Source organism: Elusimicrobiota bacterium, assembly GCA_016706425.1.
Lineage (GTDB): Bacteria > Elusimicrobiota > Elusimicrobia > FEN-1173 > FEN-1173 > JADJJR01.
Genome location: JADJJR010000001.1, coordinates 2,072,782 through 2,130,452, shown reverse-complemented (window position 1 = coordinate 2,130,452; position 57,671 = coordinate 2,072,782). Strand labels below are relative to the sequence as shown.

Genomic DNA, 57,671 nt, shown 5'->3' with positions numbered 1-57,671 from the left:
TCCCCGCGAGCGGGTGGCGTTGGCCGGGCGGTTATTGCCGCCCTTCGCCACGGCGGTTTGCGCCCCCCCCCGGGAGGGGTGGATCCCCGCGGTGTCCCGGCGCGTCCGGGATTGATCTTTCAAGGCCAAGGCGTGAGCGAACAACTTCATCTCTTCCCCCAGCCGGAGCAGAACAAAATCACCCGCATCATCAAGCGCGACGGTCGCTTGGTGGCGTTCAACCGTCTCAAAATCGTCAACGCCATTTTCCGGGCGGCTTCGGCCGTCGGCGGGAAGGACCGCGCCCTCTCCGAAACCCTGGCGGGCCAGGTCCTGGCCCGCTTGAACGGCGGCTACCCGGCGGGCGCCACGCCCTCGGTCGAGGAAATTCAAGATGTGGTGGAGCGCGTCTTGATCGACCACGGTCACGCGAAAACCGCCAAAGCGTTCATCCTCTATCGGGCGGAAAAAGCCCGGTCCCGCGAAGCCCGTCCCGAGGTGGTCGGCGTGTCGGACAACATCCCCTACAAGGTTCTTTGGCGGGTTTTGTCTTGGAACGCGGACCACGGTTGCCACACCCTCGCGGGGCTCCGCCAGGTTTGGGAAAAAGGTGGGTGGAAAAAGCTGATCCGCGACGCCGAAAAGGCCTATCACGAGGAAATCCACCACGTCGCGGGGTTGATCTTGAAGCGGCTGCCGGAAGTGCGGCTCGTGATCGTGGCCGGACCCTCCAGTTCCGGAAAAACCACCACCACGCTCAAGATCAGCGAACGACTGGCCTCGAAAGGACACAGTTTTGTGTTGCTGAACCTGGACAACTACTTTCGGCCTCTCGCGGAACAGCCCAAGGACGAATACGGGGATTACGATTTTGAAATGCCGGCCGCCCTCGATTTGGACCTCATCAACGAGCACCTCGGGCTTTTGATGGAGGGCCGGCCGATCCGCATGCCGATTTACAATTTCAAGACGGGGGTTCGGGATAAAGAGACCCGGGAGTTCCGGTTGAAGGCGGGGGAAATCCTTCTCATCGACAGTTTGCACGGGTTGTACGAGGGGATGACGAAGAACATCGCCCCGGAAAGCAAGTTCCGCTTTTACATCGAAGCCCTTTGCCAGATCAAAGACGCGGATGAGGAATTTGTGAAGTGGACCGACCTGCGCCTCTTGAGGCGCATGGTGCGCGACAGCTGGCACCGGAGCTACGACCCGGGCATGACCGTGGGGCACTGGCATTACGTCCGCAAAAGCGAGTTGCGTTACATCGTCCCCTACATCCACTCGGTGGACTACATCTTCAACGGCTCGTTGCCCTACGAATTGCCCTACCACCGCCAGCGCCTGCACGCGCTTTTGCCCGAGATCGTGCGCCGTTTCCGGGGGGACCCGAAAAAGGCCGACGCCTTGTTGCGGGCCGAACGGTTGACGCGGCTCCTGGACGCCCTGCCGGTCCTCCCCGGCGACGCCGACGTTCCGCCGAACTCACTTCTCCGCGAGTTTATCGGGGGAAGTCAATACCACTACTGATCCCGTACGAAGGAAAAATGCTAAAATACTTCCGTGAGTATGGCGGCGTTTCCTTCCCGTTCGTCCGGCCGGCCTGAAGCCACCGACCGCTCCGGTCGCGGGATGGGTTGTCGGACCGTCTTGCACAATTGCGATTGCCACACGTTCCAAGAGGTCGCCGCGCAATTGATGAAGGCCATCCGGTGCGATTTTCAGAGGGGTTTGGCCCTCGCCAACGTTGTGCACCACACCGGGAGCGCCACGGTTTACCAGGGCCACCGGGAACGCTGCGAAGCGGTGGCGGCCGTCCTGCAGTCCATCGGACTGCGGGCGGATGTTGTTAAATAGTTTGGTTTTCGTCGGCGGGCGCTCGGGGCGCCCCCGTCCGGTCCCAGGGAGGAATCGATGAGCGCACAAACACACAACAAGAAGTCCGGCATCCGCAAGAAACGCTCGGCGGCGGCGAAGCCCGCCCCCGCTGAGAAAGCCCCCGTCCTCAAGGCCCCCGCCGAGAAGCAACCGGTCGAGGCCGTTGGAAAAAACTACGTGGTGGTCGATTTCCCGCAGGAAGGGGAGATCCTCACCAGCCCCCGCTACACGCTGCGCGTCAGCACGAGCGCGGTGGAGAACGTCCAGATTTCCATCGATGGGCGCGACTTCCAACCGATGCGTGAATCCGTCGGCTTCTGGTGGTACGACTGGGCCAACTTCGGCGCCGGCGCCCACACCCTGGTCGCCCGCATTCAGGTGGGCAAGCGGTCCCAGAAGTCCAAAGACCGTTCCTTCACGGCCATCATCTAGCGGTTCGATCGAATCCCCCGCAACGCCGATTGACATAAAGAGTCTTTTTTGTTCCAATATGCCCGCGCGGGCATATTGGAACAAAAGGGATTGTCCATGATCTTCGCAAAAAGGTGGGCCGGGGTGTTGGTCGTGCTGGGGGGGGCGCTCGGCGCGATGGCGGTTCGGGCGAACACGCCGCCCCCGATCGGTCCCGTTTACAGTACCGTGGACGGATTGCGTCAATTTTGGATTTACGATTCCCGGGGGAACAAAAACCTCCTCATCGTTTACCTTCCCACCAACGCTTTAACGCAGAACAGCGTCCCCATGGCGGATCGGGTGGTCGCTTATTCCAACGACGTGGCTGTGACCGCCACCTCCGTCAACCGGTTCCATGTGACGGGATTGGCGGACGCGTCGCTGAACGCGCTGATCGATCTGCCCGTGCCCTCTGGGACGACGGGGAGCGACGCGTCGTTGGCGCGGGTCCTTTTTGTCTCCCCCACACTGCTGCACCTCACGACACGCAACGGGACGACGTATTACTACGACACGGCCCAGCGCCGATTCCGCTCCGCCCCCGCCGCCGAGGACGCCCTCGCCGTGGACCCCGCCGTGACCCTGTCCACCTTGAATGTTTCTTCTTGGCCCCGTCGATTGCCGGTGTTGACCGTGGCGCCCGACCCCTCCGCGGCGCGGGTGAGCGACGGGAACCCGGTGGTTTTTGATTTCAACACGAATTGGGGCGGCTGGGCCGGCATGGGCCTGGACAGCGACGATTACGGGACCCCGGCCCTCGAAACCGTGGATCTATCGAGCTGGAACCAATTGGTCGTCGGATTGAAAGGGGCGGTGCCCCGGGTCAAGCTGGAAATGGTGGACGACCAGGACCGCAAACACTTTTTTTATCCGCGCGGCCTCTCGGCCGCGGAGGAAAAGGTCTGGGTGCTTCCCCTGGAGACGGCCCGGCGGGTGGTCAATTTGGCCCGTTTGCGGTTCGTGTTCCTTATCGTGGAAACGCCGGCCGCTGTGGGCCGACTGACCCTTCGTCGGGAGCCCACGGTCCCGGACGAATGGGCCCCCACCTTACTGTCCCCGGACCAGATTCAGGCCCCGGGACGAACCCCGGGGGTCGTTCGCTTTGCCCCGAACGGGGACGCCTCGCGGGAAACCGCCACGCCGCGGGGGCTTCTCTTGGATTTTCGAACGGGGGGCGGGTGGGTGACGGGGACCTTTAATTTTGACGATTTCAGCACGCCCTCTTTGGAAACCATCAACCTGTCCACCCACGCGGCTTTGTCAGTCGGACTTCGCGGGTTCGCTCGGGAGGGCACGGGGTCTTGGGCCGATTTGGGCCGGGTAAAACTGGAGGTCGAAGACGCCCAATTCCGAAAATTCATCACCCAACTCACGGGGGTGACGGCGGATCGGGAAAGGGTGTGGTCCCTGCCCATGGGGGTGTTGGGGGCGGCGATCAACACGAGCGCGGTGCGTTTCATCACCCTGGTCGTCGAAGGTTCTCCAAACCGAAACGGGCTGTTGCGGGCCAATTTGGTTCCCGGGCGCGAGGAGTTTCCCAACCCCCTCCTCGCCCCGGCGCAGTTGGGGGGCTTTCCGGGGGCGGCTTTTATCACGCGGGTCGCGCCCGAGGGGAACGCCACGTCCGTCACAAAAACCACGCGGGGCATTCTTCTTCAGTACAGGACGGGAATCGAAGGGTGGGCGGGGGGCGGCTTTTCCTTTGATGATTTTGGAACGCCTTTTATTGAGATTCGGGATTTGAGCGCCGTGGACGCATTGCGTTTCGGTGTGCAGGGGGATGTGGAACGGGTGAAGTTGGAATTGGTCGATAACGTCGACCGCAAACACACGACGTTTCTCGACGGGATATCCCCCGGCGAGGAAAAAGTTTGGACCGTGCCCCTGTCGAACCGCGTCCAAGGCATGGATCGTCGATTCACCCGGTTGATTTATTTCATTGTGGAAGGAACGGGGCGATCCGGGTCCCTGCGGGTCAATGTGGTCGCCCCGGGGGCGAGCGCCGGCGCCCTGCGCGTGGTCGCCCCTGCTTCAACGGAGTCGGCGCCGCCCGCAACGGAGGGGTGGGGTCGTGTGAGCGTCTTTCCCAATCCCGCCGTGGGGGTGGAACCGACGTTTCGCGTCGAATGCGCGGGCGTCGATGCGGTCCGTTTGATGATCTTGAGCGTGACCGGGCGGGTGGTCGCCGAGGCCATTATGACCCCCGCGGGAACGGTCGGGGGCCGGACGGTGTTCGAACACCGGTGGTCCGGGACGGACGCCGCGAGCGGGGTTTACGTTTATCGTTTGACGGCCCAGGGGGGCCCCGCGGCGTTGCCCCCTAAAACCGGGCGGTTCGCTCTCGTCCGCTGAGTTTCCCGAAACAATCACAGGGGCCGCCGCCCATCGGGCGGCGGCCCCTGTTTTGATTCGCGCGGATAACGATTAGGGAAGCGCGGGCTCTTCGATGATCGCCTTTTCTCCGTTCAGGGCTTTCATGAAGTTCACGACGTCTTTGATTTCCCGGGCCGTGAGGTTCAGGGGTTTCATTTCCTTGTCCAGCCAAGGGTTTTTAACCCCGCCCCGGTTGTAGAACGCCATCACGTCGTCCAAGGTGGCTTCCGACCCGTCGTGCATGTAGGGCGCCGTGTCGGACAGGTTGCGCAAGGTCGGCGTCTTGAAAGCCCCCCGGTGACGATCTTCTTTGGTTTGCGCGTGGCGGCCGAGGTTGGTTTCCTTCGCCGTCATGCCCACCCCCAGGTTGTGGAAATCGGAATCGGAAAAGTTGAAGCCGCTGTGGCAGACGCTGCAATTGGCTTTCCCAAAAAACAATTTCAGGCCCCGCTGGGCCGAGGCCGAAAGGGCTTTCTTGTCCCCGGCTTCGAAGCGGTCGTAGGGGGCGTTGCCCGTCAAGACCGTGCGCTCAAAAGAGGCGATGGCCTGGGCCACCCGGTCGATGCTGATTTCCGATGTGCCGAAGGCCTTTTCGAACAGAGACGGGTAACCCGCGATGCCCGCGAGGGTTGTCGTCGCGGCGGCGTGGGTGAAACCCATTTCGACGGGGTTTTCAATGGGGCCCTTGGCCTGTTCCTCGAGGCTCGCGGCGCGGCCGTCCCAAAATTGGATGTCCATGAACGCGCTGTTCAGGACGGTGGGGGCGCTCACCCCGCCCTTCTGGCCGTGGATGCCGGTGGAAACCTTGCCCTGGTCCGTCCAGCCTTTTTTCGGGTCGTGGCAGGTGGCGCAACTGACCGTGCCGTCGGCGGAAAGCCGTTTGTCAAAATACAACTTCTTGCCCAGGTCGACTTTGGCGTCGGACACGGGGTTGTCGGCGGGGACCCGGGGTTTTTGCAGTCCCAACGGCACGGGGTAAGGGTATTCGGCCGAATCTTCCCACTCCGCCGCCACGGTCCCGGCGATCAAGGCCAAGGTCGCGATGGTCAAAAGGGTGGTTAAACGCTTCATGGAAACACCTCCGGAAAAAATGATAACAGGATGGTTCCCACCTTACAAAAAATTACCCCGGGAAATCCAGACCGTCGGCCCGTCTTGACAGAGGGCTTTTCATATCGAAAAATAAGCGAAAATCGACCGCCTCTTCTTCCCGGACGAGAAAGACTGGAACGATGAACAAAATGGAATTGGTTCAACGCGTGTCCCGCGGCGCCGGGGTGACGCGGTCGCAAACCGCGCGGGCCTTGAAAACCTTGGTGATCGCGATCCGCGACACCCTCCGCGACGGCGGAAAAATTTCCCTTTCGGGGTTGGGCACCTTCAAGGTTAAGGCGCGCAAAGCCCGCTGGGGCCGGAACCCCGTGACGGGCGCGCGGTTGGCCATTCCCGCCGGCCGGAAGATCTCTTTTCGTGCCAGCTTGTCCCTGCGGACGCTGGTGAAGGGATGACCGTCCCCGGTCGCCGGGTCGCCGTCCGGGGATTGGCCCATTTGGCCGCCGCCGTTTTTTGGGCCGGGGGCGGGGCGGCCTCGCTCAAAGGGTTGTGGGACGCTTTTTTCGGCGCGCCGGAGGCGCGGTTTTTTTCAGCGAAGCCCTGGGATTTCGTGACGCGGGAACAATGGTTTCGCTTCACCGGGTTGGAACTAACTTTCGGGTTGGCTTGCCTGGCGCTGGGAGCGGCGTGCCGGGTGTACGCCCGCCGATTGCCGATTTATCGGGACGTGCCGGACCATCGCGCTGTTCGAGGAAATCCATGATCAAATGCTCACAAAAGCTGGACCAGTTGCCGCCGTACATTTTCACGCGCATCAAGGCCTTGGCGGCCGAGGCGCACGCCCAACGGTTGGACGTCATTGATTTGGGCATGGGCAATCCCGACCTTCCGACGCCGCCCCACGTGGTCGACCGTTTGATCGATTCCGTCAAAAACCACCCCCGCACCCACCGGTACCCCCAGGCGAAAGGCATGCCCCGGTACCGCAAGGCCGTGACCGGGTACATGAAATCCCGGTTTGGGGTCGACTTGAACCCCGACGAAAACGTTTTGGCGCTCATCGGCTCCAAGGAGGGCATTGCCCATCTGTGCCAGGCCTACATGGACCCGGGCGACTACGCCTTGGTGCCGGTGCCCAGCTACCCGGTTCACTCGAACGGCGTTATTTTGGCGGGGGGGCAGATCCACTACATGCCCCTCACCCCGGAGAACAAATTCCTGCCGGACTACAGCCGTATTCCGGCCGAGGTTTTGAAAAAGGCCAAATTGATGTTCTTGAATTACCCGAACAACCCGACGGCGGCGGTGGTCGAGGACCCGGCCTTTTACCACGAAACCGTGGCCTTCGCCCAAAAGCACGGCATCCTGGTGGCCTACGACAACCCCTATTGCGAAATCACCTTCGACGGCTACGTGGCCCCGAGTTTCCTCTCCGTGCCGGGGGCGTCCGAGGTGGCGCTGGAGTTCCACAGTTTTTCCAAAACCTACAACATGGCGGGGTGGCGCGTCGGTTGGGCCTGCGGTTCGAAATCCCTGCTGGGGCCCCTGGAAAAATACAAAGCCTTCGTCGACTACGGCGTGCCCTCTTTCATGCAATTGGCGGCCGCCGCCGCGCTGGAGGGTCCCCAGGACTGCGTGAAGCACGTTGTGGAGACCTACCGCCGACGGCGGGATTATTTCGTGGGGGAATTGAACAAGATGGGCTGGGCCGTGCCGCTGCCCAAGGCGACCATGTACGTCTGGGCGCCCCTGCCCGAGCCCTGGAAGGCCCGGGGGTCCTTGGCGTTCGCCGAGGCGATGATCAAGGAAACCGGCGTGGTGGTGACCCCGGGGGTCGGGTTCGGTCCGGAAGCCGAAGGCTACGTCCGCATGGCTTTGGTCACCCACGACGACCGCTTTTACGACGCGGTCCTGCGCATCAAGAAATTCCTTCGGAAAACGGCGTGAGGCGCGGCGGCGTCAACATCGGCCTGGTCGGCCGGGGCGTGGTCGGCTCCGGCGTGCTGGACGTTTTCGAGAAGAACCTGCCCGTGCTGGAGGCCAAGGCCGGCACGCGTTTGCGCGTGGCCTGGGTCGCCAGCCGCCACCGGCGGAGCCTGCCCCTCATCGGGGGGGAACGGCCCCGTTTCACAACGAATTGGCGCGACGTCGTGGGCGACCCCGCGGTCGACATCGTCGTCGAACTCATCGGCGGCGAGGAGCCCGCGCGCACGCTCATCCTGTCGGCGCTCAAGTCCGGCAAGCACGTCACCACCGCCAACAAAGCGGTTTTGGCCACCCATTGGGAGGAGATCTTCACCGCCGCCCAGGCCGCGCGCGGCCTCGTTTATTTCGAAGCCGCCGTCGGTGGCGGCATTCCCGTCATCCAGGGCGTCAACGAGGGGCTGGCCGCCAACCGCATCGAGCGGATCTACGGCATTTTGAACGGCACCACCAACTACATCCTGACCCGCATGGCCGAGGAAGGCCTGAAATTCGCCGCCGCCCTCAAAGCCGCCCAGGCGGCGGGGTTCGCCGAAGCCGACCCGTCGGCCGACATCGACGGCATCGACGCCGCCCAAAAACTCGCCATTCTGGCGTCTCTGGCGACCACCGGTTGGGTGCGGGTGGCCGACGTGCGCCGCGAGGGTTTGGCGGGCCTCGACCAATGGGACATGAATTTCGCGCGGCGGCGCCTGGGCTTGGTGCCCAAGTTCCTCGGCATCGCCGACATCGAAGGGGACACGGTGTTCGCCCGGGTCCACCCCACCCTGATCCCGGAAACCCACCCCTTCGCGAACGTCCGCCACGAGTACAACGCCTTTTTCGTCCACGGCGACGCGGTGGGGGACGTCATGTTTTACGGCAAAGGCGCGGGGGCCTGGCCGACGGCGAGCGCCGTGGTGTCCGACATAATGTATTTGGCGCGGCAGGTGGCCGGGGGCATGGCCGGGCGCATGCCCTACGTGACCTACGACGCCCAGAAAAAATTGGAAATGGCCGACCCGGCGGGCCGTTCCTCCCGCCACTACCTGCGCTTCAGCGCCCAGGACCGCCCCGGGGTTTTGGCCAGTCTCACGCAACTTTTGAGTCGCCACGACATCTCCATCGCGTCCGTCCACCAGGAAAACGGCGTCGTGGCCGACTCCGACGTCATCAAGAAAGCCGTGCCCATCGTCATCGTGACCCACGCCGCCCCCGAAGGGGCCGTGGCCGGCGCGCTCAAAGAGTCGCGACGGGTGCGGGGCTTGGCCCGCCGCCCCGTGCACCTCCGCATCGATTCCCTCAAATGAAGCGGGCCGGTCTCATTGAGCGGTACCGCGCCTATTTGCCGGTCACGGACAAAACCCCCATCGTGTCCCTGGGGGAAGGCAGCACGCCGCTGATCGCCTCCTGCCGCGCCGCCGAGTGGGCCGGCGCGCCGGGCCTGCGGCTCTTTTTGAAGTGCGAAGGCATGAACCCCACCGGGTCCTTCAAGGACCGCGGGATGACGCTGGCGATCTCGAAGGCGCTCGAGGAAGGGTCCCGGGCCGTCATCACGGCGTCCACCGGAAACACCTCGGCGGCGGCCGCCGCCTACGCCGCCCGCGCGGGGTTGCGCTGCGTGGTGCTCATTCCCGACGGCGGCATCGCCCTCGGCAAACTGTCCCAGGCCGTCATGCACGGGGCCGGGGTGTTCGCCGTGCGGGGGAATTTCGACGACGCGCTCGCGGTGGTCCGCCGGGTGGGCGAAACCCAGCCCCTCACCATCGTCAATTCCATCAACCCGTACCGGATCGAGGGGCAAAAGACCGGCGCCTTTGAGATCATCGACGAACTGGGCGACGCCCCCGAATACCATTTCATTCCGGTGGGCAACGCCGGCAACATCACCGCCTACTGGAAGGGTTACGTCGAACACCACGGCCGGGACCCAAGCCGCCGTCGGCCAAAAATGATGGGGTGGCAGGCCGCGGGAGCCGCCCCGATCGTGAACGGCGCGCCGGTCAAGGACCCGAAGACCCTCGCCACGGCCATCAAGATCGGCAACCCCGCTTCCTGGAAAGGGGCGCTGGCCGCGCGGGACGAATCGGGCGGGCACATCGGGGCCGTGACCGACGAAGAGATTGTGGAGGCCTACCAGGCGCTCGCCCGCGACGGCGTGTTTTGCGAGCCGGCCAGCGCGGCGTCCCTGGCGGGGGTTCGCGCCTGGGCCCGGGCCAACCCCGATTTCGCCCGATCGACCGCCACCGTCGTGTGCGTGCTCACGGGCCACGGCCTCAAGGACCCGGACCGGGCCCTGGCCGTGACCCCACGGCCCAAGACCATCGACGCGTCCGTGGACGCCCTGATGCGGGAGCTTGCCCTCTGAACCGTTCCGCCGAAACCGTCGCGTTGGCGGCCTCGACCCTGCTGTGGGGGGCCGGGGCCGTCGCCCGGGCGGCGCGGGGCCTGCCCGCGGCGTGGACGACCTCCGCCGTGTTTTTGCCGACCGGTTTGCTCGTCCTGGCCTGGTTCAACCACCGGCTGCGCTCGCGGGCGCTGGCCTGGGCGATGTTTGCGCTGTCCCTCGCCCTGGCCATGATCGTTTTCGGCGCCTGGGCCCTCGCCCACCGCACGGCCCTCGGGGGGTCCCTCCTCAACGCCGGCGCCGCGACCCTCTTGTACCTCTGTTTGTCCGTCGCGGCGGCGATGCAACTGCGCGTCGCGCCCCCCCAGGAGAAACCGCTATGAAAAAAATTGCCGCTCTGTGCGCTTTGCCGTTCCTGTTGGCCGCCTGCGAAAAGGGGCCCCGCGCCGTGAAAATCGCCATGGCCTTGCCCCTGACGGGGGACGTGGCCACCCTCGGCCAAGGCATTCGACGGGCCGCGCTGCTCGCCATCGAAGAGGCCCGGACCGCCGGCCGACTGCCGGCGGTCGGCGTCGAGGTGCTTGAGTTCGACGACCGGTCGGACCCCAAGGAGGCGGTCAACGTCGCCAACCGCATCGTGTCCGACCCGTCGGTGGTGGCGATCATCGGCCACTTCAATTCGGGTTGCTCCATCCCGGCCTCCCGGGTGTACGCCCAGGCCGGCCTGCCCATGATGAACGCGGGCTCCTCGAACCCCGAACTCACCCGCCAGCAATTGTCGCCCCAATGGCGCTGGCCGCGGGTGGTGTTCCGCGCGAACACCACCGATGACGCCCAGGGCACTTTCGCCGGGGAATTGGTGTTTGGAAAGCTGAAGAAGAAAACCGCCCTGGTCGTCCACGACAAGACCGCCTACGGACAGGGCATCGCCGAGGAATTCCAAAAATCCTACACGGCGCTGGGCGGACGGGCGCTCGCCTTCGACGGGATCCAGCCCGGGGACAAGGATTTCAAGGCCCTGTTGACGCGTCTCAAAGGCTTGAAACCGGAAGCGATCTTTTACGGCGGCACCTTCACCGAGGGGGCCCTGCTCCTGCGCCAGGCCCGGGAACTCGGTTTCGCCTGCCCCTTCGTGACCGGGGAAAACAGTTACGACCCCGATTTCATCGCCATCGCGGGCCCCGGCGGCGAAGGGGCCTACGTGACTTACTTGGGCCGTCCCGCCGATCTCCTGCCCAGCGCCAAGATTTTTGTTGAAAAATTCCAGGCGCGCTACCCCGGGGAACCGATCCGGGCCTACGACCATTACGGTTACGAGATCGCGAACATTTTGATCGCCGCCCTGGAGAAAGTCGGTCCCGATCGGGGAAAAATCATCGGGGCGCTTCAGGGCCTGACGTACGAGGGGGTGTTGGGCACCACGACCTTCGATGAAAAAGGCGACACGCTGAACAAAACCATCAGCGTGTTCGTGGTCCGAAAAGGGCAGTTTGTCCCGGCGGATTTTTAGTCGCTCCGGGCGGCTCCTCGCCGCCTTCCTTTGGTCGGGGTGCCTGGCGCCCGCCCCCCCCCGGCGTCCGTCCGCGGCGCCCCCGCCCGCCCCCGCCCTGTACGGTTGGCCCTTATTCAAACCCCGAATTCTTTCGCCCTACGGACCCCGGGGTCGCCGTTTCCACGTGGGCCTTGATTTGATTCAGACCCGGGGCGGCGGCGACCCCATTTTGGCCTCCCGGGACGGCGTGGTGGAGGAGGCCCGGGTTCGGCGCGGCTACGGAAAAACAGTGTTGCTCCGGCACCCGGACGGTTGGTTCACGCGGTACGCCCACGGGCGAAAATTAAATGTGCGCGAAGGCCAGCGGGTCGCCCGCGGTGACGTCCTCGGATGGGTCGGCCGCACGGGTCGGGCCACCACGGCCCATCTCCATTTTGAAATCTTGAAACCCAACCGCAAAACCGTCGATCCCAAGCCCCGGCTCTTCCCGGCGACGTCCGCCCCGCCAAAAAGTTAAAATTCCCGTCGCCCCATGACTCTCGCGTTGCTTCTGGAACAACTCCTGAACGGCCTCACCCTGGGGGGCATTTACGCCCTGCTGGCCTTGGGCTACACCCTGGTTTACGGGGTGCTGCGCATGATCAATTTCGCCCATTCGGAATTGTTCATGGGGGGCGCGGTCGTCGGGTGGGCGGTGTTGAGCGTGTTTCCCGGGCACGGTTGGATCGCGGTGGTCCTCACGTTCGCCGTCGCCATGGCGGCGGTGGGGCTCTTCGCGGTGCTCCTGGACCGGGTGGCCTACGCGCCTCTGCGCCGGGCGCCGCGCCTCATGCCGCTCATTTCCGCCATCGGGGCGTCCCTGGTTCTGCAAAACGCCGTTTTCCTCTGGCGCGACAACCAACTGCCCTTCCCGGCGTTGGTCTCCGTCCGGCCCCACGCCCTCGGGCCGGTGTCGGTCACGGGGCTCCAGGTTTTCATCATCGCCACGAGCGTCGCCCTCATGGGGTTGTTGACCCTGTTCATCCAAAAAACCCGTCTTGGCAAGGCCCTGCGGGCCGTTTCCCAGGACGCGCCCACGGCGGAGCTCATGGGCATTCCCGTCGATCGGCTGATCGCGCTCACGTTTTTCATCGGAGGGGCCCTCGGCGCGGCGGCCGGGGTGCTCAACGGTCTCTATTACGGTTCGGTCAAATACAACATGGGTTTCGTGCCCGGCGTCAAAGCCTTCACCGCGGCGGTGCTCGGCGGCATCGGCAACGTGCCGGGGGCGATGTTGGGGGGATTTTTGTTGGGCCTCTTTGAGGCTCTCGGCGTGGCCTTCCTGCCCGAACCCGCCTGGAAGGACGTTTTTGCCTTTGGGTTGTTGATCGGGGTCTTGATCTTCCGCCCGTCCGGGCTCCTGGGGGAACATGTCACAGAGAAAGTCTAAACTCCTCGCCCTCGGCGTCGGCCTCGCCGTCTTGACGGCGCTGCCTCTCTTGATTCAAAACACGTCCTGGGGGTTTGTGATCCGCATCCTGGGCGTCATGGGGCTCACCGGGCTGCTGGCCCTGGGGGTCAACATGGTTCTGGGGTACGTGGGCCTTTTGGATTTGGGGTTCATGGCGTTTTACGCCATCGGGGCCTACACGACGGCGCTCCTGACCCTGCGCGGGTGGAGCTTTTGGGTCTGTCTGCCCGTGAGCGTCGCCCTGGCCATGGGGGTGCGGGCCCTCTTGGGTTGGCCCGTGCTGCGCCTGCGCGATGATTATTTGGCCATCGTCACCCTGGGTTTCGGGGAAATCGCCCGCATCACCTTGAACAATTGGGACGGGTTGACCAACGGCCCCAAGGGGCTGAGTCTTATGTCTTCGGCACTCGTGCCTCCCCTTCGTTTTTTCGGGATGACGCTTTTTTCCAACACCCACTTTTACTATTTGATCCTCGCCTTTTTCGCCCTGGGGCTTCTGGTTTCCTGGCGGTTGGACCGCTCCCGCATCGGCCGCGCCTGGATCGCCCTGCGGGAGGACGAGCTCGCCGCCCAGGCCATGGGGATCAACGGCCCCAAATTAAAAAACCTCGCGTTCACGCTGTCGGCGGCCTACGCGGGCGTGGCCGGGGCCATATTCGCGCGGTGGGAAAATTTCATCACGCCGGAGTCCTTCACCTTTTGGGAATCGGCCCTCCTGGTCGCCACGGTGGTCCTGGGCGGGCGGGGATCGCTGCTGGGCGTTTCCCTCGGCGTGGTCTTGATCGTGGGGCTGCCCGAAATCCTGCGCTCGGACCTTTTCCGTTGGGCCGGGGGCATCCAAGCCGTGAACGCCCGCTATTTGATCTTCGGCGCGATTCTCATCGTGGCGGCGATTTTTCGGCCCCAGGGGTTGTGGCCCCGCCCCGCCGATCGCGTTCCGCGCGGAAAATAACATGCGCCTCTTGGCCGTGCGGGGGCTCACGAAACGGTTCGGCGGATTGACCGCCCTGGAGAACGTCGATCTCACGGTGGACGCCGGGGAGATCGTGAGCGTCATCGGGCCCAACGGCGCTGGCAAGACGACCTTTTTCAACCTGTTGACCGGTTTTTACAAGCCCGACGGCGGTCGCGTGGAGTTTTCCGGCGAGCGCATCGACGACCTGCCCGCCCACCGCATCGTCAAGCGCGGCTTGGCCCGCACCTTCCAAAACATCCGCCTTTTCCCGCGCATGACGGCCTTGGAAAATGTGATGGTCGGCCGCCACTGCCGGACCCGCTCGGAGCTATGGCCGGCGCTCTTCCGCACCCGGGCGTTTTACCGCGAGGAACGGGAGATCCGACGCACCGCCGAAGAGCGGTTGCGCGCCGTGGGCCTCGAGGGCCAGGCCCACACCCCCGCCCAGCACCTGTCCTACGGCGATCAGCGCCGTCTCGAAATCGCCCGCGCTTTGGCCACGGAACCCCGCTTGCTTCTTCTGGATGAGCCCAACGCCGGCATGAACCCCCGCGAAAGCCTCACCCTCATGGAGACCATTCGCGGACTGCGTCGGGAGGGCGTGACGATCCTCCTCATCGAGCACGCCATGCGGGTCGTCATGGGCGTGTCGGACCGGGTGGCCGTCTTGGATTACGGGAAGAAAATCGCCGAGGGCAAACCGGCCGAGGTGCGGGCCGACCCCCGCGTCATCGAGGCCTATTTGGGGGCGGGGCGGTCCGATGCTTAGCGTGTCCGGGCTGCGGGTCTCCTACGGCCGCAAAGCCGAAGCGCTGCACGGCGTCGATTTTACCGTGGGACCCGGGGAGATCGTTTGCCTGATCGGCGCCAACGGCGCCGGCAAAAGCACCCTGCTCAAAACTCTCTCGGGGCTGTTGCGGCCCGACGCCGGGACGGTGACCTTCGCGGGCGAACGGTTGGACGGCCGAGCCGGGCACCTCATCGCGGCCCGCGGGCTGGTTCAGGTGCCCGAAGGGCGCCGCATTTTTCCGCGCCTGACGGTTTTGGAAAATTTGGAAATGGGCGCCTTCCTCCGCCGGGACCCCGCCGAGCGACGGACATCCCTCGAGCGGGTCACGGCGTTGTTCCCGGTGTTGGGCCAACGCCTCGGCCAGGCGGGCGGCACCCTCTCGGGCGGCGAACAACAAATGCTCGCCATCGGGCGCGCCCTCATGGCGCGGCCGCGCCTCTTGATGCTGGACGAGCCCTCCATGGGCCTGGCGCCGCTGGTCGTGGACAAAATATTTTCCATCCTGCGGGACATCCACCGGGAGGGCACCCCCCTCCTTCTCGTGGAACAAAACGCCAACGAGGCCCTGCGGTTGGCCCACCGGGGGTATGTGATTGAAACCGGGCGGCTGACCCACGCGGGGGCGGCCGCCGATCTTCGGCGGGACCCAACGGTAAGAAACGCCTATTTGGGGGTGGCGTGAGGGGAACACCGGCGTCGCCCCCGGCGGGGGGAAGGTGGGGAAAAATCAAAACCGGCGCGAAGGGGACAAAGGGGACGAACGTGCTTTCCCGGGGCGGCGGTCCCCGGATCGAATTGATCTGCGTGGGGTCGGAACTCCTCATGGGCAAACTCAACACGCACGGGGCCTATCTGTCGACCGTGTTGGAGGAAGCGGGAACGCCGCTGGCCCGAGAAACCACCGTGGCCGACGACCCGGCCGATATGGCCGAAGTTTTTGCCGCCGCCTGGCGGCGGTCGGACGTGGTGTTGTGCGCGGGCGGGCTGGGCCCCACCTTCGATGACGTGACCCGCGACGTCTGGGCGCGGGTGCTGCGGCGGCGGCTGCGGTTCCGCCCCGAACTCCTAAAAACCATCCGCGCGCGCTTTCGCCGACGGGGGATCCCCATGCCCCCGGCAAACCGCCGGCAGGCTTACCTGTTGTCCGGCGCGCGGCCGCTCGCCAACGAGGTCGGCACCGCCCCCGGGCAACGACTCGACGCCGGGGAAAAAACGCTCTTCCTTTTTCCGGGCCCGGGGTCCGAATTGAAACCCATGGTGGCGCGGGATCTTGCGCCTTTCCTGTCGGGGCGCGGCGCGCCCGCGCGTCGCACCCGGGTGTGGCGCCTGATCGGCCGCCCGGAGAGCGCCGTCGACCAACGCCTGCGGGCTCTGTTCGAAGGGCCGGGGGTCGCCGGCACGACCTGGGGCATCCTGGCCCACGACGGCGTGGTGGACGTGAAAATCACAGCGGTCGGGGCGACCGCGACGGGGGTGGAAAAGTCGCTCGCGTTTTGGGACGGGGTTTTGCGGCGGGAGTTCGGACCGGACCTGTTCAGCGAAGGCGCCCAAAGTTTGGCCGGGGCGTTGGTGTCTCTCCTGGCCGAGCGCGGGGAGACCCTGGCCCTGGCGGAATCCTGCACCGGCGGGCTCGCGGCGAAACAATTGACGGACGTGCCGGGCAGTTCCCGCGTGTTTTGGGGGGGCGTGGTGGCCTACGACAACAGGGCCAAGATGAAAATTTTGGGGGTCCCGGCGACGCTTTTAAAGCGATCCGGCGCCGTGTCCGCGGCGGTCGCGCGCGCCATGGCCGACGGATTGCGCCGACGGGCGGCCGTCGACCACGCGCTCTCCGTCACGGGGCTGGCGGGGCCGTCGGGGGGCACCAAGCGAAAACCCGTGGGACTCGTGCACGCGGCCTGGGCCACCCGGGACCACGTGCGCCATTGGAAAAAAAAGTTTATCGGGACTCGAACGGAAATCCGGGAGCGGGCCGCGCGGTGGGTGTTGGACGCCCTGCGGCGGGGGCTTATTTAGGGCGGACGGCGTAGCGCGCGCGCCAGCGCAGGACTTCCCGAACCAGGCCGGCGGCCAGGTCGACGGATTGGGGGTCCTTGCGGCGCAGAAGGCGGAGCAATTTGCCTTCTTTCGCGTCGTCGGTCGTCGGGGCTTTCTTGAAAGAGGGGGTGTTGATCAGGTCGCCGATGGGCACGCCCAGGCCTCCCGCCACGCGGTGCAGGGTGGTGAGGGTGGGGTTGCGTTCGCCGCGCTCGAGCCCGCCGATGTAGGTCCAATGCAACCCGCAGCGGCTCGCCATGTCTTCCTGGGTCAACCCTTTGCGTTTGCGCAGGGCGCGGATGCGCGCGCCCATTTCTTTTTTTACGTTGATCGTCGTCATGGTAAGACTATAAATATAGTATACAAAAGTATGAGATCGAAATGGGGCCAAAATTTTTTGGTGAGTCCGGGCGTCTGCCGACGCATCGTGGACGCGTTGAACCCCGATCCCGCCGCCCGCGTGTTCGAAGTCGGCCCGGGAAAGGGCGCCTTGACGGAGCACCTGTTGCCGCGGGTCGGGGACCTGACGGTCGTCGAATTGGACACCCACCTGGCGGACACCTTGAAAGCCCGCTGGGGCTACCACGCCCATTTCCATGTGGCGAACCGGGATTTTTTGGAATGGGATTTCCCGTCGAATTCCATCGGGCCGGTCCAATTCATCGGGAACCTGCCCTATTCGGCGGCGGCCGCCATCGTCCAAAAAGTGTTGACCTGGGACGGCTGGGACCGGGCCGTGTTTATGGTGCAAAAAGAGGTGGCCGAGCGCATGATCGCCGCCCCGGGCGGAAAAAACTGGGGCCTGTTGGCTCTGTCGGTGCAGTCCCGGGCGCGGGGGCGCGTGTTGTTCCATGTCCCGGCGGGGGCCTTTCGGCCCGCGCCCCGCGTCGTTTCGACGGTGGTCGAGTTGACCCGGTCCGTTCCGGCCCCGGTGGCGCGGAGGGAGCCCTTTTTTCGGGTGGCGCGGGCGGCCTTCGGGCAGCGGCGAAAAAATTTGTTGAACAGTTTGTCCCACGGGTTGGGGGCCGACAAGCCGGCCATCGCCGCGGTCCTCGCGGCGGCGGGGTTGTCGCCGACCCAGCGCCCCGAGACCGTGGATTTGGAGGGGTTTAAGAGATTAACGGACCTTCTAATCCCAGGGGACGTCCATGCAGAGAATGTGGTTGTTGTTCCCCGCGTCGCGGAAAACCCCGGAGAGGGTGACACAGGGGTTTCCCGAGGCCAGTGAGACATAGGGGTCCGTCCGAAAGCGGTTCATGAAACCGTCCATCAGCAAATAAACGTATTCCTTCATGGAGTGATCCGCCCCCGGCCGGGCCGGGTGGAACAGGGCGCTCCGTTTGAACGCGACCCCGGGCCGGACATGGGTCTCCGAAACCTGGGCGCCGGCGGGGTTGACCGCGAACAAGCATTCCACCGCCGGACTTTCCCGGATCACCCGTTCCAAAATCGCGTCGAATTCCTCCGGCCGCGCGCCGCCCAGGGCCCGCAAACCGGCCGAGAGCAGGCCCTCGGTTTCGCGCGCGCGCCGTTGCGCGGTTTTGGATTTATCCACGGACGTCGTTTTGTGGCGGGCCGCCAGGGCCTCGATGCGTCCGGCGATTTCCCCGGGCTCCTCCCCAAAAAACGGCCCCTGCAGCATGTCCACGCCGATGTCCAGAGCGGCGAGGGCTTGGTCCTCGGTCACAACCCCTTCGGCCACGATCAGAGCCCCGATTTTTCGGGACAGGGCGGCCAGGGACTTGACGATTTCCCGGGCGACGAAGGTTTTGTCGAGGTCGGCGCCCAAGCCCGCGCTCACCTTGATCATGTCGGGGCGCGTGAGGGTCAGACGCTTCAAATTGGAATGGCCTTCGCCCAGCTCCCGCAGGGCGATTAAAAATCCCTGGGCCCGGTAGCGCGCCACGAAATCCTTCAATGCGGCCGCGTCCTCCACTTTTGATTCCCGAATGGCGAGGACGATGTGGGACGGGTCGAGGGACATCTCGGCAACGAGCTGGCCGACGTGGCCGGACCCCGCCACCCCCTGGTCCAGCACCGAGGTTTCAAAGCCCAACAACAACAAACCCGGCGCGCCCGCCGCCTTGAAGGCGTTCAGGGACTCCCGGCGGAACCAGCGGTCGAAGCCGACGGTTTCCCCGGCGCGGGCGATCTCCAGACGGACGGCGTCGGCGCGGAAACCCTCGGGACCCCGCAGTCGGGCCTCGTGCCCCACCGAGGCCTTCTGTTTGATGGACACCAGGGGCTTAAGGACAACGCGGAGACCGCGTTCCTGAATGAACGTATCGAGATTCATGGGGTCATTGTGCCAAACGCGAGCCCCCCAATAAAGCGCCCCGGGGTCGGGGGACACCCGGGGCGCTGGGTTCATCGGACGGGGCGGCCGCCCGATAAAACCGAGGGGTATCGCGTTTAGAACGCGAAGAGGACCTGGGCGCCCAGGGTGCTCTGCACGTCGTCGGCCGCGCCGTCGGCGTCCGTGAAGACCTTGTCGGAGGATTGGTCTTGACGGAATTCCAAACGGTAGGTGACGTCCTTCATTTTGTACTGCAGGGTCGCCGTGTACGAATTCAACGACTGGTGGGGCGTTCCGGGGGTGAGGAGGCGGGAGCCCTCGTCGTCGAAGTTCTCGTAGCGGAGCGTGCCCGACAGGGTGTCCGAGAACAGGTAGTTGGCGTAGAGCGCCACGCCGGCCCAGTTGGCCGTGGTGTCGTCCGAGGCCGTGGGTTCAAAGGCCGCGCCTTCTTCGACGCCCCAATCGGCGTTGGCCAACAACGTCAACTTGTCGGTCGGGGTGTATTTCACGATGGCGTCCACGAGGCCGCGGCTGAATTTCTCCGTGCTGCCCGTGCCCGGGGTCGTGAACTCCGGCGAAGCGACTTCGGGTCCGTAGGCGCCGCCCACGATGACGCTGATTTTCGGCAGGGTGTTGATGGCGGCCTGGGCCAAGAAGGTTTTGCCCTTGTTGTTGTCCGCGCTCACGTCCCAGCCGTTCACCACGCCGGCGGTCACGTTGTACTTGCCGTCCATAAAGCCCTTGTCGAGCTTGGCCCCCGTGTGCACGAGGGGGATGGCGTTGGTGAAGAGCAGGCCCCGGGAGATGTTGTAGTTGTCCTTGGCCTCGATGACTTCGGCGCCGAACGGCGTGACGAATTTGCCCGCGGTGATCGTGCCCTTGGTGATCGGGCAGGTGAAGGTGAGGAACGCCTGTTGCAGGTTGATCTGGTCGTTTCCCGAGCCGTCGAAGAAGCTGACCACGCCGGCGTCGTTGCCGTAACCGACGTCGACCCGGTAGCCCACGTCCGAGGCGGTCTTGCCGGTCACCACCATTTCGGCGTACTGCAGGTTGATGCTGTTGGCGTTGGCGTCAAAGGCCCGGTACGCGCTCGCGTCGAGGCCGTTGAAGTTGTAGCTGTACCCCAGGTCCACGCTGCCGGAGATCGTGGGGCCTTCGGCCCGGGCGGCGCCCAGACCCAAAGCCGCGATCGCGAGGGACAGCGCGGTCCGGTTGATGCGGTTGTTGCGTTTCATGTGACTTCCTCCTGTCGTTCGGGGCCGTTCAAAACTTCCCCCGTGTTGTCCGCCTTGGCGGAAATTAAAAAAGGCGTTCGCCGCGATCCCTCGCGCGCGAACGCCTTCGTTCGTCAAAGAAAAAATCCTCCCGCTCGTCGTGAGAGGGAGGACGTCGATGTCCAAAAACAGAGCGCGGCCGGAGCCGCTGCACAACGTTGTGTTGCGGGCATGGTACAAAACCGGCGGCAGGGGTGTCAACGGGTTTTTTTCGGTATGAAGCGGCCGGGCTTTTTTTTTGTATAATCCACGCGTTGCTCCTTCCTCGGCCGACAACGACGTCCGCCGAAAAACCCGCCGATGACGCGGGAGGCCGTACCAACGGCGGCGCGAGCCGCCCTTCCAAATTCTATCGCAAGTGCGAGGTCATATATATGTCCAAGAAATCCTCTGTTTCCTGCTGCGGCGAGGCGTGCGCCACGGACGTCAATTTGGCGGAAGTTTTCGGGGCGAACGTTTTTTCCGACCGTGTGATGAAGAAGGTTTTGCCCAAACCGGTGTACGCCGCCCTTCAAAAGGTCATGGCGGGGGAGGCCGAGCTGACGTTGGCCACCGCCAACGTGGTCGCCCAGACCATGAAAGATTGGGCCCTGGAGCACGGCGCCACCCACTACACCCATTGGTTCCAACCGTTGACCGGCAAGACCGCCGAAAAGCACGACAGTTTCCTCGAGCCCCAGCCCGACGGGTCCGCCATCGCGGAGTTCTCCGGCAAGCAGCTCATCAAAGGCGAGCCGGACGCGTCGAGCTTCCCGTCCGGCGGCATCCGCGCGACCTTTGAAGCGCGCGGTTACACCGCTTGGGACACCACCTCGCCGGCCTTCTTGAAGGAAGACGCCGCCGGCAACGTGACCCTCACGATCCCCACGGCCTTCGTCAGCTACACCGGCGAGGCCCTGGACAAGAAGACCCCGCTCCTGCGTTCCATGGAAGCCCTGTCCCGCCAGGCCATCCGCGTCCTGCGCGCCCTGGGCAATAAAAAGTCGAAGCGCGTGGTCTCCACGGTGGGCCCCGAGCAGGAATACTTCCTGATCGACAAATCCTACTTCGACCGCCGCACCGACCTGCAGCTCGCCGGACGCACGCTCTTCGGCGCCGCCGCCCCCAAGGGGCAGGAGCTGGAGGATCAATACTTCGGCGCGATCAAGGACCGCATCTCCAAGTTCATGAAAGAATTGGACATTGAGTTGTGGAAAATGGGGATCAGCTCCAAAACCAAGCACAACGAAGTGGCCCCGGCCCAATACGAGATGGCGCCCATCTTCACCCTCTCCAACATCGCCGCCGACCACAACCAGTTGGTGATGGAAACCATGCAAAAAGTGGCCCTGCGCAACGGCCTCGTGTGCCTGCTCTACGAAAAGCCCTTCGCCGGCGTCAACGGCTCGGGCAAGCACAACAACTGGTCGATGGCCACCGACGACGGCCAGAACCTGTTGGAGCCCGGCCACACGCCCCACGACAACGAACAATTCATGACGTTCCTGGCCGCCGTCTTGACGGCGGTGGACCGCCACGCGGACAAGCTCCGGGCCGGCGCCGCCAACCCCGGCAACGACCTGCGCCTCGGCGCCAACGAAGCGCCGCCGGCGATCATCTCGATCTTCATGGGCGAGCAGCTCACGGTGATCCTCGACAATATCGCCAAAGGCAAGAAATCCGAATCGAAAGGCCAGCAATTCCTGACCATCGGCGCGGACGCCCTGCCCAAACTGCCGCTCGACAACACCGACCGCAACCGGACCTCGCCCTTCGCCTTCACGGGCAACAAGTTCGAGTTCCGCATGGTGCCCTCGTCGATGTCCATCGCGGACGCGAACACGATCATCAACACCATCGTGGCCGAGGCCCTGGACGAAATCGCCGACCGCTTGGAAAAAGCCAAGGACCTGGACAAGGAAGTCAACGCCGTCGTCCGCGAAGCCGCCCAGAAGCACAGCCGGGTGATCTTCAACGGGAACGGGTACTCCGAGGACTGGGTCACCGAGGCCGCCAAGCGCGGATTGCCCAACATCAAGTCCACGATCGAAGCCCTGAAGGCGCTCGCCAACGACAACGCGGTCGCGTTGTTTGAAAAATACAAGGTGCTCTCCGGCCGGGAACTCCACTCCCGCTACGAAATCGGCCTGGAACAATACGCCAAGCACATCAACATCGAAGCGCGTTGCGCCATCGCCATGACCAAGAACGAATACATCCCGGCGGTCATCGAGTTCACCCGGTTCCTGGCGGAAACCATCAACCAGGTGAAAACCGCGGGCGGGGAAGCCAAGGTGCAAAGCGCCCTGCTGGGCGACGTAAGCGGCTTGTTGGCCTCGGCTTCCAAGAAGCTGGCGGCGCTCGAGTCCGCCCTGGACCGCGCCAACGGCGCCGAGGACCTGGAGACCAAGGCCGCGGCTTTCCGCGACAGCGTCTTCTCGGCCCAGGTGGAATTGCGCAAGGACATCGACGCGTTGGAGGCCATTCTCCCCCGCGACCTGTGGCCGGTGCCGACCTACGCCGAGATGTTGTTCAACTTCTGATTCGAACGTACCGCGAAGGCCGCGCCGGCGACCCCGGCGCGGCCTTCGTTTTTGTTATCATCCCACCCGATGGACACCGTCAGTCCCACCGATCTCGCCGACCGATTGGCCCGCGCCCAAGCCGCTTTGGAGCGGCTGGGGAGGTTTCTTTGACGTCCCCGGAAAGCGCGTTCAATTGGCGGGGCTGGAGGGGCAATCGGGGGGGGCGGAGTTTTGGAACGACAACCAGCGCGCCCAGCGTGTCCTGAAAGACACGGCCGCCCTCAAAACCACCCTTCAAAAATACGACGAGTTGAACCGCCAGTGCGGCGACGCCGAGGCCCTGTTGGAGTTGTGCCGGGAAGGCGGCGGGGAGGCCGAGTGGGCCGAGCTCGCCCAGTCCCTGGCCCGTTTGGACGGCGGCATTGAAGAGCGCCTTTTTCGCGCCAAATTGTCCGACCGCATGGACGGAAAAAACGCCTTCGTCACGCTGCACGCCGGCGCGGGGGGCACGGAATCCTGCGATTGGGCGGAGATGCTGTTCCGCATGTACACCCGTTGGGCGGAAAAGAACGGGTTCACGGTCACCGTCGCCAGCCTGGCGCCGGGGGACGGGGCCGGGCTCAAACGGGCGGAATTTTTGGTGGAGGGGGAATTCGCCTTCGGCCATTTAAAATCCGAGACGGGGGTCCACCGGTTGGTGCGGGTCTCCCCCTTCGACGCCAACGCCCGGCGGCACACCTCCTTCGCGGCGTGCGACGTCATCCCGGAGATCGACGACGATGTGCCGATCGACATCAAGGAGGTCGACCTTAAAGTCGACACCTACCGGTCCGGCGGCGCGGGGGGGCAGCACGTCAACAAAACCGAGTCGGCCGTGCGCATCACCCACATGCCCACGGGTGTGGTGGTCGCTTCGCAAAACGAGCGCAGCCAACACAAGAACCGGGCCATGGCGCTCAAGCTGTTGAAAGCCAAACTTTACGATTTGGAAATGGAAAAACAGCGGGCCGCCGCCGAACGGCACCACGACGACAAGGGCGACATCGCCTGGGGCAACCAGATCCGTTCGTACGTTTTCATGCCCTACCAAATGGTCAAAGATTTGCGCAGCGGCCACGAAACCAGCCAGATCCAGTCGGTGATGGACGGGGATTTGAACCCCTTCATCCACGCCTATTTGGAGTGGAAATTGTCGGGGGCCCCCCCTCGGCGTTCCGCTATTGATAATTCGTGAAACAGCCCCTATAATGGGGGGACCGCGGGCGACATCCGCCCCCCGGAGGAGGACGACATGACCAGCCCGACGCCGAACTACAAGGCGATGCGCCGGAATTACCTCATCAACCGCCGTTTGCAGATCAAATACGCCGTCATGATCGGCGCCGTTTTGGCGCTCGTTTTGGTCCTCATGGAAGCCCACACCTTTTTGATCCTTCGTTCGGCGGAGGCGGAATTCGCCAACCCGGCCTTGATCGAGCCGTTGAGATCTTTGCAGATGTGGATGCTGGCCAGCGGTTTGATCTACATGATCGTCATCCCGATCCTGTCGATCTTCATTTCGCACAAGATCGCCGGCCCCCTCTACCGCTTCGAAAAAACCCTGCGCGAGGCGCTGGACTCCTCGGGGCCCCTGCGGCCGATCCAACTTCGGGACGGCGACGAACTGCAGGGCTTGGCGGAGTTGATCAACAAGATGTTCGAGCGGTTGAACCAACAGCGCAAGTAGGCGCCCGAACCCGGGCGCACCGGCCGGGAGGCCGCCGCGAAACCATGGCGAAGATTTTGGTTGTGGACGACGAGCGGGAGACCGCTCAGCTGGTGGCCATCATCCTCGAAAAAGAGGGCCACCAGGTGGTGCAGGCGCACAGCGGCCCCGAGGCCCTGGACGTCCTGCACCGTGCCCTGACGCCGGATCTCATCCTCAGCGACGTCACCATGCCCGACATGGACGGTTACACCTTCGTTTCCCAATTGCAGGCCGAAGAGGGGACGCGGGACATTCCCGTCGTGATGCTCACCGGCCGCGACGGCATGAAGGAGACGTTTCAGCTTTTCACCAATGTGCTTGATTTCATTTCCAAACCCTTCGACGCGAAGGAACTCCGCACCCGCGTGCAATCGGCGCTGGTCCAGCGCCCCCCGCGTTAACCCGTTTCCGTGACCGCCCCCGAAACGCCGCACATCGCCCTGGACGATTTGATGGCCCAACGCCGCGCCAAGCTGGCGGCGGCGCGCGCGCGCGGCGAAAACCCCTTTCCCACGCGTTTCGACGACGGGCAACGCGCGGCCGATGTCCTGGCCCGCCACGCCGATCTGCCCGCCGCCGGCCACGGCACGGAGAGCGTCGCTTTCGCGGGGCGGCTCATGACCCGCCGGGACATGGGCAAAACCATTTTCGCCCACTTGCAGGATCTGTCGGGGCGCCTCCAAATTTATTTGAAAAAAGACGAACTGGGGGACGCTTTCGCCGCTTTTCAGGACACCGTGGATCTGGGCGACCACGTGGGGGCGACGGGGTTCGCCTTCCGCACCCGCACGGGGGAAATCACCTTGCACGTGAAGTCGTGGCGCCTTCTGTCCAAAGCGCTGCGGCCCCCGCCCGAAAAATTCCACGGCGTCACGGATGTCGAGATTCGCTACCGGCGCCGCGAGGTGGATTTGTTCTCCAACGAGGAGTCCCGCGCCCGGTTTTTGGCGCGTCAAAAAATCGTCGCCTCTTTGCGGGCCACGCTGACGGACCGGCGATTCCTTGAGGTGGAAACGCCGATCCTTCAAGCCGTTCCCGGCGGGGCGGCGGCGCGGCCTTTCACGACGCACCACAACGCCCTCGACGCCCGGCTTTACATGCGCATCGCCCCCGAACTTTTCTTGAAGCGGCTCCTGGTCGGCGGCCTCGAACGGGTCTTTGAAATCGGCCGGGCCTTCCGCAACGAAGGGATCGACACCCGCCACAACCCGGAATTCACGATCCTCGAGGCCTATCAGGCCTACACGGACATGGGGGGCATGATGGACTTGGCCGAGGTCCTCCTGCGCAACGCCGGCCGTTCCGTGAAAAAGGACGGCGAGCCGTTGTCGTTTTCCTACCGGGGGCGTTCCGTCGACCTCGCCGCGCCCTTCGCCCGGGTGTCCCTGCCCGATCAATTTAAAGCGTTGGGACTGGACTACGGCGACCTCTGCCGCCGCAACGGGTTCCGCGAAGCGGCCCGGAATCTGGGATTGGACGTGGAGGGCCTGCCCGACGCCAAATGTTTCGACGCGATCCTGGACGAACGGGTTCTGCCCCATCTGCCTTCGGCGGCGTTCCTGTTCGGGTACCCGGCCCTCTTCTCACCCCTGGCGAAGGCGTCGCCCGACACCCCGGACGTCGCCGAGCGGTTTGAGCTGTTCCTGTGCGGCGAGGAGGTGGCCAACGCCTATTCCGAGCAGAACGACCCCGACGTCCAGCGGCGGCATTTCGAAGCCCAGGCCAAGCAACGCCTGTCCGGCGACGAAGAGGCCATGCCCGCCGACGAGGAATTTGTGATCGCCCTCGAGCACGGCATGCCGCCGGCGGGGGGGCTCGGCATCGGGGTGGACCGGCTTACGATGATCCTCACCGGCACGGACTCCATCCGCGACGTCATCCTCTTTCCCCTTTTGCGCGCCACCCCGGAAGGTTGACCCTTTGCCCCGGTTCTCGGTGGCCATGGTCGCGGACGATTTTCTCCCGGCCGGCACCGGGGTCGGCGTTCACGTTCAAAAAGTGGCGCGGGAACTCGCCGCCCGCGGTCACCGCGTGGTGGTGATCACCAGCCGTCGAAGAAATCAGCCTTTTCAAGAGGACTGGAACGGCGTGGCGGTCGAGCGGGTTTTTTCCCTTCCCCTTTTCGGTTTTTACCAGGCCCTCCCGGCCGCGTCGACCCTGCGCCGCATTTTCCTCAAGCACAGCGTCGGTCTTGTCCATTTCCATTACCTCGGCCAGATGATGCTGCGCGGTCTGGCCCTCGCCCGGGGCATGGGCCTTCCCACCGTTTACACCGCCCACATGTCGGTGGATCATTTGACCCAGCCCGCGCCCCTGCGGCCCTTCCGTTCCTGGCTGCTTCAGCGCATCGTGCGCACCCACGACCGGTTCGACGACGTGATCTGTGTTTCCTCGGAGCACGCGGAACAGGTGCGCCGTTTCGCCACGAACGCCCGGGTGCATTTTATTTCCAATCCCGTGGCTTTTCGCGGGGACGAGGCCGCGCCCCCGCGCGAGGCGGGTTTCACGGTTTTTTACGCCGGGCGGTTGAATCCCGAAAAGAACGTGGGCCTTCTGCTTCGGGCGTTTGCGGCGTTGCCCGGGGGCGGGCCGTCGGACCGGTTGTGGATCGCGGGCCAGGGGTCGATGGAAAAAGAGTGGCGGGCCCTGGCGCGGTCCCTCGGCGTGGCCCCGCGGGTGAAATTTCTCGGCCACGTGCCGCACGAGCGCCTGGCCGATCTCTACGCCGCGTGCGATGTGTTTGTCCTGCCCTCCCTGGTGGAAACCCAGGGCCTGGTGGCCCTGGAAGCGATGCGCTTTAAAAAGCCCGTGATCGTGACCGACCGCATCATCTCGGCGCGGGACCTGGTCGACGACGCGAAAACCGGGTACATCGTTCCGGCCGACGACCCCGGCGGCCTCGCCGAGCGGTTGGCCCGGCTGCGCGGGGATCCCGCGCTCCGGGAGCGGTTGGGCGCGGGCGGGTATGAGAAATCGGCCCCGCACACGGCGGCGGCCGTGGCGGCGGCGTTGGAAGGGGTGTACGCCCGTTTCGCCGACGACCCCGCGGCGCCCACTTTTCGGGAGACGGCCCCGCGGCTCGACACGCGCCGGCGTTGCGCCTATTGCCAGATCGGGACGGTGGACCGGGCGGGGGACCGCGCGGCGGCGTCCTCGGATTTTCGCCGGTTCAGCGAGGAGTTTTTCGCCGTTTGGAAGTGCGCCGTCTGTCGGTCGATCCACTCCCTCCCCAAAATTTCCCTGGACGAGTTTTACAAAGCCTCCCCGTTTCCCCGACGCCGACTGAACCGCTGGAACCGAAAAGCGTTCGAAGGATTTCGCCGATGGTTGGCCGGGCGCGGCGTCGGCCCCTGGAGCCGAATCCTGTTTTACGGAGTGAACGCGGACCTGTTCCGCTCTTTTTTCGGGGAAAAAGGGTTTCTCCATTTCGCCGCGGCCGACGGGACGCGGGGGGAGCCCCTCCCGGGGGCCGACGGGGACCTCCTGGATTGCCTGATCGTTTTGGACGAGTTGGAGCGGCTGGAAGAGCCGCGTCGAATTTTTGAGTTCGCCCGGCGGCGTTTGCGCGCCGGGGGACTGTTGGTGGTGCACACCCAGGACGCGGACCGCCTGCGCCTGGGGACCGTCCCGGCGCACGCCCTGCACCAACCTTTCCGATTGCACATTCCTTCGTGGACGGCCCTGCGGGCCCTCGGCGAAGCGCTCGGATTTCGGGTCCGGTCGGTGGAACGGCGTCATTACCTGGACACCCGGGTTCCCTTCGTCAACTTTCGCGCCTTCAGCGATTTGGCTTTCTTTCGTGACGGGTCCTTGGATTCGGCGTTTGACTTTCGCCCCCGGGACGTACTAAAGAAATGGTGGCGCTGGCCTCGCTTTTTGTGGTTGGGGATCGCCGGTGGTTTCTGGCGGGACCGGTCCAATCTCATGGCCGTCTTTGAAAAAAAGGTCGACCCCGCCGCGGGCGGGGGACCGGAGGGGAACGTGTGACATTCGAAACGTTTTTGGCGTTGCGGTATCTCAAAGGGGCCCGGCGGGACCTGGGCGGCTCCCTCACGTCGGTGATCGCCGTGGCCAGCGTGGCCGTGGGCGTGGCGGCCCTCGTCGTGACGCTCGCCGTGATGACCGGCGCGCGGGAGGACATCCGCGCCAAAATCCTCGGCGCCCAACCCCATCTTTTGGTCCAACCCATCGGGGAAGCGGGACTGCCCGCCGTGGATTACAGCGACCGTTTCGCGGGGGTTAAGGACGTGAAGGCCTGGGCCCCCTACGTTCTGGGGCAGGCTTTGGCCCGGAGCGGTCGGGGCGCCCAGGGCGTGGTGGTCAAAGGCGTCGACCCCGATCGGGAGCCCGGCGTCACCGGCTTGGACGGTCGCTTGCGCGCCGGCCGGTGGGACGATTTGCGTCGCGCCGACAAAGACCCCGCCGTTTTTCTCGGCAAGGAACTGGCGCAAAACCTCGGGGTTCTCCAGGGGGACCGGCTCGTGATGGCGGTGTCCCTGGCGGACACCGGAGCCTTCGGGGGGGTTCCCGCTTTCCACGCGTTCGTGGTCGCGGGCGTGGTTGAAACCGGTCTTTACGATTACGACAATTCGCTCGCCGTGGTGTCCCTGGCGGCCGCGCAGCGCCTGTTCCGTTTGGGCGACCGCGTCTCGGGCCTGGGGATTCGGTTGCGCGACGCCGACGAATTCGCGGCGCCGGCGGCGGTCCTCCAGGAGCGGTTCGCGTCGATGGGTTTGGTCCGTTCCTGGTTGGGGCTCAACAAGCCGCTGTTCGCCGCTCTTCGGCTGGAAAAAATCGTCATGTTCCTGATCCTCACCCTCATCACCCTCGTCGCGGCGTTCACGATTCTTTCGAACTTGCTGTTGGTGACGGCCCAGCGCACCCGGGAAATCGGCATTTTGCGCGCCATGGGGGCGACCCGGGCGTCGATCCGTCGAATTTTCCTCCGCAAAGGGCTCATCATGGGCGGCCTGGGCACGGGCCTGGGGTTGAGCTTGGGGTTGGGCATCGCGTTGCTCCTGAAGCGTTACCAATTCATCAAGCTTCCCGCGGACATTTACTATATCGAAAAACTGCCGGCCCGGATCGTCCCTCTGGATGTGGGCCTGGTGGCCCTGGCGGCCTTGGCCATCGTCCTTTTGGCGACGCTCTACCCGTCGCGGGCGGCGTCGCGGCTCGATGCCCTGGACGCGATTCGGCGGATCGGATGAACCTCGTCTTGAAGGCCGAAGGCTTGGTGAAACGGTTTGGCCCGCTCGAGGCCCTGCGGGGCGTTTCCTTCGAAATCCGCGCGGGGGAAAGCGTTTGCGTCTGGGGACCTTCCGGCGCGGGAAAGTCGACCCTGTTGCATCTGGCCGGGCTGATGGCCGCGCCCACCGCCGGAACGTTGACTTTGTTTGGGGACGCGGTGTCGACCTTGGACGACGACGCCCGGGCCCGCCTCCGCAACGAGCGGATCGGTTTCCTGTTCCAGTTCCACCACCTGCTGCCCGACCTCTCGCTTCTCGAAAATGTTATGATGCCCCTCTTGATTCGTCGTCGGTCCCGCCCCGAAGCCGAGGCGCGGGCCCGCGCGCTCTTGGTGCGATTGGGCCTCTCCGCGCGGGCGCACCACCGCCCCGCGGAAGCGTCCGGCGGCGAACAACAGCGGGCCGCCCTGGCCCGCGCCCTGGCGGGCGAACCGGGGTTGGTTCTGGCGGACGAGCCCACGGGGAATCTGGACCGGGGCGTCGGGCGCGAAGTGGAAGCGATGTTGCGCGAGGAAGTGAAAGCCCGGGGCGCGGCCCTGGTTGTCGTCACCCACGATGAAGGCTTGGCGGCGCAGGCGGACCGCCGACTGGTCTTGGTGGACGGTCTTCTGGTTGAGGAAAGCGCGGGCGGTTGATCGGCAAAATTCTTTTGGAGGCGTTGGCGTGACCCTTTCTCCTTTACCGTCGGTGAGCGGCCCCCTGCCCGGTTCCGGGTCCTTGCACATTTACCTTAACGGGCGGTTGGTCCCCAAAGAACAGGCCGTGGTGTCGGTGTTCGACCACGGGCTCCTTTACGGGGACGGTGTGTTTGAGGGCATCCGCGCCTACAACGGCCGGGTGTTTCGACTCAAGGAACATCTGGAACGCCTCTTCCGGTCCGCCCGGGCCATCGTGCTCGAGGTCGGCATGACCTTGCCCGAGATGCAGGAGGCCGTCCTGCAAACCCTGCGGGCGAACAAACTGAAAGACGCTTACATCCGTCTCGTGGTCACCCGCGGCGTGGGGGATTTGGGTCTCGACCCCAAAAAATGCCCCCACGCGACGGTGTTCGTGATCGCCGACAAAATCGCCTTGTACCCCGAGGAGTGCTACACCCACGGGCTCGAGGTGAACACGGTGTCAACCCGGCGGACCCCCAGCCAGGCGCTCAGCCCGAATATCAAATCGCTCAATTACCTCAACAACATCATGGCCAAAATCGAGGCGGGCCTGTCGGGGGTGCGCGAAGCCATTATGCTCTCGACCGAGGGCTATGTCGCGGAATGCACGGGCGACAACCTTTTCTATTTTAAAAACGGCCGTTTGATCACCCCGCCGACGGCCGCCGGCGCCCTGGAGGGCATCACCCGCGCGGTCGTCATGGATTTGGCGGCCGCGGCGGGCATCGCCGTCGAGGAGCGCTTCTTCACGCCCTTTGATCTGCACACCGCGGACGAGGTTTTTCTCACGGGGACCGCCGCCGAAGTGGTGCCCGTCGTCAAAATCGACGCCCGCACCATCGGCGACGGCCGACCCGGCGAGCGGACCCGCCGCCTCATCGCGGCGTTCCGCGATTTAACCCAGCGGGACGGGGTGGCGATCGGCTGAAGTCGATTCGGCGGGGTCGCCCGGGAACTTTTTCGAGCGACGGACGTTCTATTTCATGGAGGAGCCCATGTCCAACCGATTTACGGAACGCGCCCAGCGCGTCATTCTGATTGCGCAGGAAGAGGCGAAACGCCTTAACCACGATTACGTGGGGACGGAGCACCTGCTTCTGGGGCTCATCGCCCTGGGCGAGGGCGTGGCCGCCCAAGTGATGACCAATTTGGGCGTCGACCAGCGCCGCGTTCGCGCCGAGATCGAAAAGATCGTCGGCACCGGCGACAACGTCATGTTGTTGGGCGAGATTCCCTTCACGCCCCGCGCCAAAAAAGTGCTCGAGCTGGCGGTGGAAGAGGCCCAGAACATGGGCCACAACTACGTCGGCACCGAGCACCTGCTCCTGGGCCTGATCCGGGAGGAAGAAGGCGTGGCGGCGCGGGTGTTGGAAAACATCGGCGTTCGTCTCGACGTCGTTCGGGAGGAAGTCATTTCCCTGTTGGGCGAAGGCCAGCAAAGCCCCGCCCCGGGCCAGCCCGCGCCCGCCCACCCGACCTCGGGGGGAAAATCCAAATCCAAGACACCCACCCTGGACGAATTCGGCCGGGATCTGACCCTGATGGCCAAAGACGGCAAGCTTGATCCGGTCATCGGCCGCGAGAACGAGATCGAGCGGGTCATTCAAATTTTGTTGCGCCGCACCAAGAACAACCCCGTGCTGATCGGCGATCCCGGCGTGGGGAAGACCGCCATTGTCGAAGGGTTGGCCCAGCGTTTGGCCTCCGACGACGCGCCGGAACTGCTTCAAGGCAAGCGCGTCATGACCCTCGACCTGGCCGCCGTGGTGGCCGGCACCAAGTACCGCGGCGAGTTCGAGCAGCGCCTCAAGAACATCATGGAGGAGATTCGGCGGGCCAAAAACCAGATCATTTTGTTTATCGACGAGCTCCACACCGTCATCGGCGCCGGCGCGGCCGAAGGCGCCATCGACGCCTCCAACATGCTCAAACCCTCCTTGGCCCGCGGCGAACTCCAGTGCATCGGCGCCACGACCATGGACGAGTACCGCAAGTACATCGAACACGACGCCGCCCTCGAACGCCGCTTCCAGCCGATTTTGGTCGACCCGCCGTCGGTCGAAGACACCATCAAAATTCTCAAGGGCCTCCGAGACCGCTACGAAACCCACCACAAGGTGAAGTTCGATGACGAAGCCTTGAAGGCCGCGGCGGAGCTGTCGGACCGTTACATCACCGACCGCTTCCTGCCGGACAAGGCCATCGACCTGATCGACGAAGCCGGCAGCCGCGCGCGGTTGCAGGTCACCCAGCGGCCCCAGGCCCTCAAGGAACGCGAAGTCGAAATCGACAAAGTCACCCACGACAAAGAGGCCGCCATCGCCGCCCAGGAATACGAGAAGGCGGCGCGGTTGCGCGACAAGGAAAAAGACATGCGGCGCCAATTGGACGAGGCGCGCAAATCGTGGCGCGAACAGCGGGACGCCACCGTTCCCGTTGTCAACGGGGAGGACATCGCCGCCGTCGTCTCCAAATGGACCGGCATCCCGACCATGAAGTTGACCGAGTCCGAACAGCAGAAACTCGTTCACATGGAAGACGAATTGCACAAGCGCGTGATCGGCCAGAAAGAAGCGATCCAGGCGATCGCCCAGGCCATCCGGCGCAGCCGAACGGGACTCAAGGACCCCAAGAAGCCCATCGGCAGTTTCATTTTCCTGGGCCCCACGGGCGTCGGCAAAACCGAGTTGGCCCGGGGTTTGGCGGAATTCCTTTTCGGCAACGAGGAAGCCCTCGTGCGCATCGACATGTCCGAGTACATGGAGAAGTTCTCCGTGTCGCGGCTCATCGGCGCGCCCCCGGGCTACGTGGGCTACGAGGAGGGCGGTCAGCTCACCGAGGCCGTCCGTCGGAAGCCCTATTCCGTCGTCCTCCTCGACGAAATTGAAAAGGCGCACCCGGACACCTTCAACATCCTTCTTCAGATGATGGACGACGGCGCCCTCTCCGATAACCTGGGGCACCGGGTGAGTTTCAAGAACACCGTCATCATCATGACCTCCAACGTCGGGGCGCGGCTGATTTCGAAGGGCAAGTCCCTCGGGTTCCTCGTGCAGGAAGACGCCGCGAAGGACTACGCGGCCATGAAGGACACGGTGATGGAAGAGGTCAAGAAAGCCTTCAATCCCGAGTTCCTCAACCGGTTGGACGACATCATCGTCTTCCACCCGTTGACCCGAGAGGACAGCCGCCAAATCCTCGACCTCATGCTGGCCCGGGTGTCGAAAAAGCTCGCCGCCCAGGCCCTCGCCGTTTCGTTGACCGAGGAGGCCAAGGGGTTCCTCGTGGAAAAAGGCTTCGACCCCAACTACGGCGCCCGACCCCTGCAACGGTCCATTCAAAGGCTCCTGGAGGACCCGCTGGCCGAAGACATTTTGTCCAAGAAAGTGGCGCCCGGGACTTCGGTCTTTGTGGACGTGGCCGGCGACGGACAAAAACTCGTCTTTTCGACCACCCCGCCGCAACCGACCGTCAAAAGCGGGTAACCCCTTGGCGTCGCGTCGCCCGCGGCTTTCGCCCTCGCGCGACGCCGCGCCGGCGGACGTTTCACCCCTCTGCCCATGCGTTGGCGCGCGCCCCTCGGACTGATCCTCTTCCTGCTGGCCCTTCTGGTCGGTTGGGCCACCTGGGCCCGCCCGCGGGTCGAAGACCGCGCGGGACCCTGGGTGGAGGCGACTTTGTCGCGGCTCACCGGCCGCCCCGTTTCCGTCGGCGTTGTCCGAATTCATCCCCTCCTCCTCTCGGCTTCCGTTGACCGCGTGCGCGTCGGCGCGCCCGAGGCGCCCATTTTCACCTGTCGCCGCTGGACGATCCGCACCGTTTTCTCCTCCGAACCCATGCCTTTTTCGGTTTTGTTTTTTGGTCCCGGCCGATCCCGGGTGGAGGCTCCCGTCTGGCGGGGCGGTGGGTCCGCGGTGGGGAGCGGTCCCCCGTTGAACTGGCGGTCCCTTCCCTATCACCGTGTTTCCTGGACCGGGGGGGATTTCGAGATTCCCACGGGGCCCGGGCGCCCGCCGCTGCGTCTGGCCGGTGTCGACGGGGAACTCGGCCTCTCCCCCGGCGGGGGGGTCCTGCGCGTGCGTGGGACGGGGGACCCGGGGCGCTGGTGGATGGACGTCGGCGTGGCCGATTCCCTGCGCGTCACGCCTTTGTTTTCGGGGCGCGGCCGTTTGGTTTTGGAAGATGTTGATCTGGGTGTGATCGCTCCTTTCTGGCCGAACGATTGGGGCGCTGTGGTGGGGCGCGCGGGGGTGGATGTGTCCATCGCGATCCAAGACTATTCTCCGGGGCCTTCCGTGGGACGGCCCCGCTGGGCCCGGATGACCCCGAAGGGAGAAATACGATTTAAGGACGCCCGCTGGCGACCACGCGAGTCCACCCCCCGGGATTGGGGGGTCCCCTTGAGCGGCCGCGTCACTTTGGAAGGGTCCCGGCTTCGCTTCCACGACACGGGGGTGTTGGACGGCTTGCGCCTGTCGGGGTCGGTCGAGGGGTTGACGAAAACGGCTCGGCTCGATCTGGCCCTTTCGGCCCGGGATTGGGGGGTGGAGAATCTTCGTCGATCCGGGTTCACGGCGTTTCGCCCTCTCCCCCCGGCGGGACGCGTGGACGGCGAGGTTGTCATTTCCGGAACCCTGGAGAAACCCGAACTCGCTTGGCGAGCCAGCCTGAAAGGTTTGGGGGTGCCGGGGGCGGTCCTGCCGCCGTTGGAAGCCACCGGGACCTGGCGCAACGATTGGTTTTCAACGCGTGTGAACGGTCTTTCCGGGACGGTGGATGTGGACGGCACCCTCGCCGTCTCCTCCGTTCCCGCCTCGGGCGGGCCCCTTTTGTGGGCGGTCAAAGCGAGCGGTCTTTCCCTGGACGACGTGGCGGCGGTCAACGGTTGGTCGCGGGTGCGGGGCCGGGTGGACGGGGCCTTGTCTTTGCTGCGCCCCGGTTCGGGAGGGACGGACCGCCCCCGCGCCGAAGGACGGCTTCGCATCGAAGGGTTTGAATGGGGGCTCCACCGGGAAACAGCGCCGGTGGAGGGGCGTCTAATCTTGGACGATCGCGGCCTGCGCGTGACGGGCGCGGGCGGCGGGTTGCGCCTCAACGTCGAGCGGGCGGGCGACGATTGGCGGATCGAATCGCTGGATTACCGCGCGGGGGCCCTCCACCTGTGGGGCGCGGGGTTCCTGAGCGACGCCGAAGGGCGACTGGGGTTGCGCGGCGGCGTCGAAGGTTTGGCCGCCACGGATTTCCCGCCCATCGGGAGCCGTTTCCCCGACGCGCAAGGGGCTTTTTCCGCCGACGGCCGTTGGACCGGGCGATGGACGTCCCCGGTTTTTGACGGGACGGTTCGGTTGGACGCGCTTCGCTGGCGTCCGGGCGGCCTGGTCCACAATATCCGCGCGGAAGTCCACGGGGAATCCAAAGCGTTCCGCATCGAACGCCTGGAGGTGGACGACGTGTTGACCGCCGCGGGCGAATGGTCCGCGGGGCGGAGCCGATGGCGCGCGCGATTGACCCCCACCCCCGTGGAGCGTTTGCTGGATTTTCAAAAGGACACCGGATCCCTCCGGGGCATCGTTTCCGGGGAGATTGAATTGGAAACGGGGCGGCGTCCCGGTTGGGAAGGGGCGGCGCGCCTCGATTGGAGGGACGGCGGCGTGGGCCCGTGGTCCGCGGAGAGCGCGACGGCGCGTTTGGTTTTTGCCGGGGACACGGTAACCTTGGAGTCCTTCGACGCGCGGCAGCGCGGGGGCGGGCGTTTGACGGCCCAGGCCGTCGCCGTTCGCGAAAGGGAAATCGGCGGCGGAAGGCCGACCGCCTGGCGGGGAACCGCTTCCGGCGAGGCGCTCAACTTCGGCGCCGGCCGCCGCGCATGGACCTCCCGTTGGACCGCCCAGGCCCGCCACGAATGGCGCACCGCCCGGACCTCCTGGACCGTGGTGTCGCCGGGGGCGAGGTGCGGCGATGTGGACCTGGGGGCCTTGGCGGTCCAAGGGCGCTGGACGCCCACCGCCTGGGGGGTGGACGACGCGCGATCTTCGCGCGGCGCGGTGGGATTCTTCGCCGTCCAAGGCGCCAGCCGAACGCTCCTCGGCCAATGGCGGGCCGCCGGCGTCGATCCGAGGGCTTTGTGGCCGAAGGTGCCATTCCCCGCGGATTGGCGGCGGGGGGAAGTGGGCAGCGAGGGAACCTTGGGCGGAACGTGGGACCGGCCGCGCGCCGCCGGGCGCGTTGTCGGCCGGGCGGACTGGCGGGACGTTTCGGTCCGCGCCGAGGGCCGCTTCGCCTGGGAGAACGATTCGCTCGCCGTGGACGCTCTGACGGCGTCGTTCGAGGACGGGGGCGTGGTGGTGGCTTCCGGAACCGTCGGGGCGAGTCCGGCCCCCGGCGTGGGGTGGTCCCACCGACCCGTGTCTTTGAAAGCGCGGGTGGAAAGCGTGCGGTTGGAGGGTTTGTTTCGAAGCCTTTCTTTGCCCCGGGGGTGGCGCACCGCCCTGACGGGCGCCCTGGAAGGGGCGGGCACCGGTTTGGATTTCCGCGCCGACGGGCGTTTCGCCGCCGCGGGGGCGACCGCCGCGGGCGAAGCCTGGACAGGGGGCGCGCGGGTCCGCTTCGCCTCGCGCACGTTCACGTTGGAGGATGTGCTCGTTCACACCAGCGAAGGGCGTTGGGGCTTGGCCAACGGCGCCCGGGCGGTGCGGCGGGACGCGGGGTGGGACGTCGATCTCATCAACCAAATGCGAAACATTCGGTTGGGGCCGCTGCGGTTTTTTGGCGATTTGCGCGTGGCGGGCCGGTGGGACGCCGCGGGCGCGTCGGCGCGACTCGTCGCGCAACCCCTGTGGGTGAATCAGCGGCGCTACGAGCAGTCGCTCACGCGCGTCTCCTGGCGACCCGGGGAAATACGTTTTTCGGCCGTTCCGGGAGACCCCACGACCCTGGAAGGGTCCGTGAATCTGTCCGCCTGGCCCCGGGTGGTGATGGACAACATCGTTTTGCGGGACCGGGGCGCGCGCCGCCTGGGGGTTTCCGGCGTTTGGTCGCCGACGGAATGGGATTTCCGGTTGGACGCCGTCGACGTCGGCGCGGAAACCCTTTTGTCCCTCGCGAACGCCGATTGGCCGGTGACGGGTTTTTGGAACGTGCGCTTGCGCGGCCAGGGCAGCGCCGCCGCGCCGGACGTGGCGGCCGAAATTCAGGGCCGGGACGGGCGGGTGGGGGCGTGGCCCTACGACCGTTTGGAGGCCGCGGCCCAGTGGCGGGGGGACGCCGTGGACTTGCGGCGATTGCGCCTTTCCCGACGCAACGGATATGTGTTGACGGGCGAAGGCCGGTTGCCGATCCGGACGGGCGACGACGCCGCGGTTCCGCCGACCTTGCGGTTGTCTTTGACCAACGGGCGCCTCCAAATGCTGCCCGACGTCTGGGCGCCGTGCCTTTGGGCCAAGGGGTCCTTCGCGGGCGCCCTCGACCTGGGTGTGGGCCCCGACGGCCTTCCCCGGGCGATGGGAGCCCTTGACCTTCGCGACGGACGTCTGGCCGCGCGCGCCTACACCCCGCGCGTGAACGATTTGAACGCCCGGTTCGTATTGAAGGACGGCCGAGTTTGGGTGGAGGGCGCCCGCGCCCGGGTGGGCCGGGGGGGCGTGGAATTGACCGGTTCCGTCGGATTGGCTGGGTTCGGCCCCGCGGATTACGATTTGCGCTTGCGCACCGTGGGGGACCGCGGGGCGCGCGTCGAAGTGCCGCAATTGTCGGTGCGGCCCGGCCCGCTTTTGAGCCGCTGGGCCTCCGTGGCCGAAAAGCTCAAGGGGGTTTCCCAAGGGGAACCCCGTTTCGACCTTCGTCTCGACGGTCCCCACGGCGCGCACCGCCTGACGGGCGACGTTTTTCTGGAGCGCACCCAATTCACGTTTCCGCCATCGGAAAAGCCCCGGGCGCTGCGGGGGCCGCGCTGGTGGCGGGAGCTGTGGCGCGTCGCCGAGTGGAACGTCGTTTTTCACGCGGGGAAAAACACCTGGTACGGCAACGAATACATCGACGCGGCTCTGTCCGGCGATCTCCGTTTGGCGGGGCACCGCAAAGCTTGGCGCGCGTCGGGAAAAATTGAAACCGAGGAGGGGTCCATCCGTTATTTGGGGCAAAGTTTCAACGTCACACGCGGGGTTTTTGAAATGATCACCGACACCCGCCCGGGCGTGGGGTTCGGTCCTTCCATCCCCTACGTTTCCGGGCAGGCGGAAAAAACCGTGACGAGTCTCGACACCCGGGGGTTCGCGGTCAACGACACCGTGACCATGGTGGTGGACCGGGCGCCCCTGGGGGAGATTCAACCCCGGTTCGTTTCCCGCAACAATCCGGACATGAAGACCGAGCGGGTCGCCATGCGGGCCCTGGGGTTGTCCGGGGACCAACAAATCACTTCGGAAGAACGCGACCAGTTGTTGCGCGCGGGGTTGGTCCAATTGCTGGGGGCCAGCGCCTCCCCCCTGGCCCTTCGTTTGGCCAAGAATTTTGGAATTGATATGATTACCACGATTTACGAGCCTCCCGAAACGCTGGAAACCCCCGGCGGCGCCACCCCCTCGACCGCGGAGGACAAGACGGCGCGGACCGGTGAATTGGTGGATTATTTGCGGGGGGCCGGCGCGGCCGCGCGCATCCGGGTGACCGATCGTTTGTTCGGCGTCTACAAGGTCAAGTGGGACGAGGCGCAAAACCAATTTTTCTTTCGGGACGAAATCGAGCTGGTGTACCGCGTGATGGGCAGCTTGTACGCGCGCGCCGGCACGGAGTTGGATTCCGAACGGCTGTTGGGTCAACCCCCCGAACGGCGGGTGGCCTTGGAAAACCAGTGGCGGTTCGGTTTTCCGCGACGAAAAAAACAAACCTCCGAGGATAAAAAATGAAAATCTCATTGGGACGCGTCGTCGCCCTGGCGGCCGCGCTGTGGATCGCCCTGGCCGTCGCGCCGCGGGCCGAAACCCCCGCCACCATCGGCGAAGTCGTGGCCGAGGGCACGCGGTTCGCGAAACCGCGCGCGGTTCTCTCCAAGATCAAGGCGCGCAAGGGCGACCCCGTGACCGACCCCGCCTTCCGGGCGGATGTGGACCGACTCCTGGAAACCGGGCTCTACGAGGACGTGCAAGTCGCCGTGGAGGAATTGCCGGGCCAAAAAAGCGCCGAAGGCGGTCCGGTGGTGCGCGTGGTGTTCCGCGTTCAGGAACGGCCGGTCATCCGCCGCGTCGACTTCAAGGGCAACAAGGCCCTTTCCACCACCAAATTGTCGGAAACGCTCGCCTCCAAGGTGGACGAGGCCTACGACCGGTTCAAAGCGGCCCAGGACGTTTCCAAAATTCTCTCGCAATACCGGGACGAAGGCCATCTGGACGCCAAGGCGGAATCCTACACCTCCCTCGACCCCCGGACCAACAAGGTTATCCTGACGTTTTTTATCGACGAAGGGCGCCGCGTGATCGTCCGCGAAGTGCGGGTGGAGGGGGTGTCCCATTTCTCGGCTCGCCAGGTGCGCCGAAAACTGAAGAAGACGCGGCAAAAAAAAGTTTTTAAAGAAGACGTCCTGGACGATGATTTGCGGGCTTTGGTGAACGCCTACCGCAACGCCGGGTATTTGGAGGTCAAAGTCGACGCGAGCCGGCGCGACTTCACCGAAGACCGCGCGGGGGTCGCCCTCACGCTCGCGGTCACCGAAGGGCGACGCTACACGGTGGGGGACGTGACTTTTGCGGGGGCGACCCTTTTTAGCGAAAACGAGCTTCGCCGGGCCGTCACTCTAAAAAACGGCGCGCTTTACGAACAAACCTTGATGGACGAAACCCAGCGCAATCTGCAGGATCTCTACGCCGACAAAGGCTATTTGCGCGCGGAGGTGGTCCCCACCACGGACCCCCGCCCGTTGGACGGCGTCACGGGCACCGTGAATCTGCGTTTCGACATCGCCGAGAGCTCGGTCGTGCGGGTCGACCGGATCTACGTGGACGGCAACACCTACACGAAGGAGAACGTGGTCCGCCGCGAGGTCTTGCTGAAACCCGGGGATGTGTTTTCCGCCGGAAAGATGCGAAGGTCCGTGGAGGCGATTTACAACCTGGGCTTTTTGGACGACGTCCAGGTGGACCTCCAACAGCCCCGCTCGCCCGATTTGGCCGACGTGGTCTTCAGCGTGAAAGAAGGGAAGCCCGGCATCCTTTCCGCGGGGGCGGGATACTCCAGCTTGGACGGCATGGTGGGGACGGTGCAGGTGCAGCACATCAATTTCCTGGGACGGGCGCAGCGGATCAACGTGATGTGGGAATTCGGCCGCAAGCGGCAGAATTACGAGCTCGGTTGGACGGACCCGTGGTTCCTGGGCCGGCGCATGAGTCTGGGCGCCGATCTTTTCGACACCGTGCGCACCCTGCCCTTCAACGGGAACAGTTTCGCCTACAAAAAAGGCAACCGCGGTTTCGGGTTGCGCCTCGGGCCCCGGCTGACGGATCGGTTGTCCCTCATTGAAAACTACAACTACGAGCGGGTCCGGGTGTTCGACATCGACGCGGAATTCCAGACCAACACCAACCCCGACCTGGTGATCAAACCCTCCGACGACATCAAGTCGGCCTTCACCACGGGCATCGTCTACGACAACCGCGACAATTATTTCGACGCGTCCCGGGGCGGCCGTTACTTCGCCACCGTCCAGACGGCCGGCGGGCCTTTCGGCGGCGATTTGAATTTCTACAAGCCCGAGATCTCCGCCGCGCACTACTTCCCGACGTTTTGGAAATTCGTCCTCACCCTGTCCGCGCGGGGGTCCTACGTGAGCGAATTCCCGCCCACGAAGGAACTGCCGATCTCCGAGCTCTTCCGGATCGGCGGCGTCGACACGGTGCGGGGCTACGACATCGGGGAGGTCGGGGTGGACGGGGGAAAAATCTACACCGTTCTCAACGCCGAGTACAAATTCCCCCTGGTTCAAGAGAACAAACGGACGGTGCTGCAGGGGGCCGTCTTCGCCGATTTGGGCGGGGCTTGGACGAACCGCGAAGACATCACCTGGGCCATCGGTTCCCAGCCGAACCAGATGCGGGCCGGCGTGGGGTTCGGCATTCGCTTCAAAACGCCGGTCTTTCCCATTCGTTTGGACTGGGGGTGGGGCCTCAATCGTCCCGCCGACGAGCCGAAGAGCGAATTTTACTTCACCATCGGGAATATTTTTTGAGCCGTCCCTCGGCGCCCCGGGGCACCCGGGACCTGTTCGGCGACGAAGTCCGGTTGTTCCGGCGCATCGAAGAGCGGGCCGCCGACTGCTTCCGCCTTTACGGGTACGAAGAACTGCGCACGCCCGTTTTTGAAAACGTCGATCTCTTTCGCCGGGCGGTGGGCGACACCACCGACATCGTTGAAAAGGAGATGTACGTTTTCGAGGACCGGGGCGGGCGCCCCCTGGCGTTGCGCCCCGAGGGCACCGCCGGCGTGGTGCGCGCCTATTTGGAGCACGCCTGGGACCAGAGCGCGCCGGTGAAAAAACTTTTCTACAGCGGCCCCATGTTTCGGGCGGAGCGGCCCCAGGCCGGCCGGTACCGGGAATTCCGTCAAACGGGCGGCGAGTTTTTCGGCAACGCTTCTCCCGAGGCCGACGCCGAAACCCTGCTCCTCATGCGGGACATTTTGGCGGCCGCCGGCCTGCCCAAGGGCGCGGCCACCTTTGGGGTCAACTCCCTGGGGTGCGCCGTGTGCCGTCCGGCTTTTCGAGACGCCCTGCGCGCCTATTTGGAGCCCAAGAAAGCCGGCTTTTGCGAAAATTGCCAGCGCCGGCTGGCGGTCAACCCGCTGCGCGTTCTGGACTGCAAAGGGGACGGACCGGCCCTGGCCGACGCCCCGGTCACGACCGACCATTTGTGCGCCGATTGCCGGTCCCATCACGGGCGCGTTCTCGAATTGTTGCGGGCGGCCGAATTGGCCTTCGCGCCGGCCCCCCGGCTGGTGCGCGGGTTGGATTACTACACCCGAACGGTTTTTGAGGTGACGGCCCCCGGTTTGGGGGCGCAGGACGCCCTCGGGGCCGGCGGCCGCTACGACGGTTTGGTCAAGTCCTTGGGCGGCCCGGACACCCCGGCCGTGGGGTTCGCCTTCGGCGTGGATCGCGTGGCCCGCGCCCTCGCGGCGCAAAACGTGCTCGTGGCGGGGCCGCGCCGGGTCTTCATCGCCCAGATGGGCGCGGGCACGGCCGACGCGGCGTTCCGCTTGGCCGATGAACTGCGCGGGGGGGGCCTGTGGGAAGCCGCGTCCCTGGCCGTCGAGGTCGGCGCCCCGGGCAAAAGTCTCAAGTCCCAATTTCGCGCGGCCGACGGTTGGGGCGCGGCGTGGGTGGTGTTGGTCGGCGAAGACGAATTAAAAAAACAAACGGTGATCCTCAAAGACCTCCGGGCCGGAGCCCAGCGCGAAGTGCCCCTCGCGCGGGCCGCGACCGCGGTTTTGGAGACGATCGCGGCGGAGAAACCATCGTGAAACGAACCCTTTATTGCGGCCAAGTGCGGCCGGAGCACATCGAAAAAACGATCACCCTCGCGGGTTGGGTCCACAACCGGCGGGACCACGGCGGGGTGCTCTTCATCGACCTGCGGGACCGCGAAGGGTTGGTCCAGCTGGTGTTCCACCCGGAGCGCAAAGATGTTTTTGCCCAGGGCGAGGGGTTGCGCGGCGAAGCCGTCATTGAAGTGACCGGCGTCGTCAAACCCCGCCCGGCGGGGACGGAAAACCCCCACATGCCGACGGGAGGCGTCGAAGTCTGGGTGGAATCGCTCGAAGTCTTGAACACAAGCCGGGTGCCCCCTTTCGAGATTTCGGAGCATTGCAACGCCTCGGAAGACGTGCGCCTTCAGTACCGCTACCTGGACCTGCGCCGGCCCCCCCTGCAGAAAAACCTCATTTTGCGCCACCGCGTCACCCAGGCCGCCCGGGATTTTCTGACGGCCGCCGGTTTCCTGGAATTGGAGACGCCGTTCCTCACCAAGTCCACCCCCGAGGGGGCCCGCGATTTTCTCGTGCCCTCGCGGCTCGCGCCGGGGTCGTTTTACGCCCTGCCCCAGTCGCCGCAGCTTTTCAAGCAATTGTTTATGGTCGCGGGGTTCGATCGCTATTACCAAATCGCGCGCTGTTTCCGCGACGAGGACCTGCGGGCCGATCGTCAGCCGGAGTTCACCCAAATCGATCTCGAAATGTCTTTTGTCGATGTCGACGACGTCGTGGCGTTGGTCGAGGGGTTGATCCAGGCGGCGTTCCGCGCGGCCGGCCGGGAGGTGGTCGTCCCCTTCCCCCGGCTCTCTTACGACGAGGCCATGCGGCGCTTCGGCTCCGACAAGCCGGATCTCCGCTTCGGCATGGAGATCCAGGACGTTTCATCGGTGTTTTCCAAAACCGGGTTTCAAGTGTTCGCCAAGGCCCTGGCCGCCGGCGGCGTCGTGCGCGCCCTGTGTTTTCCCGGCGGGGCCGCTCTGTCGCGGACGGAGATCGACAAGCTGACCGATTGGGTGAAGACTTTCGGCGCCAAGGGGCTGGCCTGGCTGAAAATGACGCCCCAGGGTCCCGAGTCGTCGATCGCAAAATTCCTGAGCGAAGGGGAACTCGCCGCCCTGCCGAAGGCCGTCGGCGCGAACACGGGCGACATCCTTTTCTTCGGGGCGGGACCGGCGCTCGACGTCGCGGCCTATCTGGGACCCTTGCGCGTGGAATTGGCCCGCCGCGCGGGCTGGACCAAGACGGACGGTGTTTTCAAATTCCTTTGGGTCATGGACTTCCCCTTGATGGAATACAGCGCCGAGGACAAAAAATGGAACGCCGTCCACCACCCCTTCACCCGCCCCGCCGCGGAGGACGAAGCCGCGTTGCTGGCGGGGACCCCCCCGGCCGCCGAGCGGCTGTCGGCGATGCGTTCGCGCGCCTACGACATTGTTTTGAACGGCACGGAAATCGGCGGCGGCTCCATCCGGATCCATCGCACGGTCCTGCAGGCGAAGATTTTTGAATTGTTGGGCATTTCGCCGGAGTCGGCCCGGGCCAAGTTCGGCTTTTTGCTCGACGCGCTGGATTTCGGCGCGCCGCCCCACGGCGGTTTGGCCTTGGGGTTGGACCGCCTGGTGGCGCTGCTTTCCGGCGAGGATTCCATTCGCGACGTCATCGCCTTCCCCAAAACCCAAAAGGGCGCGGACCCCATGAGCGGGGCCCCCTCGGCCGTGGACGAGGCTCAGTTGCTCAAAGAATTGACCCTCAAAATCGCCCGGGTCCCGGCCCCGCCCCCGGCGCGTTGACAAGCCGTCGGACGCGCGGTACACTTAAAACAGCTCCATGAGAGTCCCAGGGAAGAGCGTCTCCCCGACGTTTCGCCCCCCCCGTTTTGACGTTGGCGGGGGTCGGCCGGCGTCCGCACCGGGGGGGCCGGGCCCGTGGTGACCCGCCGACTGGCCTTGGCCGACCAAGAAGAAGCCGTCCTCCTCTTCGGTCAGCACGACCGCAACCTCAAAGAAATCGAACGCCGTTTCAACGTGCAAATTTTCGTCCGCCCCTCGGACCGGATCGACGAGGGGGGGCTCACGCTGGCCGTGCGCGGCCGCCCCAAACCCGTCGAGCAGGCGTTGTCCACCCTCGAAGAGATGAAGCGCCACGCCGCGCGTTCGCGCCAGCACGGGGCGCCGTTGTCCTTGCTCGAAGTCCCCGCCGCGGGCGTGCCGGGGGGGCCCGTTCCCGCGGGGGCGATCTTGGTGACCGTGACGGGACAACCCCTGCGTCCTCAATCCGCCACCCAGGAGGCCTACGTCCAGGCCATTCGCCAACGCGATCTCGTGGTGGGCATCGGCCCGGCGGGATCGGGCAAAACCTATTTGGCGGTGGCCTCCGCGGTGGCCGCCCTCGAACGCGGCGACGTCAATCGCGTCGTGCTCACCCGGCCGGTGGTCGAGGCGGGGGAAAAGCTGGGTTTTTTGCCCGGGGATTTCTACGAAAAGGTCCACCCTTACCTCAAACCGTTGTACGACGCGTTCCACGCCATGGTGGGGGCCGAACGCTTCCGCCTGTGGCGCGAGGAAGAGATCATCGAGATCATTCCCCTCGCCTACATGCGGGGCCGGACCCTCGACGACGCGTTCGTCCTATTGGACGAGGCCCAGAACACGACCGCCGAGCAAATGAAAATGTTCCTGACCCGCCTGGGCAACCGGTCGCGCATGGTGGTCACGGGGGACGTCACGCAAATCGATTTGGAAAAAAAGGCGACCTCGGGGCTTGTCCAGGTCCAGGACGTCCTGAGCGGGGTGGAGGGCGTGGAGTTCGTCCGGTTTTCCGAATCCGACGTCGTGCGACACCCCCTGGTGCGGCGGGTGATCGCGGCCTACGACGCCTGGGAGCACCGCCGCAAGGAGGCCTGATGCCGAATTTTTTAAAGACGTTGATCAACCGTTTCCTCCGTCCTTTCCTCCTCCGACTGCTGCACTGGACGGAGCGCAGCGGTCCGCTGTCGGGACCGCGCGCCGGCGTGTTCCTGGAGCGGGAAATCCACATCCCCCCGGGCGTCGTGGCGTTTGTGGTCGGGGTGTTCTTGACGTTGGTGCTTGTCTCGGAGCTGGGGTGGGGCGCGCGCCCGTTGGGCGCCGCGCTGATCCTCACGGGAGCGCTGGTTTTCCTTTTCTCCCTCTACCTGCGTCAGGACCATCCGGACATCATTAAAAACGCCGACGCCGTGGCCCTGTTGGGGGTTCTCACGGTGGCGGGGGTCCTCGGGACCGAAGTGTGGTTGGATTGGGCCCGGCGACAAACCTGGGTGTCGCCCTACGGCCTGCCCTTAGCGGGCGTCAGCGTGCTGACCGCCGTGTTGCTCCACCCCCGCGTGGCGGTGGTGTTGACGCTCGTTCTTTCCTTGGTCTTCGGCCTGCTCAACGCGTTTTCTTTGGAGGGGGCGCTTGTGGTCTGTTTCGGGGGAATGGCGGGCATCGCCCGGTCCGTCCGCGTTCGCACGCGCCGCGATATCCTCGTCGCCGGCCTGTTCATTTTTATCGGCCAGGTCGCGGCTTTGGGAATGTTGTCGTTGCTGGGGCGCCTCCCCGCCGGGACCTGGGTGTTCGGCGTCAAGTGGGCGGGGGTGGCCAGCGCGGCTTCGGCCCTGTTGGCCCTGGGTCTTTTGCCGTTCCTTGAGTTGTTTTTCTCCCGTCTCTCCGACATCCGGCTCCTGGAACTCTCCGACGTCAATCACCCCCTGCTGAAAGAAATGAGCGTGGAAGCCCCCGGGACGTATCACCATTCCTTGATCACCGCCTCCCTCGCCCAGGCGGCGGCCGAACGTCTGGGCGCCAACGGCCTTCTCTGCCGGGTGGGCGCCTATTTCCACGACATCGGGAAGCTGGTCAAGCCGGAATATTTCGTCGAAAACCAAGGCGCTCTGGGAAATCCCCACGAGTTGTTGCCGCCCAACATGTCGCGCATCGTCATCCAAGCCCACGTCAAAGACGGCTTGGCCCTCGGGGCGCGTTACAACCTCGACCACAGCATCACGGATTTCATCGCCCAACACCACGGGACCTCGCGTGTGGAATATTTCTACCGTCGGGCCATCGAACAGACGGAAGGGTCCGAGGACGTCGATGAAGACCTTTACCGGTACCCGGGCCCCCGGCCGCGCACGAAAGAAACCGCCATCGTGATGTTGGCGGACTCGGTGGAGGCCTCCTCCCGTTCCCTCGACGACCCCACCCATCAACGCCTCACGGACCACGTGAACCGCATCGTCGACGGGAAAACCATCGACGGACAATTCGACGAGGTGCCCCTGACCCTGGCCGAAATCCAAAGGGTCAAGGACAGCTTTGTGAACACCTTGGTCGGTGTTTACCACACGCGCGTGCGTTACCCCACCAGCCACGAGACCGACCTGGAACAGCGCACGGCCGCGCCGCCCCGGTGAAAATCGCTTTTTGGACACGGGGCGCCCGTCGTCCGGCGGCCGAAAAGCACGCCGCGCGGGGCGTGCGCGCGGCCCTGGGCCGTCGCCGGGGCGGAGAGATGAACGTGGTGTGGACGTCCCGCGGGGATCTTCGAAAAATGAACGTGCGTTTCCGCAAGACGGACCGCTTCACCGATGTGATTGCTTTCCGCCACGAACCCGCGCCCGGCGAACGCCGCCGCCGGGCGGCGGACACCCCGTTCGGGGACCTCTACATCGCCGTTGACCAGGCCCGCAAGAACGCCCGCCGGTTCGGCGTGACCTACAACGAGGAAATCGTCCGTTTGGCTGTTCACGGGACGCTCCACCTGCTCGGCCACACCGACTACACGCCGGTCCCCCGGGCCCGCATGTGGGCCGCCCAGGAGCCCCTGGTTCGGCGGGTGATGGCCCGCGCCCGGTTGAAATGATCCTCCTGGAGGCGGCGGCCCTCGCCGCTTTTCTGGCCCTCTCGGCCTATTTCGCGTTGGTGGAGGCGGCGGTGACCGCCCTCTCCGCCGTGCGCATGAAGAAACTCGCCTTCATTGATCCCGTCCTCCTGCCGCATTTCCAGGAATGGCTCGAAAAACCGCACCGGCTTTTGACGGTCCTTATGATCGGCAACAACCTGGTGAACGTGGCGTTTTCCAGTTTGGCCGCGCTGGCGGCCATCCCCCTGCACCGCGTTTTTCCGTCGGTGGTCGTCCACTGGACGGTGTGGTTGCTCGTCACGGCGGTCCTTCTCGTGGGCGGGGACATCGTGCCCAAAATCGTCGGCCGCACCTACCGCGAACGGGTGGCGGTGTGGGCCCTTCCCTTGATGACGCGGGCGACCCGGGCCCTGTCCTTTCTCTGGCGGCCGCTGGACTGGGCCTTGTCGCGGTGGGCGCCGTCTTTGCACCGCGCGCCGGTCAACCCCCTTCAGGTGGTGAGCCTCGAGGAATTGCAACAGGCCGCGGCCGAATCCTCGGCCGCCGGGCATTTGTCCCGGGAGTCGGGGGAAATGTTCCACCGGGCCCTGGCGCTCACGCAGAAAACCGTCGGCGACATCGCGCGGCCGGCGGGGAATTTGGATCGCCTGCCCCTCGAAGTCCTCGATCGGCCCGGCGGGGGCGAACGATTTTTGGACCTGCTGGTGGAAACGGGCCGCACCCGGGTGCCGGTCACCCGCGGTGATCGCCCTGTCGGGTACGTCAACGTTTTCGACGTCCTGCGGGAGGGCGACGCGGAATCGGGGGTCGGGTTGGACGGGCTCATACGCCCCTTGCGCTGGGTGTCGCCCGCGACGCGGGTCGTGGATCTGTTGGAGGAATTCCGCCGGAGCGGCGATCCCTTCGCCCTGGTGGGCACGCCGGCCGGGGAAGAGCGGGGGTTTTTGACCCTCGAGGACCTGTTGGAGCAGATCGTCGGTGACATCCTCGATGAATACGACCGCGAACGCACGGACGGCCCCGCGTGACCGAGTTTTTTTTCAAACTGTTCGCGGCGGCCGCGATCTTGGTGGTCAGTGCGCTGTTTTCACTCGCGGAAACCGCCTTCATGAGTTTGTCCCGATTGCAGTTGGACCGTCTCGACAAACACCGCCCCGGAAAATTGGATTTTTGGCGCCGCGACCCCGACCGCGCCCTGGCGGCCCTCCTGCTCATGAACAACGTGGCCAACGCCGGGCTCGGCGTGCTTTCGGTGTCCCTGGCGCTGGACGCCGTGGCGCTCCTGGGGATCCCCTTCGCGCAGGGGCGTGTGTTGTTCCCGGCGCTCACCGCCCTGTTGGTGATCCTGCTGGCCGAAGTCGCCCCCAAGGTCGCCGCGCGGGCGCGCCCGGAACCCCTGGCGCTCGCCCTCGCGCCCATGACGCGTTTCCTTGCCGAACGCTTTGGTCCTTTAATGGATTTGCTCCTCCGGCGAACGGGCCGCGCGTTGTCGTTTATGTCCCGCACGGTCCGCACCGAGAAGGCGCAATGGGACTCGGCGATCCTCCGGCACCTTTTGGAGAAAGCCTCGGTGGACCGGCCGTTCAAGCGGGTTTTGGAAAATTTGGTGGAATTCGGCCATCGTCCGGTCACGTCGGTGATGATTCCCCGGGCCGACATTCAAGCCGTGGATCTCCGTCTGGACCGGACGGCCCTTTTTGAGAAAGTCCTGGCCTCCGGGCATTCACGGGTCCCGGCCCACCGGGGGTCTCTCGACGCCCTCCAGGGGTTGATTTACGCCAAAGATTTGCTGGCCGAACGCCGCAGCGCGGCGCTTATCGCGGCGGACGATTTGATTCGCCCTTTGCCGCGCGTCGCGCCCGAAATGTCGTTGGCCGAGTTGCTGCGGGAATTCCGCAAAGGGCACCACCACATGGCTTTGGTGGTGGACCGGTTCGGGGCGGTGTTGGGTTTGGTGACGTTGCAGGACGCCTTGGAGGCCATTGTCGGCGACATCGCCCGGGAGCCGGATCCGGCGTGAACGTCAACGTGGACGCCGTCGTCTTGGCCGCGGAAGCCCTCTCCGAAACGGACCGGCGCCTCACGCTGTACACGCGGGAATTGGGGCGTCTCTACGCGCGCGCGACCGGCGCGCGCCGCCCCGGCGCCCGCCTCGCGGCCGCCACCGAACCGGGGGCCCGGGCGCGGTTCCGTCTTTGGTTGCCGCCGGGCGCCGCGTCGGGCCGTGTGACCGGCGGCGTTTTGGACGCCGGCGTGCCCGGCCGGGGCGATTGGGTCCGCGCCACCACCGCGCTTTTTGTCTGCGAAGTCGTCGACCGTCTGACCCCGCTGCTTCAGCCCGACGCGGACAAACACCAACTTCTCTGCCGGGCGTTAATGGCCATCGGGCGGGGCGTCCCCGCGGCGGCGGCCGCGTTCTTGGTGCAGGCCGCCCGCTTGGCGGGCTACGCGCGGTTGCCGGGGGGGGCGGCCGCCGAACTCTGCCGTCGACTGGACGCCTGGGACTTCGAGTCGGCGGCCCCGGGCGAGGGGGGCCCGGCGGAGCTCGCCCGGGTGGAGGAACAAGTTGTACAATGGCTCGCTCCGTATTTCGGCCGCCCTTTGAAAACCTGGGGGCACCGGCGCGCGTTGGAGCGGTTTCAAGCCAAAACGAAAGGGCTGCGACGGGTCCCATGACGTTCCAAGACATTATCCTGGCGCTTCACAAATTCTGGGCCAAGCGGGGGTGCCTGCTCTGGCAGCCCTACGACATCGAAAAAGGGGCGGGCACCTTCAACCCGGCGACGTTCCTGCGTTGCCTGGGTCCCCGCCCCTGGGCCGCGGCCTACGTGGAACCTTCGCGCCGGCCCACCGACGGTCGTTACGGCGAGAACCCCAACCGGCTCCAGCATTACTATCAATACCAGGTGCTGATGAAGCCGGCCCCCGCCGACATTCAGGAACAATACCTCGCGTCCCTCAAAGCCATCGGCATCGATCCCAAGCGCCACGACATCCGTTTTGTGGAGGACGATTGGGAATCCCCCACTTTGGGGGCCTGGGGACTGGGGTGGGAGGTGTGGCTGGACGGCATGGAAATCACCCAATTCACCTATTTTCAACAGGTCGGCGGCATCGATTTACGGCCTATTTCCGTCGAAATCACCTACGGGTTGGAGCGGCTGGCGATGTATTCCCAAAAAAAGAACAGCGTCTACGACGTGTTGTGGACGCCCACGACCACCTACGGTCAAGTCCACCTCGAAGACGAGCGGCAGTTCTCCCGCTACAACTTCGAAGAAGCCGACGTGGCCCAACTCCGTCGCCACTTCGACGATTGGGAAACCGAAGCCCGTCGTTTGTTGGACAAAGAGCTCGTTTTGCCGGCCTACGACGCGGTCATGAAATGCTCCCATTTGTTCAACTTGTTGGATGCCCGCCGGGTCCTTTCCGTCACGGAACGAGTGACGTACATCGCCCGGGTGCGCGGGTTGGCGCGGCGCGCGGCGGAGTCCTATGTGAAAACCCAGACCGGAGCGCCCGCGTGAAAGACCTCTTGTTGGAAATCGGGACGGAGGAAATTCCCGCCCGCTTCATCCCCGAGGCCCTGCGGGCGTTGGAATCGGCCGTCCGAGCCTCCCTCGCGGAGGCCGGCTTGGCTTTCGCCGAGGCGCGGACCTGGGGCACGCCCCGGCGGCTCGCCGTGATGGTCGAGCGACTCGCGGACAAATCCCAAGACCGAACGACCGAAGCCCTCGGGCCTTCGGTCGCGCAAGCGAAAGCCGCCGATGGGGCCTGGACGCCCGCCGCGGTCGGTTTCGCCCGGGGGCAGGGGGTCTCTCTCGATGATGTGGGGGTCAAGGACACCGACCGGGGCCCGCGTTTGGTCGCGGTCAAGCGGTTCCCCGGCGTGGCGACCGAAAAATTATTGCCGGAATTGGTGGCCGCTTGGGTGGCCCGGCTGACCTTCCCCAAAAGCATGGTGTGGGAAGAGGGGCTCCAGGCCTTCGCGCGACCGATCCGTTGGCTGTTGGCTTTGCACGGAACCAAGGTCGTTCCTCTGGTCGTGGCCGGCGTGAAATCGGGCAAGAAGACCCGCGGCCTTCGGTTCCACGCTCCCAAACCCGTCGACGTGCCGGCCCCCGCCAAATACGTGTCCTTGCTGCGCAACCATTGCGTGATCGTCGACCCGTCCGAACGGCGGGCGCTCATCGTCCAACAGATCAACCAGGCGGTCAAAGCCGTCCACGGACACGTGCCCCTGGAGCGGTGCCACGATTTGTTGGACGAGGTCACGCAGTTGGTCGAACACCCCGTCGCCATCCTGGGGCGCTTCAACGAAAAACACCTGGCGCTGCCGCCCGAAGTCCTGGTCACCTCCATGAAAAAGCACCAAAAATATTTTCCGGTGTTCGCCGACGCCGCGGGCGTCGCGCTCACCGCTCATTTCGTGGGTATTCGCAACGGCCTGTCGGACCACCAATCGGTGGTCCGCGAGGGGTACGAGCGGGTGTTGGCCGCCCGCTTGGCCGACGCGGCGTTTTTCTTTGAGCAGGACCGGCGGCGGTCCTTGGCCGAACGGGTGGGGGATTTGGCGGGCATCGCCTTCCTCTCGCCGAAACTCAGTCTTCAAGACAAAACCGATCGCACCGTCGCGCTCGTCGGTGTGTTGGCGGCGGGCGTGGGGGCGCCGCCGGCGGTGAAAGAGCGGGCGGGTCGCGCGGCGTTTTTGGCAAAGGCCGATTTGACGACCGGGGTGGTGGGGGAGTTCCCGGAGCTTCAGGGCGTCATGGGACGGATCTACGCCGCCGCCGACGGCGAGGACCCGGTCGTGGCCGAAGCGGTGGAACGTCATTATTGGCCGTTGACCGCCGAAGGAACGCTGCCCGGGCAGGACGTCGCCGCGTTGGTGTCCGTGGCCGACAAACTCGACACCTTGGCCGGAAATTTTCTGATCGGAAAAATACCCTCGGGATCCCAGGACCCGTACGGTCTTCGCCGCGCGGCGATCGGGCTTTTGCGCATTCTGGAGGAGCGGGCGTGGCCGGTGTCGTTGCCGGTTTTGGTGGACGAGGCCTTGGCCCGGTTGCCGGATTCCCTGGGGGACAAGGCGGTCGGTCGCCGTGCCCTCTTGGATTTTCTGCGCCAACGGTGGGCCGCCCTGGCCGAGGCGCGCGGCGCGCGTTTCGATGAGACCGAATCCGTCCTGGCCGCCGGATTCGAACGGGTCGTCGATGCGGGAAAACGTCTGGAGGCCCTCCGCGCGGTGCGTCGTCACCCGGATTTTGAACCCCTCTCGGCCGCCTTCAAGCGGGCGGCCAACCTGTTGAAACAGGCCGAAAAAAAAGGCGAATCGATCGAAAGCGAAGGGGTGGCGGAACGGTTGTCGTCGCCGGAAGAGAAAAACCTGCTGGAGGTTTTAACCGCCGTGTCGGGCCGTGTGGGCGCGGCGATGGCGGCGGGGGATTTCGCCGGGGCCTTTTCCGCTTTGGTGGCCTTGCGGGAACCCGTGGACCGGTTTTTCACCGGGGTGGTCGTCATGGACCCCGACGTCGATCGGCGCCGGACGCGGTTGGGCTTGTTGTCGCTGGTCCGCCGGTGTTTTGCGCCCCTGGCCGATTTTTCCCGGTTGCAGGAAACCCCGGGTCCCTCCGCTTGATCACGGCCTTTGTTCTGCTGGTGTGCCTGGGCGCGGTCGGTATGGCGGTGGCCTTTCGGGCGGGGGTCGCGCGGGCGGAAAAGCCGGGGTTTGTGATCGACTCGGGCGAAAACAGACGCGATGGACCCGCGGTGGCCCGCGCGTTGGAACGCTGGTGTCGGACGGGTCGGATCACGCGGGAGGAAAAGGATCGCCTGTTGGGGTTCCTAAGATCGGAAAATCCCGGCGCCCTTGACATCTGAAGGATTTTGCATTATAAAGATTTCAGCACGTTGTATATATGTAGGGAATGTTGACCGCGCACCTGGCCCGCCGAGAACGTTTCCAGACGCACGATCCTGACTTTTTTGGAGGAGGACTTCATGAAGCTTCTTCGCATTCTCGCCCTGCTGCTCGCGTTCTCGCCCCCGGTTTGGGCGGACGAAATGGAGGACGGGACTGACATTGAAATGCCTCCTCCGCCCGTGGACACGGCCGCCATCGAAGCCCCCACGGCCGATTCGTCCCCCCCTCTTCCGGACGCCACGGTCATCGCCCCGACGCCGACCGAAGGAGCGGTGGTTCCACCGCCGGCGGCCATGACGACGATCGCGCCCGCCCGCGTGGAAACCTCCGGCCCGACCGCCGTCTCGGTGGACGCCGCGGCGCACCGCGTCGTGACGGGGGACACCCTCTGGGACCTGGCGGGATCTTACCTGCAAGACCCTTTTCAATGGCCCAAGATCTATGACGCGAACCGGTCGCGGATCACCAACCCGGATTTGATCTACCCCGACCAGGAGCTCGTCATCCCGAGCCGCGACGCGGCGGCGGCGATGGACGCGCCCGCGGAAACCCCCGCCCCGGTGGTGGAGGACCCCTCTTTCGCGGCGGGTCCGGAAACGGCGCCCGCGACCGACCCGGAGCCGGTGCCGGCGGCGGAGCCGTCGGCCGAGGACACGGCGGTGATCGACGAACCGGCCCCCCCGGCCGTCAATGAGGCGGAGGAGATTACCTCGGCGGTCGCCGCGGCGAAGAAGAAAGCCGTTTCGGCGGCGGGCGCCGGGTTTATGGGCGGCGTCGCCGACACCTTCATCGCGGACGAAAATTGGGAGTACGATGGATACATCATCCGCGATCGGGAACTCAAAATGATGATTTCCCAGGGCGACGTCGTGTACCTCAACGTGGGGGCTTCGGCGGGCGTCAAATCCAAAATGGTGGCCCACGTGTTTCGCGTGGGGCGGAAAGTCAAAGACCCTTATCTGAAAAAGCCGACGGGCCGTTTGGTCAAACGGGTGGGCACGGTGGTGATCACCGGGCACATTTCCGACGAGGGATGCACCGCCGTGGTGACCAACAGCCTCGAGCCGATTCGCATCGGCGACATCGTCAAGTTTCTCTCGAGGTAACAATTGCGGCGAGGCTTTCTCCTTTTCGCGCTGTTTGTGGCCGGGGTTTTCTACGGTTGGAACCGGGGGATCTCGCGCGACGGGTTGGCCCGCTACATCGATGCGCACCCCAGGACATTTAAGGGCGACGCTCTGCTTTACACCCTGGGCAGTTTCCACGAGTTGTTCAACCGCCCCGACCGCGCCGTATCCATGTACGAACGCGTGGTGGTTCTTTACCCCGACTCCCCGCACACGGAGGCTTGCTTGTACGGTGTGGCGTCAAATTTCGAGCGGCTCAAAAACTTCGCCCGCGCCCGCCAGGAATACGAGAAGTACATTGAGGAGTACCCCGAGGGCCGTTACGCGGTTTCTGTAAAAAAGAACATTGAGTTTTTAAAAGGCCTCTAGGGGGAACCTCGGGCGGGATTTCCCGGGAGGGCCGCGTGACTTTTCCCGTTGATGAAAACGACGCACGATTGCTCCTGAGCCTCTGCCCCGGGCTTGGGCCGGTTCGTTTTGGTCGTCTTTTGTCGGCGTTTGGTTCGGCGCAAACGGCCTGGGCAGCCGACCCCGGGGCCTGGGCCGCGGTGGAAGGTCTTGGCCCGGCCCAACGCCCTTCGGGTGGGGGCGAGTCCGATGCGTTATCCCGCGCCGAGGAAGAAAAAGAGCGGATCGCGGCCACCGGGGGCCGATGGCTCACCTCGGCCGATTCGGAATACCCCGCGGCTTTTCGTCTTTTGTACGACCCCCCCATCGGGGTGACTGTGTGGGGGCGTTGGGCGCCGGGCGACGAAGGCGGGGTCGCCATTGTGGGGTCCCGTCAACCCACGGCTTACGGGTTGGCCGCGGCCGCCCGTCTTTCGACCGAATTGGCTGAGGCCGGCGTCACGGTGGTCAGTGGTTTGGCGCGCGGCGTCGACGGGGAGGCCCACCGCGCCGCGTTGAAAGCCGGCGGCCGGACCGTGGGGATATTGGGCAGCGGGTGGGACCGGTTTTACCCTCGGGAGCACCGTCCCTTGGCGGAAAAAATAATTCAACGCGGGGCGGTGGTTTCGGAACACCCGTGCGACGAAGGTCCGTCGCCGGAAAACTTTCCGCGGCGGAACCGGCTGATCGCGGCCTTGGCCCTGGGCGTGGTCGTGGTGGAAGCCAAAGAGCGAAGCGGGGCCTTGATCACCGCGGCTTTGGCGGCGGAATACGGTCGGGATGTGTTCGCTGTGCCGGGGTCGATTTTTTCGCCGTTGAGCCGTGGCCCTCTGGGGTTGATTCAAAAAGGGGCCAAGCCGGTGTCGTCCGCGACTGAAATATTGGACGAATTGGCGGTCCTGCGGGAAGCGGTTTCCCGACCGGTGGAGTCCGCGGGAACTCTGTCTGAAAAAGAACCGGGACCAACCCTCTCGGCGGGCGCGCGGCGGTTGTGGGACGCGCTGGACCACACGCCCGCCGGACTGGACGCCTTGGCGTCGCGGGCGGGCCTCGGGCCCGCCGAAATTGGTCCGGCTTGCCTCGCTTTGGAGTTGGCCGGGCTGGCCCGGGAATTGCCGGGAAAACAATTTGTGCGCACCGAGCGGGTGGCGCATTAAACGCAAAGGAAACCATCATGGCCAAATCCCTGTTGATCGTTGAGTCGCCCACGAAAGAACGCACCATCGGTAAGATGTTGGGCAAAAACTTCGTCATTCGCGCCTCCTACGGGCACATTCGGGACCTCCCCGCCAAAACCCTGGGCGTCGACGTGAAAAAAAATTTTGAGCCGTCCTATGTCTCGCTGCCGCGCGCCAAGAAAATCGTCGCCGAACTCAAAAGCCTGGCGGAAAAGGCCGATCGGGTTTACCTCGCGACGGACTACGACCGCGAGGGGGAGGCCATCGCGTGGCACTTGAGCGAGATTTTGAAACTCCCCAAGTCGAAAGCGAAACGCATCACGTTCCACGAGATCACCCGGGAAGCCTTGGAAGAGGCGGTCAAAAATCCCCGCGACATCGACGAATCGTTGGTGCACGCGCAGGTCGCGCGCCGCGTCCTGGACCGGCTGGTGGGGTACCGCCTGTCGCCCCTGCTGTGGGACAAAATCCGCCGGGGGTTGTCCGCGGGCCGTGTGCAATCGGTGGCCGTGCGGCTGATTTGCGCCCGCGAGGAAGAAATCGAAAAATTCAAAGCCGAAGAGTATTGGACCCTCACGGCGTTGTTGGAAAAAAAGGCGCAACCCTTCAGCGCCGGTCTCACCGCCCGGGGCGAGACGAAATTCAACAAATTCTCCTTCCGCCACAAGGGTTCGGTGGACGAAGTCCTGGCCGCCCTGAAAGGCGCGAGCTACCGCGTGGCCACGGTCGACCCCAAGGAACGCCGGCGTTCCCCGGGCGCGCCATTCACCACCGCCTCCTTGCAGCAGGACGCCTCCCGTCGGCTCCGTTTCGGCGCGGCGCGCACGATGGTGGTCGCCCAACAGCTTTACGAAGGCATTGAGGTCGAGAAGGGCGCCGGTCCGGAGGGCTTGATCACCTACATGCGCACGGATTCGGTGAACGTCGCCAAGGTCGCCCAAACCGAAGCCGCCGCCGTGATCCGCAAAAGCTACGGCGCCGATCATTTGCCTCCGAAACCCCGCGTATACCGGACCAAGGCCAAGAGCGCCCAGGAAGCCCACGAAGCCATCCGTCCGACCAAACCCGCGCGCACCCCGGGTTCCGTGCGGGCGTTCCTCGAGCCCGACCAGTTTAAACTTTACGAATTGATCTGGCAGCGGTTTATGGCCAGTCAGATGGCGGACG

The 57,671-nt window shown here is 65.0% G+C and carries 49 protein-coding genes and 1 pseudogene (2 of these 50 only partly in view); 46 read left to right on the top strand and 4 right to left on the bottom strand.

Features of this window, described 5'->3' with window-relative positions:
* From IPI56_08760 to IPI56_08740, 5 genes are all read left to right on the top strand, one after another.
* Positions 1-115, top strand: partial view of a hypothetical protein gene (locus IPI56_08760; GenBank protein ID MBK7545815.1) — the 3' portion only. 29 nt of this gene lie to the left of the window's left edge; the window shows 115 of its 144 coding nt (coding positions 30-144); its start codon lies off the left edge, out of view; it ends in the stop codon at positions 113-115.
* 17 nt (positions 116-132) lie between these two features.
* Entirely contained in the window at positions 133-1,506 is a 1,374-nt protein-coding gene (locus IPI56_08755; GenBank protein MBK7545814.1) for a response regulator SirA, read from the top strand.
* A gap of 39 nt (positions 1,507-1,545) precedes the next feature.
* Positions 1,546-1,833, top strand: coding sequence for an ATP-dependent Clp protease adaptor ClpS (locus IPI56_08750; protein MBK7545813.1), 288 nt, complete (start codon positions 1,546-1,548; stop codon positions 1,831-1,833).
* Between the two features lie 57 nt (positions 1,834-1,890).
* The gene (locus IPI56_08745; GenBank protein ID MBK7545812.1) at positions 1,891-2,286 is read left to right on the top strand and encodes a hypothetical protein; all 396 of its coding nucleotides are present in this window, start codon (positions 1,891-1,893) and stop codon (positions 2,284-2,286) included.
* 96 nt (positions 2,287-2,382) lie between these two features.
* Positions 2,383-4,659 carry a hypothetical protein gene (locus IPI56_08740; protein ID MBK7545811.1) on the top strand — a complete coding sequence of 759 codons (2,277 nt, stop codon included), beginning with the start codon at positions 2,383-2,385 and terminating at the stop codon, positions 4,657-4,659.
* A gap of 72 nt (positions 4,660-4,731) precedes the next feature.
* Here IPI56_08740 and IPI56_08735 read toward each other — a convergent pair whose 3' ends face one another.
* Positions 4,732-5,751, bottom strand: a complete 1,020-nt coding sequence (locus IPI56_08735; GenBank protein MBK7545810.1) for a c-type cytochrome — start codon at positions 5,749-5,751, stop codon at positions 4,732-4,734.
* A 161-nt stretch (positions 5,752-5,912) separates the two neighbouring features.
* On the opposite strand from IPI56_08735, the gene IPI56_08730 reads away from it, so the two are divergent.
* The 13 genes from IPI56_08730 (at position 5,913) to IPI56_08670 (ending at position 16,745) form a co-directional block, all read left to right on the top strand.
* Entirely contained in the window at positions 5,913-6,188 is a 276-nt protein-coding gene (locus tag IPI56_08730; protein ID MBK7545809.1) for an HU family DNA-binding protein, read from the top strand.
* Positions 6,185-6,496 carry a hypothetical protein gene (locus IPI56_08725; GenBank protein ID MBK7545808.1) on the top strand — a complete coding sequence of 104 codons (312 nt, stop codon included), beginning with the start codon at positions 6,185-6,187 and terminating at the stop codon, positions 6,494-6,496. Before IPI56_08730 ends, IPI56_08725 begins: the two co-directional genes overlap by 4 nt.
* The gene (locus IPI56_08720) at positions 6,493-7,680 is read left to right on the top strand and encodes an aminotransferase class I/II-fold pyridoxal phosphate-dependent enzyme (GenBank protein MBK7545807.1); all 1,188 of its coding nucleotides are present in this window, start codon (positions 6,493-6,495) and stop codon (positions 7,678-7,680) included. The genes IPI56_08725 and IPI56_08720 overlap by 4 nt, the downstream gene beginning before the upstream one ends.
* A complete protein-coding gene (locus tag IPI56_08715) occupies positions 7,677-9,005 on the top strand; it encodes a homoserine dehydrogenase (protein MBK7545806.1) in 1,329 nt (442 codons plus the stop codon). Before IPI56_08720 ends, IPI56_08715 begins: the two co-directional genes overlap by 4 nt.
* A complete protein-coding gene (locus tag IPI56_08710) occupies positions 9,002-10,063 on the top strand; it encodes a threonine synthase (protein ID MBK7545805.1) in 1,062 nt (353 codons plus the stop codon). The genes IPI56_08715 and IPI56_08710 overlap by 4 nt, the downstream gene beginning before the upstream one ends.
* A 23-nt stretch (positions 10,064-10,086) precedes the next feature.
* Positions 10,087-10,425 carry a hypothetical protein gene (locus IPI56_08705; protein ID MBK7545804.1) on the top strand — a complete coding sequence of 113 codons (339 nt, stop codon included), beginning with the start codon at positions 10,087-10,089 and terminating at the stop codon, positions 10,423-10,425.
* Positions 10,422-11,552, top strand: a complete 1,131-nt coding sequence (locus IPI56_08700; GenBank protein MBK7545803.1) for a branched-chain amino acid ABC transporter substrate-binding protein — start codon at positions 10,422-10,424, stop codon at positions 11,550-11,552. The genes IPI56_08705 and IPI56_08700 overlap by 4 nt, the downstream gene beginning before the upstream one ends.
* The gene (locus IPI56_08695) at positions 11,533-12,051 is read left to right on the top strand and encodes a M23 family metallopeptidase (GenBank protein MBK7545802.1); all 519 of its coding nucleotides are present in this window, start codon (positions 11,533-11,535) and stop codon (positions 12,049-12,051) included. The genes IPI56_08700 and IPI56_08695 overlap by 20 nt, the downstream gene beginning before the upstream one ends.
* A gap of 15 nt (positions 12,052-12,066) precedes the next feature.
* Positions 12,067-12,963, top strand: a complete 897-nt coding sequence (locus IPI56_08690; protein ID MBK7545801.1) for a branched-chain amino acid ABC transporter permease — start codon at positions 12,067-12,069, stop codon at positions 12,961-12,963.
* A complete protein-coding gene (locus IPI56_08685) occupies positions 12,944-13,936 on the top strand; it encodes a branched-chain amino acid ABC transporter permease (GenBank protein ID MBK7545800.1) in 993 nt (330 codons plus the stop codon). Before IPI56_08690 ends, IPI56_08685 begins: the two co-directional genes overlap by 20 nt.
* Before the next feature lies 1 nt (position 13,937).
* A complete protein-coding gene (locus IPI56_08680) occupies positions 13,938-14,708 on the top strand; it encodes an ABC transporter ATP-binding protein (GenBank protein ID MBK7545799.1) in 771 nt (256 codons plus the stop codon).
* Positions 14,701-15,411, top strand: a complete 711-nt coding sequence (locus IPI56_08675) for an ABC transporter ATP-binding protein (GenBank protein ID MBK7545798.1) — start codon at positions 14,701-14,703, stop codon at positions 15,409-15,411. The genes IPI56_08680 and IPI56_08675 overlap by 8 nt, the downstream gene beginning before the upstream one ends.
* Positions 15,412-15,491: 80 nt before the next feature.
* Complete coding sequence (locus tag IPI56_08670; GenBank protein ID MBK7545797.1) at positions 15,492-16,745, top strand: CinA family nicotinamide mononucleotide deamidase-related protein; 1,254 nt, start codon at positions 15,492-15,494, stop codon at positions 16,743-16,745.
* Here the strand turns inward: IPI56_08670 and IPI56_08665 are convergent.
* The gene (locus tag IPI56_08665) at positions 16,738-17,106 is read right to left on the bottom strand and encodes a helix-turn-helix transcriptional regulator (protein MBK7545796.1); all 369 of its coding nucleotides are present in this window, start codon (positions 17,104-17,106) and stop codon (positions 16,738-16,740) included. The two genes, IPI56_08670 and IPI56_08665, sit on opposite strands and share 8 nt — an antisense overlap.
* Before the next feature lie 30 nt (positions 17,107-17,136).
* On the opposite strand from IPI56_08665, the gene rsmA reads away from it, so the two are divergent.
* Positions 17,137-17,994: a ribosomal RNA small subunit methyltransferase A gene (gene rsmA, locus IPI56_08660; protein ID MBK7545795.1), complete on the top strand. Its 858-nt coding sequence runs from the start codon at positions 17,137-17,139 to the stop codon at positions 17,992-17,994.
* Here the strand turns inward: rsmA and IPI56_08655 are convergent.
* Positions 17,896-19,062, bottom strand: coding sequence for an EAL domain-containing protein (locus IPI56_08655; GenBank protein ID MBK7545794.1), 1,167 nt, complete (start codon positions 19,060-19,062; stop codon positions 17,896-17,898). The genes rsmA and IPI56_08655 overlap by 99 nt on opposite strands.
* A gap of 116 nt (positions 19,063-19,178) precedes the next feature.
* On the bottom strand, positions 19,179-20,297 hold the full coding sequence (locus IPI56_08650) for a porin (GenBank protein MBK7545793.1): 1,119 nt from the start codon (positions 20,295-20,297) through the stop codon (positions 19,179-19,181).
* A 413-nt stretch (positions 20,298-20,710) separates the two neighbouring features.
* On the opposite strand from IPI56_08650, the gene IPI56_08645 reads away from it, so the two are divergent.
* The 27 genes and pseudogenes from IPI56_08645 to topA form a co-directional block, all read left to right on the top strand.
* Positions 20,711-22,858 (top strand): glutamine synthetase III, encoded by a 2,148-nt coding sequence (locus IPI56_08645; protein ID MBK7545792.1) that lies wholly within the window; start codon positions 20,711-20,713, stop codon positions 22,856-22,858.
* Between the two features lie 69 nt (positions 22,859-22,927).
* Positions 22,928-24,074 (top strand): peptide chain release factor 2 gene (prfB, locus tag IPI56_08640; protein MBK7545791.1). Its coding sequence is split into 2 segments (ribosomal slippage): positions 22,928-23,008 and positions 23,010-24,074, totalling 1,146 coding nucleotides; the frame shifts between segments, so codons are not numbered across the junction.
* A gap of 57 nt (positions 24,075-24,131) precedes the next feature.
* Positions 24,132-24,566 carry a methyl-accepting chemotaxis protein gene (locus IPI56_08635; protein ID MBK7545790.1) on the top strand — a complete coding sequence of 145 codons (435 nt, stop codon included), beginning with the start codon at positions 24,132-24,134 and terminating at the stop codon, positions 24,564-24,566.
* 44 nt (positions 24,567-24,610) lie between these two features.
* Positions 24,611-24,988 (top strand): response regulator, encoded by a 378-nt coding sequence (locus tag IPI56_08630; GenBank protein ID MBK7545789.1) that lies wholly within the window; start codon positions 24,611-24,613, stop codon positions 24,986-24,988.
* A gap of 51 nt (positions 24,989-25,039) precedes the next feature.
* Positions 25,040-26,503, top strand: coding sequence for a lysine--tRNA ligase (gene lysS, locus IPI56_08625; protein ID MBK7545788.1), 1,464 nt, complete (start codon positions 25,040-25,042; stop codon positions 26,501-26,503).
* 4 nt (positions 26,504-26,507) lie between these two features.
* Positions 26,508-28,574, top strand: a complete 2,067-nt coding sequence (locus tag IPI56_08620; protein MBK7545787.1) for a glycosyltransferase — start codon at positions 26,508-26,510, stop codon at positions 28,572-28,574.
* A complete protein-coding gene (locus IPI56_08615; protein ID MBK7545786.1) occupies positions 28,571-29,797 on the top strand; it encodes an ABC transporter permease in 1,227 nt (408 codons plus the stop codon). The genes IPI56_08620 and IPI56_08615 overlap by 4 nt, the downstream gene beginning before the upstream one ends.
* Positions 29,794-30,471, top strand: a complete 678-nt coding sequence (locus tag IPI56_08610) for an ABC transporter ATP-binding protein (protein ID MBK7545785.1) — start codon at positions 29,794-29,796, stop codon at positions 30,469-30,471. The genes IPI56_08615 and IPI56_08610 overlap by 4 nt, the downstream gene beginning before the upstream one ends.
* Entirely contained in the window at positions 30,392-31,423 is a 1,032-nt protein-coding gene (gene ilvE, locus IPI56_08605; GenBank protein MBK7545784.1) for a branched-chain-amino-acid transaminase, read from the top strand. Before IPI56_08610 ends, ilvE begins: the two co-directional genes overlap by 80 nt.
* 67 nt (positions 31,424-31,490) lie before the next feature.
* Entirely contained in the window at positions 31,491-33,980 is a 2,490-nt protein-coding gene (locus IPI56_08600) for an ATP-dependent Clp protease ATP-binding subunit (protein MBK7545783.1), read from the top strand.
* 75 nt (positions 33,981-34,055) lie between these two features.
* Positions 34,056-39,398, top strand: a complete 5,343-nt coding sequence (locus IPI56_08595) for a translocation/assembly module TamB domain-containing protein (GenBank protein ID MBK7545782.1) — start codon at positions 34,056-34,058, stop codon at positions 39,396-39,398.
* The gene (gene bamA / locus IPI56_08590; protein MBK7545781.1) at positions 39,395-41,710 is read left to right on the top strand and encodes an outer membrane protein assembly factor BamA; all 2,316 of its coding nucleotides are present in this window, start codon (positions 39,395-39,397) and stop codon (positions 41,708-41,710) included. Before IPI56_08595 ends, bamA begins: the two co-directional genes overlap by 4 nt.
* The gene (locus tag IPI56_08585; protein ID MBK7545780.1) at positions 41,707-42,999 is read left to right on the top strand and encodes a histidine--tRNA ligase; all 1,293 of its coding nucleotides are present in this window, start codon (positions 41,707-41,709) and stop codon (positions 42,997-42,999) included. Before bamA ends, IPI56_08585 begins: the two co-directional genes overlap by 4 nt.
* Complete coding sequence (gene aspS, locus IPI56_08580; GenBank protein MBK7545779.1) at positions 42,993-44,798, top strand: aspartate--tRNA ligase; 1,806 nt, start codon at positions 42,993-42,995, stop codon at positions 44,796-44,798. Before IPI56_08585 ends, aspS begins: the two co-directional genes overlap by 7 nt.
* Positions 44,799-44,936: 138 nt before the next feature.
* Positions 44,937-45,911: a PhoH family protein gene (locus tag IPI56_08575; GenBank protein ID MBK7545778.1), complete on the top strand. Its 975-nt coding sequence runs from the start codon at positions 44,937-44,939 to the stop codon at positions 45,909-45,911.
* Positions 45,911-47,440 (top strand): HDIG domain-containing protein, encoded by a 1,530-nt coding sequence (locus tag IPI56_08570; protein MBK7545777.1) that lies wholly within the window; start codon positions 45,911-45,913, stop codon positions 47,438-47,440. Before IPI56_08575 ends, IPI56_08570 begins: the two co-directional genes overlap by 1 nt.
* Entirely contained in the window at positions 47,437-47,889 is a 453-nt protein-coding gene (gene ybeY / locus IPI56_08565; GenBank protein MBK7545776.1) for an rRNA maturation RNase YbeY, read from the top strand. Before IPI56_08570 ends, ybeY begins: the two co-directional genes overlap by 4 nt.
* The gene (locus IPI56_08560) at positions 47,886-48,917 is read left to right on the top strand and encodes a DUF21 domain-containing protein (protein MBK7545775.1); all 1,032 of its coding nucleotides are present in this window, start codon (positions 47,886-47,888) and stop codon (positions 48,915-48,917) included. Before ybeY ends, IPI56_08560 begins: the two co-directional genes overlap by 4 nt.
* The gene (locus IPI56_08555) at positions 48,914-49,909 is read left to right on the top strand and encodes a DUF21 domain-containing protein (protein MBK7545774.1); all 996 of its coding nucleotides are present in this window, start codon (positions 48,914-48,916) and stop codon (positions 49,907-49,909) included. The genes IPI56_08560 and IPI56_08555 overlap by 4 nt, the downstream gene beginning before the upstream one ends.
* Positions 49,906-50,565, top strand: coding sequence for a recombination protein O N-terminal domain-containing protein (locus IPI56_08550; protein MBK7545773.1), 660 nt, complete (start codon positions 49,906-49,908; stop codon positions 50,563-50,565). Before IPI56_08555 ends, IPI56_08550 begins: the two co-directional genes overlap by 4 nt.
* Positions 50,562-51,389: pseudogene (locus tag IPI56_08545) on the top strand (glycine--tRNA ligase subunit alpha). The gene IPI56_08550 and the pseudogene IPI56_08545 overlap by 4 nt, the downstream one beginning before the upstream one ends.
* A 23-nt stretch (positions 51,390-51,412) precedes the next feature.
* The gene (locus tag IPI56_08540) at positions 51,413-53,527 is read left to right on the top strand and encodes a glycine--tRNA ligase subunit beta (GenBank protein MBK7545772.1); all 2,115 of its coding nucleotides are present in this window, start codon (positions 51,413-51,415) and stop codon (positions 53,525-53,527) included.
* Positions 53,524-53,769 (top strand): hypothetical protein, encoded by a 246-nt coding sequence (locus tag IPI56_08535; GenBank protein MBK7545771.1) that lies wholly within the window; start codon positions 53,524-53,526, stop codon positions 53,767-53,769. Before IPI56_08540 ends, IPI56_08535 begins: the two co-directional genes overlap by 4 nt.
* A 120-nt stretch (positions 53,770-53,889) precedes the next feature.
* Positions 53,890-54,918 (top strand): LysM peptidoglycan-binding domain-containing protein, encoded by a 1,029-nt coding sequence (locus tag IPI56_08530; GenBank protein ID MBK7545770.1) that lies wholly within the window; start codon positions 53,890-53,892, stop codon positions 54,916-54,918.
* Between the two features lie 3 nt (positions 54,919-54,921).
* Complete coding sequence (locus IPI56_08525; protein MBK7545769.1) at positions 54,922-55,308, top strand: tetratricopeptide repeat protein; 387 nt, start codon at positions 54,922-54,924, stop codon at positions 55,306-55,308.
* A 35-nt stretch (positions 55,309-55,343) separates the two neighbouring features.
* Entirely contained in the window at positions 55,344-56,483 is a 1,140-nt protein-coding gene (gene dprA / locus IPI56_08520; GenBank protein ID MBK7545768.1) for a DNA-protecting protein DprA, read from the top strand.
* Between the two features lie 17 nt (positions 56,484-56,500).
* Positions 56,501-57,671: the 5' portion of a type I DNA topoisomerase gene (topA, locus tag IPI56_08515; protein MBK7545767.1), read on the top strand. The gene runs 1,016 nt beyond the window's last position; the window shows 1,171 of its 2,187 coding nt (coding positions 1-1,171); its start codon is at positions 56,501-56,503; its stop codon lies off the right edge, out of view.

Bases quoted from the DNA above. Each gene is read 5' to 3' on its own strand.
- IPI56_08610 (MBK7545785.1), top strand. From the start codon at position 29,794: ATGAACCTCGTCTTGAAGGCCGAAGGCTTGGTGAAACGGTTTGGCCCG.
- IPI56_08730 (MBK7545809.1), top strand. From the start codon at position 5,913: ATGAACAAAATGGAATTGGTTCAACGCGTGTCCCGCGGCGCCGGGGTG.
- IPI56_08595 (MBK7545782.1), top strand. From the start codon at position 34,056: ATGCGTTGGCGCGCGCCCCTCGGACTGATCCTCTTCCTGCTGGCCCTT.
- IPI56_08680 (MBK7545799.1), top strand. From the start codon at position 13,938: ATGCGCCTCTTGGCCGTGCGGGGGCTCACGAAACGGTTCGGCGGATTG.
- bamA (MBK7545781.1), top strand. From the start codon at position 39,395: ATGAAAATCTCATTGGGACGCGTCGTCGCCCTGGCGGCCGCGCTGTGG.
- IPI56_08710 (MBK7545805.1), top strand. From the start codon at position 9,002: ATGAAGCGGGCCGGTCTCATTGAGCGGTACCGCGCCTATTTGCCGGTC.
- IPI56_08655 (MBK7545794.1), bottom strand. From the start codon at position 19,062: ATGAATCTCGATACGTTCATTCAGGAACGCGGTCTCCGCGTTGTCCTT.
- IPI56_08650 (MBK7545793.1), bottom strand. From the start codon at position 20,297: ATGAAACGCAACAACCGCATCAACCGGACCGCGCTGTCCCTCGCGATC.
- ilvE (MBK7545784.1), top strand. From the start codon at position 30,392: ATGAAGGCTTGGCGGCGCAGGCGGACCGCCGACTGGTCTTGGTGGACG.
- IPI56_08725 (MBK7545808.1), top strand. From the start codon at position 6,185: ATGACCGTCCCCGGTCGCCGGGTCGCCGTCCGGGGATTGGCCCATTTG.
- IPI56_08560 (MBK7545775.1), top strand. From the start codon at position 47,886: ATGATCCTCCTGGAGGCGGCGGCCCTCGCCGCTTTTCTGGCCCTCTCG.
- IPI56_08675 (MBK7545798.1), top strand. From the start codon at position 14,701: ATGCTTAGCGTGTCCGGGCTGCGGGTCTCCTACGGCCGCAAAGCCGAA.
- IPI56_08635 (MBK7545790.1), top strand. From the start codon at position 24,132: ATGACCAGCCCGACGCCGAACTACAAGGCGATGCGCCGGAATTACCTC.
- rsmA (MBK7545795.1), top strand. From the start codon at position 17,137: ATGAGATCGAAATGGGGCCAAAATTTTTTGGTGAGTCCGGGCGTCTGC.
- IPI56_08740 (MBK7545811.1), top strand. From the start codon at position 2,383: ATGATCTTCGCAAAAAGGTGGGCCGGGGTGTTGGTCGTGCTGGGGGGG.
- IPI56_08665 (MBK7545796.1), bottom strand. From the start codon at position 17,106: ATGACGACGATCAACGTAAAAAAAGAAATGGGCGCGCGCATCCGCGCC.
- IPI56_08700 (MBK7545803.1), top strand. From the start codon at position 10,422: ATGAAAAAAATTGCCGCTCTGTGCGCTTTGCCGTTCCTGTTGGCCGCC.
- IPI56_08745 (MBK7545812.1), top strand. From the start codon at position 1,891: ATGAGCGCACAAACACACAACAAGAAGTCCGGCATCCGCAAGAAACGC.
- IPI56_08600 (MBK7545783.1), top strand. From the start codon at position 31,491: ATGTCCAACCGATTTACGGAACGCGCCCAGCGCGTCATTCTGATTGCG.
- IPI56_08570 (MBK7545777.1), top strand. From the start codon at position 45,911: ATGCCGAATTTTTTAAAGACGTTGATCAACCGTTTCCTCCGTCCTTTC.
- IPI56_08630 (MBK7545789.1), top strand. From the start codon at position 24,611: ATGGCGAAGATTTTGGTTGTGGACGACGAGCGGGAGACCGCTCAGCTG.
- IPI56_08645 (MBK7545792.1), top strand. From the start codon at position 20,711: ATGTCCAAGAAATCCTCTGTTTCCTGCTGCGGCGAGGCGTGCGCCACG.
- IPI56_08735 (MBK7545810.1), bottom strand. From the start codon at position 5,751: ATGAAGCGTTTAACCACCCTTTTGACCATCGCGACCTTGGCCTTGATC.
- IPI56_08685 (MBK7545800.1), top strand. From the start codon at position 12,944: ATGTCACAGAGAAAGTCTAAACTCCTCGCCCTCGGCGTCGGCCTCGCC.
- IPI56_08690 (MBK7545801.1), top strand. From the start codon at position 12,067: ATGACTCTCGCGTTGCTTCTGGAACAACTCCTGAACGGCCTCACCCTG.
- IPI56_08720 (MBK7545807.1), top strand. From the start codon at position 6,493: ATGATCAAATGCTCACAAAAGCTGGACCAGTTGCCGCCGTACATTTTC.
- IPI56_08750 (MBK7545813.1), top strand. From the start codon at position 1,546: ATGGCGGCGTTTCCTTCCCGTTCGTCCGGCCGGCCTGAAGCCACCGAC.
- IPI56_08530 (MBK7545770.1), top strand. From the start codon at position 53,890: ATGAAGCTTCTTCGCATTCTCGCCCTGCTGCTCGCGTTCTCGCCCCCG.
- lysS (MBK7545788.1), top strand. From the start codon at position 25,040: ATGGCCCAACGCCGCGCCAAGCTGGCGGCGGCGCGCGCGCGCGGCGAA.